Raw genomic sequence first — 57,671 nt, 5'->3', positions numbered from 1 at the left:
GACCATCGTGTTCCCGCTGCTCGCCCTGCTGGCGGCGGGAATCGGGTGGTGGGAGGTGACGACGGCGCTCCGGGTCGGCGTCGGCGTGCTGATCGGGACCCTCGTGGTCATCGCCTGGCTCGGCGTCCGCCGCACCGCGCTGCCCTGGCCCGCGCGGATCCTGGCGCTGGGCATGCTCGCGGCGCTCGCCGTCGGGGTCGTCGCGCTGAAGCTGCTCGCGCACGCCTGACCGGCGGGGCCCGGCGTCACCGGCGGTGCGGATGTCGCGAACACCACAGGGTCCGAAAACCGCTAGTCGCCCTGCTGCGGCACGGGCGAGAATCAGCCGGTGACATCCTCTCCACGCTCCGGCGCCCTCGAATTCTGGTCGGAGCTGCCCAACGACGGCCGCTGGCTCCTGTCCACGGTCATCGTGCAGTTCTTCGGCCGCGGCCTGACGCTGCCGTTCACGATCATCTACCTGCACGAGGTGCGCGGCTTCTCGCTCGGCCTGTCCGGCACGCTCATGGGCCTGATCGCGGTGGTCGGTCTGCTCGTGACCGGTCCGGCGGGGGCCCTCGTCGACCGGTACGGCGCCCGACGGGTCATGCTCACGGGCCTGTTCTTCGCCGTCGCCGGATACGCGGTGCTCGCGTTCGCGACGGTCCCGGCAGTCGCCGCTCTCGGGCTCGCGCTCTTCGGGGTACAGCTCGGTGTCGGGTGGCCGTCGGTCAACGCGCTCGTCGCCACCGTCGTCGACGGCGACCTGCGCCAGCGGTACTACGGCGTGAACTTCGCGCTGCTGAACCTCGGCGTCGGCGTGGGCGGTGTCGTGGGCGGTCTCGTGGTCGACGTCGAGCGGCCCGAGACCTTCGTGATGGCGTTCCTGGTGAACGCCGCGACGTTCGTCGTCCCCGTCGTCGTGCTCATGGGGCCGCTGCGGCACCTGCACGGCCGGGTCGACCGGCCGGCCGACGACGGCGCCGACGGCAGCAAGGCGGCGGAGGGCTACCTCAGCATCCTGCGCCGACCTGAGGTGCTCTGGCTGTCCGGGCTGGGGCTGCTCGCGGCGTTCGTGGGGTACGGCCAGATGGAGGGCGGTTTCCCCGCGTTCGCGCGCCTGGTGGCGGAGGTCTCGACCCGCACGATCGGCTTCGCGTTCGTCGTGAACACGGTCGTGATCGTGGCGCTCCAGTTCTGGGTGATGAACCGGGTCAGCGGACGGCGCCGCACCCGGGTGCTCGCGGCCATGGCCGTGGTGTGGGCGACGGCGTGGCTGCTGCTCGGTGGCGCCGGGCTCGTGCCGGGCGGCACCGCCGCCGTCGTCATCGTCCTGGTGTTCCACGGCTTCTTCGGGCTGGGGGAGACCCTCATGCAGTCCGTGCTGCCCTCGCTGACGAACGACATGGCGCCCGCACACCTGCGCGGCAGGTACAACGCGATCAGCTCCGGGGCCTTCCAGGCGGGCACGATCGCCGGCCCCGTGGTCGCGGGACTGCTGCTGGAACGCGGCTGGGCGGGCGGCTTCATCGGCGTGGTGGTGGCCGGCTGCCTCGGGATCATCGCGATGGCGGTCGCCGTCGGGCGGCGAGTGACGCCGGAGGTCGACGGCGTGCGACAGGAACCGGTGGAATCAGGTTCGGCCTGAGCCGGCCTGCTGACTTTCGTTGCTCTTTTGGTCCTCTTCCTCCCAAAGTGGACCCCGGCACACGTTCGTGAGCCAGTGGTCGCGTCCCCTCGCGGGGCGCTTGCACCCCGGAGGCAAGAATGCACAGTCGCATGCCACACCGCCGAACGCCGATCGCTCTCGCAGCGGTCGGCGTTCTCTTTGCAACAGGGGTGAGCGTGACCCCCGCGCTCGCGAGCACATCAACACCCACCGAGATCACGCCAGCCGTCGCCGCTGACGTCCCGGAGCGCGCGGCGGACAAGATCACGCCGGGCGTGCAGACCCGGTTCGAGATCAAGGAGTCCGCCGACTTCTGGATCCGGTTCGCCGACACCCCTGACCTGGCACCGGCCAAGGACATCGCCGACTGGGGTGACCGCGGCCAGTTCGTCTACGACGCCCTGACCAGCACGGCGAAGGCGTCGCAGGCCGACGTCGTCGCCGATCTGAAGGCCGCGGGCGCCGAGTACGAGTCCTACTGGATCAGCAACGCGATCCTCGTCGAGGACGGCACGGAGAAGCTCGCGAAGCAGGTCGCCGCCAGCCGCGAGGTCAAGCAGGTCCACGAGCGGTTCGCCGCCCAGCCCATCGAGCCGGTGGAGCGCAAGGCGCCGACCGACATCGCGCCGCTCGCCACCGAGTGGGGCCTGGACGCGATCAACGCGCCTGACGTGTGGGACCAGGGGTACACGGGTGAGGGCATCACCGTGGCCAACATCGACTCGGGTGTCGACGTCGAGCACCCGGCCCTGCTGTCGCACTACCGGGGCTACCTCGGTGAGGAGGGCCTGAGCAACGACTACAACTGGTTCGACGCGAGCGACTCCTGCGACGGCGCGCCCTGCGACATCGACGCCCATGGCACCCACGTGATGGGCACCATGGTGGGCGACGACGGTGCGGGCAACCAGATCGGCGTCGCACCCGACGCCGACTGGATCGCGGCCAACGGCTGCGCCACCTGCTCCGACGCGGACCTGCTCGCCTCCGGGCAGTGGATCCTCGCGCCGACGCGCGCCGACGGTTCGGACCCCGACCCGTCGCAGCGCCCGCACGTCGTGAACAACTCGTGGGGCATGACGGAGCCCGGCGCCATCAACGACTTCATGTCCGAGGAGATCGCGGCCTGGGAGGCCGCGGGCATCTTCGGTGCGTGGGCGGCGGGCAACGCGGGCGAGGCCGGCTGCCAGTCGACGTCGTCCCCCGGCGCGAACCTGGCCACCTACGCGGCGGGCGCATTCGGGGAGAGCGGCGACATCGCGGTGTTCTCCTCGCGCGGCCCGGGCGAGGAGGGCGAGACCAAGCCGAACCTGGCAGCGCCCGGTGACGAGGTGCGGTCCTCCATACCCGGCGGCGACTACGCCGAGTTCAGCGGGACGTCCATGGCTTCCCCGCACCTCGCGGGCGCCGTCGCCCTCCTGTGGAGCGCCGCTCCGGTCCTGGTCGGTGACATCGAGGCCACCAAGGAGCTCCTGGACGGGACCTCCACCGACGTCGCCGACGACTCCTGCGGCGGCACCACCGCCGACAACAACGTGTGGGGCGAGGGCAAGCTCGACGTAGAGGCACTGGTCAGCAACGCGCCGATCGACGGCTACGGCTTCGTCGGAGGCACCGTCACCGGGCCCGACGGCGACCCGGTCGCCGGCGCGCGGGTCACCGCTGGTGAGCGTTCCGACACCACCGACGCCGAGGGCGCCTACCGCCTCGGCCTGGAGGAGGGCGCCCATGAGCTGAGCGTCTCCGCCTTCGGCTTCCTCGCCGGGACGGCGCAGGCCGACGTCGTCGAGGGCGAGACCGCCACTGTCGACATCTCCCTGGAGGCCGCACCGACCACCACCGTGAGCGGTACCGTCACCGACGGTTCCGGGCACGGCTGGCCGCTCGACGCCAAGGTCACCGTGCAGGGCGCGCCGAGCAGCGTCGTGGCGTGGACCGACCCGTTCACGGGGAAGTACTCGTTCGAGCTGCCCGAGGAGGCCACGCACACCCTGGTGGTGCAGTCGTCCGTGACCGGGTACACGACGTTCACGCGGGACGTCGAGGTGGGTACTGAGCCGTTGTCCGCCGACGCCGCGCTGCCCATCCTCAACGAGTGCACGGCCCCGGGTTACGCCATGACCGGGGCGGGCGTCGCGACCGAGGAGTTCGAGTCCGGCGAGGTGCCCGGCGGCTGGACCGTCGAGGACCTGGCGGGCACCGAGCAGGTCTGGACGTTCGACGACGCCTTCGGATACGGCAACATGACCGGCGGCGAAGGCCTGTTCGCCGAGGTGAACAGCGATGCCTACGGCGAGGGCGGGTCACAGGACACGACCCTCACGTCACGGTCCTACGACCTGTCCGACGTCGAGGAGCCGCTCCTGACGTTCGACCAGAGCTACCTGCCGCTCGGCGCCGAGTCCGCCGACGTCAACGTCAGCATCGACGGTGGTGAGACCTGGGAGCCGGCGCTGCACCAGACCTCCGACGCCGAAGGGCGCGCGATCGTCGCTCTCCCGGGTGCGGGCGGCGAGTCCGACGTGCGGATCCAGTTCCACTACGGCGTCGCCGAGTGGTCCGGCTGGTGGCAGATCGACAACGTCTCTCTCGGCGCGTGCCTGCCGGTCACCGGCGGCCTCGTCGCCGGGACCGTCCGGGACGTCAACACCGGCGCCGGCATCAACGGTGCCACGGTGAAGACCGGGAAGCAGAGCACGAAGACGCTGGACCCGGAGAACCCAAAGGTGGGGCGCGGGTACTACTCGCTGTTCTCGCCGAAGCTCCATGAGCGGGAGATCCGCTATTCGGCCAAGGACTACAGGTCGAAGGAGGCGGCCGTGAAGGTCGTCGCCGACGCCGTCGTCCGGCGAGGCGTGAAGCTCGCGGCCCCGGTCCTGACGGTCGAGCCGGAGTCGATCCACCGCGAGGTCCGCATGGGCGGCGCCAGGTCGAGCGAGTTCGTCGTGACGAACGAGGGCACCGCGCCCGCGCACGTCGAGGTGGCGCCCGGGTCGTCCGACTTCGAGATCCTCGGGTCGGCGAGCAGCCCCGGCGTCATCAAGGGTGCCGTCGGTGAGGCGACCGAGGTGAGCACGGCTGCGCCGTCGGGCAAGGCCGGCACGGCCGGGAAGAGCACGAAGGGCGGCGACCGGCTGGCTCGCAACGGGACGAAGGGGGGCCCTGCGGTGACGCCCGCCGCGCCGCCGTCGCTCCTCGCGGCGGGGACGACCATCACGCACTCCTCGTCGCAGGACATCGCGCCCGACAACTCGGCGGCCTGCATCGGTGAGCAGACGCAGTGGTTGCGGACGTTCACCCTGGAGGACTTCGACATCGAGGGCGAGTTCTCCGTGACGAACGTGTCCTTCGGTGTGGAGACCGTCGAGTCGGCCGCCGATGTGACGGTCAACCTGTACGAGCTCGACGGGGACCTCGTCTACGACAACATGACCCTGCTGGGTTCGTCCGACGTCACCCTGGAGCCCCAGCGGCTCACGATGGTGGACGTGCCGGTCACCGGTGTCGCACCGGCGGGCAGCACGCTCGTGGTCGAGGTCGTCGGACATGCGGGTGGCGTGTTCTTCATCGGCTCGAACGCCGAGCCGGAGACCGCGCCGTCGTACATCGCCAGCGAGGCCTGCGGCAACGCCGAGCCCGCCACCACCGAGGAGGTCGGCTTCCCCGACATGCACACGGTGCTGAACGTCACCGGTGAGACCACGGTCGAGGTGCCGTGGCTCGACGTCCAGCCGCCGTCGTTCAGGCTGAACCCGGGTGACTCCGCGACGGTGCGGGTGCGCATGGACAGCAGCCGTGTCGACCAGCCGGGCAGCTACACGTCGGACGTCGTGGTCAACGGCAGCACGCCGTACGACGAGCCGCGGGTGGAGATCGGGCTGAGAGTGACCCCGCCGTCGACCTGGGGCAAGATCGCCGGCACGGTCACGGGTGCCACCTGTGACGACGAGACGGTCCCGCTCGAGGGAGCGTTCGTGGTCATCGACGGGTCCGAGTTCGACATCACGCTCGTCACCGGTCCGGACGGCGGCTACGCCCGCTGGATGGGGATCTCGAACAACCGGCTGTCGCTGCTCAGCTCGGCGACGGGGTACCCGCCGGAGTCGAAGAACGCGCGCATCATCAAGGGACAGACGGTGGTGCACAACTTCGAGCTGAACGAGCACTGCGGCTAGACCGCAACGCATAGTCCGCCTCGAGAACACGCTTGGGCATGGTTCCGGCACAGGAACCATGCCCAAGCGTGTTCCCGGAGCGGACCGCTGGGCCGGTCAGGAGCGGCTGGTCAGGACCCGCTCGGCCTCGCGTTCCGTGTCGGTCGTGTTGTTCACGAGGCCGCGCGAGCCGTTGAGCTTGGCCTCGATGTGCTCGCCCACCGTGATCGGCCCGTACAGCTCGGTCCCGCCCTCGGCGACGCACCCGGGCAGCGTGGTGATGACGGCGTCGACGTTGCCGTCGAAGAAGAACGCGGCGGAGCGGCGCCGCTTGATGCGGCCGTCGATCACGGGCGGCTTCACGCGGTGCAGCGTCGACTTCCAGCGCTCGTTGGTCCACCGCGCCGTGAGGTCGCCCAGGTTCACGAGCAGGGCGCCGGGCAGCGGGGAGACGTCGTTCCAGCCGCCGTCGTCGTCGAGCACCTGGAGGCCTTTCACGTCGTCGGCCCAGAGCAGCGTGACGATGCCGAAGTCCGTGTGCTCGCCCATGCCGATGAGGTCGCCGTCGAGCTCGACGCGCTCGCCCTCGGGGAGGGCGTAGTTGTTCATGCGCAGGACGTCGAGCGAGTGGTCGGTGTACGCGTCGAAGTACCCGGCGGGCAGGCCGAGCGCGTCGGCGAAGACCCGCATCATGACCCGGGCCACGGCCCTGGCGTGCGACATCCACAGCTCGACGTCGTCCTGGAAGGTGTCGCTCTCGGCGGGCCAGATGTTCTCGGAGTACATGCCGGGGTCGACGTCGGCGTGCGGGTAGTCCGCGGCGGCCGCGCCGACGTTGAAGGCCTCGAAGAAGTCGTTCATGCGCTCGGCCTTCTCGACGCCCAGGCTGAGGCTCAGCCGCTCCGACCGGGGCGGGCTGTAGCCGCGGTTCACTCCGGCGGGCGCGCGGTACTGCTTCTTCACCTCCAGCGGGAGCTCGAAGAACCGGTCGCTGGCCCGGCCGAGCCGTGCCCAGGCCTCCAGCGGGATGCCGTGCCCGAGGACCTGCATGAAGCCGACGGTGCGGGCAGCCTCGTCGACCTGGCGGGCGACCTCGCTCCGGTCCACGTCGGTGCCGCCGGCTACGTAGGGGGCGATGTCGATCGCCGGGACGTGGAATGCTGACATGCTGGTCTCCCTGAGTGATAGGTATTGGTTATCAGCATGGATCAGGATCGAGGAGCCGTGGTTAAGGCCGTGTTAAAGAACCCGGACGCCACGGACGACGTCCGCGCCGCGGTGGGGCAGGCGATCCGGCGGGCGCGCGAGGCCGCGGGGCTGTCGATGCGCGCCCTCGCGCGCGCGAGCGAGATGAGCCAGCCGTTCCTGAGCCAGGTCGAGAAGGGCGAGACGAGCCCGTCGCTGTCGAGCCTCTACCGGCTCGCGCACGCGCTCGGGCTACCGCCGAGCCAGCTCATGCCGCCGGTGAGCGCGCCGCGCGGCGTTTCCGTGCTGCGCCAGGGCGAGGGGCGTGAGCTGCGGGTCTCCGATGTGCCGGGGGCGGCGAGCGGGCGGCTCCTGTCCGGAGGTGCCGGCCACCTGCTGGAGGTGGTCGAGTACCGCGTCGAGCCCGGCGCTGACCTCGGCGGCTGGTTCGAGTCCGACGGCGAGATGACCGTCTACGTGGTCGACGGCGAGGTGGAGGTCACCCTGGAGCACGAGGGCTCCTGGCGGCTGGGGGCCGGCGACGCGATCAGCCACCCGGCCGACATCCGGCACCGCTGGGCAGTGGTCGGCGACGAGGCGGCGAGGATCCTGCTCTCGGTCGCGCACACGCACCCGGCGGTCGCACGCACGTAGGCCGGCGGCACCGGCGGAAGGCTCCTCCGCCCCGGGATTGTGCTGTTTCCGCCGAAATTATTCGTCACTCTCGCGTCATGCCGGCGAAACGGGCCGCCCCTACCTTGAAAAACAGGCCCGCACCGAGTGGGTCCTAAATCGCTACTAGTCAGCACAATGTGTCTGCTTGCGTCGGCCCCCACCGACTCTCGCGATAGGAGCCCCTCGTGCCACTCTCTCGCCGCCCCTCGGTCCGCCCCTCAGTCCGGCTCGCCGCCGCCGCCCTCCTCCCCGTCCTCGCGCTCGCCGGCTGCGGCCGCAGCGCCGACCCCGCATCGTCCGCCCCGTCGACCCGCGTCGACGACGAACCCGCCACCGGCACCGTGGAGCTGTGGGCTCCCGACGGCGACGCGACCGCGCTCGACGACGTCCTCGCCTCCTTCAAGGAGGCAAACCCGGACCTCGACCTGCAGATCACGCTGGTCCCGGCGGACGAGTACACGACCAAGCTGCAGTCGGCGGTCGCCGGAGGCGCGGGCCCCGACGTCGCGCAGCTCTACACCGAGTCACAGGCCCAGTTCATCGCGGGCGGCGCCTTCGCTCCCGTGCCCGAGGACCTGGTCGACGGCGACTCGTTCTTCCCCGGCGCGTGGGAGTCCGGCGTCGTCGACGGGGTCGCCTACTCCGTCCCGTGGTACGCCTACACGTACGCGCTCGTCTACCGCGCCGACTTCGCCGAGGCCGCCGGCGCGGAGGCGCCCGCCGCATGGGACGACGTGATCCCGTTCTTCGAGGCCCTCCAGGAAGGAGGCGCTGAGCAGGGCCTGGGCGCGGACGTGGGCTGGGACGTCTACAACGGCCAGGACGTCACGCAGTACCTGTGGCAGGCAGGCGGCGCGCCGATGTCGGACGACGGCACCGAGTGGACCCTCGACACCCCGGAGATGGTCGACGCGCTCACGTACAACCAGTCCTTCTTCACCTCCGGGATCGCCGACCCCGACGCGCCCGGCTTCCTCGACTCCCAGCCGTACTTCGTCGAGGGCAGGACGGGCGCCATGATGACCGGCCCCTGGGTGATCGGGCAGCTCGACGACGTGGCCGGCGAGCAGGGCTGGACGCAGGAGCACGTCGCGACCGCTGCGCTGCCGGGCGGCGCCGGCGGCAGCGTCGGCGCGATCGCGGGCGGCAGCTGGGGTGTGCCGACCGACAGCGACAACCCCGACGCGGCCTGGAAGCTCCTGCGCCACCTCGCCGAGCCAGAGACGCAGGTCGCCCAGTACGAGGCGCTGACCTCCCTCCCCGCGGTCCGGTCCGCCTGGGACGACCCCGCGATCGCGGACCAGCCGCTCCTCGACGCCTTCTTCGACCAGCTCCAGAACGCCCGGACCTACCCGCAGGTGGAGCCCTGGGCCCAGATCGCGACGCAGCTCGGGGTCGAGATGGAGGCGGTGGCCAAGGAGCAGCAGACGCCGGAGCAGGCCGCCGCGGCCATCCAGTCCTTCGCCGAGAGCCTGGGCACCGGGACGGAGTGACGCGCTCATGACCGCGACCATCACCCCGGGTGCGCCGCCGGCCGTGCGGCCCGCGCCCCGTCAGCCCGGCCCGCGACGTCCGCGCGGATCCGGCGCGCAGCGCCGCACCGTCGTCGCCTGGCTGTTCCTGACGCCGTTCTTCGTGGTCTTCCTCGTCTACACGGCGATCCCGACCATCGCCGCACTCGGCTTCAGCCTCACGGACCTGCGCGGCACCGACCTGCGCAACCCGTTCGCGGTCGACTTCGTCGGCCTGGAGAACTACGCCTGGCTCTTCGCCGACGGCCGGTTCGTCCGGGACCTCGGGAACACGGCGGTCTTCGTGCTGGTGGGGGTCCCGCTCACGATGCTGATCGGGTTCGCCCTCGCCGTCGCGCTGAACGCCGGGGTGCGGCGGATGCGGGGCTTCTTCCGGACGATCTTCTTCGCCCCCGTGGTGACCAACGTCGTGGCCGTCGCGCTCATCTGGCAGTACGCGTTCAACACGAACGGCACCGTCAACGAGGTGGCTGCGAACCTCGGGTTCGCCGGCCCGAACTGGCTCGGCGACCCGAACCTGGCGATGCCGGTGGTGATCCTGCTCGGCGTGTGGCGCAACTTCGGCATCGCCATGGTGCTGTTCCTGGCCGGGCTGCAGGGCGTACCGGAGGACGTGCACGAGGCGGCTGCCCTGGACGGCGCGGGGTGGTGGGGCCGGCTGTGGCACATCACGCTGCCCCTGCTCATCCCGACCATCCTGCTCGTCTCCGTGCTGCTCACCGTGTTCTACCTGCAGGTGTTCGACGAGCCGTACCTGCTCACCGACGGCGGACCGCTCGGGTCCACCGAGTCGATAGCGCTCTACACGTACCACCAGTTCGGCTTCGGCCAGCTCGGGCTCTCGTCCGCCGCGTCATTCGTCATCCTGGTCCTGGTGGCCGTCGTGAGCATCGTCCAGTTCAGATTGCTGAGGCCCCGCGCATGACCACACCGCACCTGACCGTGGCCGCGCCGACCCGGACCACGCGTCCCGGACCGGAGGTGCTGCGGTCCGCGGCGTTGTACGCAGCCCTCGCCGTGGTCGCCGGCCTCACCCTGCTGCCGTTCCTGTGGGTGGCGAGCGGGTCGCTGCGCAGCCTGGACGACATCCGCGCCGACCCCGGCGCGTGGCTGCCGAGCGAGGTGACCTTCGACAACTTCGTGCGCCTGTTCGCGGCGGAGGAGTTCAGCACCTACCTCGGGAACAGCGTCGTCGTCGCGGCCGTCGTCGTCGCGGGCAACCTCGTCGCCGCGTCGGCGGCGGGGTACGCGCTCGCCAAGTTCGACTTCGCCGGCAAGCGGATCGCCTTCGGCGCCGTCATGGCCGCGCTCATGGTGCCGTACACCGCGACGTTCGTCCCGCAGTTCGTCGTCACCATGAACCTCGGCCTCGTCGACACCCTCGCCGGGATCGCGCTGCCGAGCCTCGCGCTGCCGATCTCGATCTTCATCATGCGGCAGTACGCGTCGGCGGTACCCGACGAGCTGCTCGAGGCCGCGCGGATCGACGGCGCGGGTGAGCTCCGCATCTTCTTCCGCATCTTCCTGCCCCTGGCCGGGCCTGCCCTCGCTACTGTCACGATCATGTCGTTCCTCGCCTCCTGGAACAATTTCATCTGGCCGCTCATCGTGGCCCAGAGCGCGTCGACCTACACCCTGCCCGTCGGGCTGGCCTCGGCGAGCCAGGCCGCGCACAACATCACCGACTACGGGCTCATGCTCGCGGGCGCCATCGTCGTGATGCTGCCCGTGCTCGTACTGTTCCTCTTCCTGCAGCGCTACTTCGTGCAGGGCTTTGCCGCCACGGGGCTGAAGTGAGGGGGCTCACGTGACGTCGGGACTGGACCAGAGCGGCATCCGCCGGGTCAACACAGCGGCGGCGCTGCGGGCGCTCGCGGTCTCCGCCGAGGCGATGACGATGACGGCGCTCGCCGAGCGGACCGGCCTGTCGCGGCGCACGATCGAGCTGATCCTCGTCGCGCTCGTGGACGCGGGCTGGGTCGCCGAGCTCGACCGGGTGCCGCTCTCGGGCGGGGCGGGCAGGCCGCCGCGGCGCTTCGAGCTCCGCGCCCAGCACGCCCTGCTCGCCGCGGTCCGGGTGAACACGCTCGAGGGCGCCGCGGTCGTGTCCGACGTGCGCGGGAACATCCTCGGTCGCGCCCGCCGCGCGCTGCGGGAGTACCACGACCCGCGGTCCACGCTCGACGACGCCGCCGACCTGGTGCGGGAGGCGCTGGTCGACGCCGGCGGGACGGTCGACCGCCTGCGCGCGGGCGCCGTCGCGAGCGGTGGGGCCATCGATGCCGACGGCGTCGTCCGGCGGCTGGTGTTCACCGAGCACTGGGCGGGCGTCGACCTGCCCGCAGAGCTGGGCAGCCGGATCGGCATTCCCTGGTTCGCGGACAACGACGCCAACCTCGGCGCTCTCGCCGAGCGCTGGCGGGGCGTGGCGCGCGACCACGACGACGTCGTCTGGGCGCAGCTGGGCAGCCGCGCGGGCCTCGGCATCCTCATCCGTGGTGCGGTGCACCGTGGCTTCGAGGGGGCGGCGGGCGAGATCGTCGAGGCGGCGTCGATGCGGGCCGGCACCCTCGACGAGCATCCCATCGCGTGGCTGACGTCCCCGGTCCCGCGCGAGCGGGCGTTCGCGCGGGACCGGGTGCAGGCCGCGCGCGCGGGGGATCCGGCGGCCCTGGCCGAGGTCGACGAGTTCGTCGAGCACATCGTGTCGATCCTCACCACGCTGTCCTGGACCATAGCGCCGTCGCTCATCGTGCTCAGCGGCGGGATGGAGGACGCCGCGGACGTGCTCCTGCCGCGCGTCCGGGAGCGGATGCGCGCCGCGCGCAACCCGGACATCGAGCTGCGAGCCACCTCGCTCGGCCCCGACGGCCCGCTCATCGGCGCACTCAAGTTCGCCCTGGACCGCATGGATACCCAGCTCTTCGGCCCGGTCGTGCACGAGGCGTGACGACCTGTCAGACGTACAGGTCACCCGCGTGACCTGTACGTCTGACACCTGCTTATGGAGGATTTTTGACTTATTCGCGCAGCACCAGCGTCCTGATCGTCGGCGGCGGCCTCATGGGCTCGACGGTCGCCCGGCTGGTCCGGGAGGCCGACCCGGCCGTCCGGATCCTCATGGTCGACGCGGGCACGGCGATCGGGGCCACCCCGGGCCTGCACCTGCACGACGTGCCGGAGCCCGAGCTCTGGGAGCGCTACAACGAGCGCGTCGCGAGCGGCATCCAGGGCATGTACACGGGGGCCGACGTCGTTCGGGAGCCCGTCGGCGACGTCGGACGGCTCGGGCCCGGGATGTTCCACGCGCTCGCGTTCGGCGAGGACGCCGAGGCGATGCCGGGCGCGGCCATCGCGTGGAACGCGGGCGGGATGGGCGTGCACTGGACGGCGGCCACCCCGTGGCCCGCGGGCGAGGAGGTGTTCGACGGCGGCGACCCGGACGGCTGGTCGGACGACCTGGCGACCGCGCGCCGGGTGCTCGGTGTGCATCCGGCCCCCATCGGGCCGACCAAGGCGGGGCAGGTAGTGCTCGACGTGCTCGGGGAGCACCTCGCCGGCGTCGGGCCGGCCGGCCGTGCGCCGCAGCCCATGCCGATGGCGGTCGCGCCGGCCGCCGAAGGACCGTTGGTCCGCACGGGCCCGTCGGTGATCTTCCCGCCGATCGCGTCCGGCGGCGACGACGGCTTCGAGCTGCTCACCGGCGTCCTCGTGACCAGGCTGCTGGTCGACGGCGACCGGGTGCGGGGCGCGCGCGTCCGGCGGGTCACCGACGGGGCGGAGCAGGAGCTGCTCGCCGACACCGTGGTGGTGTGCGCGGACGCGCTGCGCACGCCGCAGCTGCTCTTCGCCTCGGGGATCAGGCCGTGGGCGCTCGGGCGCTACCTGAACGAGCACGCGTTCGTCACCGGGCGGGTCCTCATGGACGTCGAGCGGTTCGGGCTCGACCTCGCCACGCTGCCGCTGCCGCGGGTGGGGGAGTTCTGCACCGACTCGCTCTGGATCCCGCAGAACGGCCCGGACCAGCCGTTCCACGGGCAGATCATGAACACGACATACGCCGACGAGGCCGGACGGCCGCTCGCCCACTCGGTCGGCCTGTCGTTCTACTCCCCGGTGGAGTCGCGGCCCGCGAACCGCCTCGTGTTCTCCGAGACCGAGACGGACGCGGCGGGCCTGCCGCGGATCAGCGTCGAGTTCGCCTACTCGCCGACCGACCTCGAGCTCGTCGACCGCGCGCTCGCCCGGGTGCAGGAGATCGCCGAGCTGTTCGGGCCGTTCGACCCCGAGACGGAGCGGGCGCTCCTGGCGCCCGGATCGTCGTTGCACCTCACCGGCACCGTCCGGATCGGGGAGCACGACGACGGCACGAGCGTCGCGGACGCCACCGGACGGGTCTGGGGGTTCGAGAACCTCTACGTCGCCGGCACCGGCGCGGTGCCGACCCCCGTGGTCGCGAACGCCACCCTCACCGGTGCGGTGACCGCCGTCCGCACCGCCCGAGCCGTCGCGCGGCGCACCGCGAAGTAGAGCGTGTGTCCGGACACCGGCTCTACTTCGCGGGGCGGTGCACCGCGAGGTAGAGCGCTTGTCCGGACGCACGCTCTACTTCGCCAACTGACTACTCGCTGGATCGACCAGAGGATGCCGAACATGCTCGCAGAGCACATCACTACCGAGTACCGCATCGCCCTGCCGCCGTGGGTGGGCGACGAGCTGGCCGACGTGCCGGACGTCGTCCCGGACCGGGACGACCGGATGCGGCTCGTGCACCGCCTGGCCGACCGCAACTGGCGGGAGGGGAACGGAGGCCCGTTCGCCGCTCTCGTCGCGGAGAGCGAGACCGGTCGCATCGTCGCGGTGGGCGTGAACGTCGTGCTCGCCAGCGGGGTGTCCAGCGGGCATGCGGAGGTCGTCGCGCTGGGGCTCGCACAGGGTCGGTCGGGAACATGGGACCTCGGCGGCGCCGGGCTGCCCGCGCACGAGCTCGTCGTCAACTGGCGGCCGTGCATCCAGTGCTACGGGGCGACCATGTGGTCCGGGGTGCGCACGCTCGTCGTCGCGGGCGACGGGCCGGAGCTCGAGGAGATCACCACCTTCGACGAGGGTCCGCTCGGCAGCGACTGGGCGGAGCAGTTCGAGCGTCGTGGCATCCGCGTGGTGCGGGACGTGCTCCGGGAGGAGGCGCTCGGCGTCTTCCGCGCCTACCGCGCGGGGGTGGACTCGGGCGGGTCCACTGTCTACAACGCGCGCCAGGGCACGTCGGCGGGCACGACTGCGGGCACGACGGCGAGCACGTCGGCGGGCACGACTGCGGGCACGACGGCGAGCACGACGGAGGCGACGGCATGAAGCTGCGCGCCGACCGGGTAGCCCTGAACCCGATCCAGTGGGTCAACCTGAAGGCCGACCCGTCGGACCCGGACAGCGAGGACCTCTGGCTCTTCGCCGACCCCGCCTTCCGGGCCGACTATCCCGGCGTCCTCTCCCAGGTGCGGGACGCGGGTTTCGCCGCGGTGATGATGGAGGTGCTCGACACCCAGACCCTGCAGTCGTACGAGCGGATGGTGGAGGACACCGGCCTCGTCCTGGCGCCCGGCTACGCGAGCATCGCCCTGCCGGAGGACCACGGCACACTGCTCGCTCCGGGCAGCGCCGAGGAGGTGCGCTGGTACGACGGCATCCGCCGCAAGGCCGAGGAGTCGAACTACTTCGGGCTGGACACCGTCTTCCTCGCGCCCGCGATGAGCTGGGCGCCCGGGACGCGGCGCACCCTGGAGCGGACGGCCGTCGGGGCGGACTTCGACGCCGCTCGCCTGGACCGGGTCATCGACGTGCTCGGAACCGCGGCCGAGGTCCTCGCCGCGGAAGGCGTGCGCGCCGGACTGCACAACCATGTCGGGACATGGATCGAGACCGAGGACGAGATCGAGCGCGCCCTCGCCGCGATACCCGCGTCCCTGCTGGGTGCCTCCTTCGACATCGGGCACCTGGCGTGGGCGGGGATCGACCCCGTGCGGATGCTGGAGCGGCACGCCGACCGGCTGGTCGACATCCACGTGAAGGATCTCGACCTCACGGTGGCCGCGGCCAGCCGCGCGGAACCGGCCCCCTACAGCACGGTCGTCGACCGCGGTCTCTTCCGCGAGCCGGGACTCGGCGACATGGATCTCGACGCGGTGCTCGCGGCGCTTCCGGACCGATGGGACGGCTGGGTCATGATCGAGGTGGACCGGGCCTCGATGGACCCGAGGGCCAGCGCGGACGTGAGCCGGGCCTGGGTCGAGGCCCGGCTCGCGTGACCTCGTGGGCCGCTATCGGGTGCCGACCACGTGGTGCCTGGCCCGGAACCCGAGCACCTGCTCGGCGGCCGTGAGGTCGTAGGGCACCGCACGCCCCTCGATCGGCCGGCGCACCGGGGTGTGCGGGTGGTACCGGCGCAGCAGGTCGGCGGTGGGTTCCGGCACCAGCGTCTCGGGCGCCGCGACGTGGATGACGACGGCGCCGTCGGCGGCGCAGCCCAGCGCGAGCCAGGCCGCCTCCGCGGCGTCGCGCGTCTCCAGGTAGGCCCACAGGCTCCCCGCGCCGATCGCCGGGTCCTTCGCGACGGCGTCCGCGTACTCGGGGAGCCGCTCGTCCGTGCCCCCGACGAACGGGTACCGCAGCGCGACTACGGACGTCGCGTAGCGCCGCGCCATCATGTCGGCGGTGAGCTCGTCCGCCCGCTTCGAGAGGGCGTACGCGTCGGCGGCCTGGTCGGGTGTGTCCTCGTCGACGGGCACGTAGACCGGGTGCAGCTCCCGCCCCGCGAACGGGAGGCCTGAGGCGGCCTGGCTGCTCGCGATCACCGCACGGCGGACGCCGGCGCGCCCCGCCGCGTCGAGCACGGTGAAGGTCGACAGCGTGTTGGTCCCGAAGACGACCTCCGGCGGGTCGTCGAGCGGGGTCGGGATGGCCGCGAGATGGATGACGCCGTCGACCCCCTCCATCGCCCGCGCCGCCGCCTCCGGCGACCGGGCATCGCCCACGACGACGCGGTCGGCGGGCAGGTCGCCCGGATCCTCCAGGACCAGCGCGGTGGCCGGCACCGACTCCCTGGCGAGCACGTCGAGGACCGCGCGGCCGATGCGGCCTGCGGCTCCGGTGACCAGTACGCGCTGAAACCGGGTGATGGCGTCCTCCTCAGATGGCTGTCCGGAGTCATTCTGCCCGTGTTCGACGGCATTCGTATGGCATTTGCGGAGTGGTGACGCGCGTCTCAGTGCGCGATCTCTTGACAATCCGAGTGAGTGCGCTCAAAGTTGAGTCAACTCAGAAACACCACTCGAAGGAACCCACCATGCATGCGTTTGTCATGACGAAGTACCAGGAGCCGCTGCAGGAGGCGGACGTTCCCGAGCCCGTCGTCGGAGAGCGCGACGTGCTGGTTCAGGTCCAGGCCGCCGGGCTCAACACCGTCGACGAGAAGATCCGGTCGGGAGCGTTCAAGTCGTTCCTGCCGTACGAGCTCCCGCAGGTCATGGGCGGCGACGTCGCCGGAACGGTGATCGGTGTCGGTGCCAAGGTGCGGGACTTCGCCCTCGGCGACCAGGTGTATGCCCAGCCCCGCATGGACCGCATCGGGACCTTCGCCGAGCGCATCGCGGTGCACGAGGCCGACCTGGCGCTCAAGCCCGAGACGGTGACGCTCGAGGAGGCGGGCTCGTTGCCGATGGTCGCCCTGACCGCGTGGCAGGCGCTCGTCGAGCGGGGCAACGTGCAGCCCGGGCAGCGGGTCCTGATCCACGGCGGCGCCGGCGGCGTCGGGAGCATCGCGATCCAGCTCGCCAAGCACCTCGGTGCCACCGTCGCGACCACTGCCAGCGCCGGCAACATCGACTTCGTCCGGGAGCTCGGCGCCGACAGCGTCGTCGACTACCGCAACCAGGACTTCGAGCAGCTCCTGGACGGGTACGACCTGGTGCTGGACAGCGTCGGCGGGGAGACGCTCGAGAAGTCCCTCCGGGTGCTGCGCCCGGGGGGCAAGGTGGTCGGGATCGTCGGACCGCCCGACGCCGCGTTCGCCCGCGAGAGAGGCCTGAACCCGGTCCTGCGCCTCGTGATGGCAGCGCTCAGCCGGAAGGTCCGCCGGCAGGCGAAGAAGCTCGGGGTGACCTACGAGTTCCTCTTCATACACCCCAGCGGCGACCAGCTCCGCCAGATCGGCGCCCTCGTCGACAAGGGTGTGCTGCGTCCCGTCGTCGGGCGGGTCTACGACTTCGACCAGACCCTTCAGGCCGTGCAGTCGATCGGCAAGGGCGGCATCCGCGGCAAGGCAGTCATCACCAGGGCCTGACCAGCCTTTCGCGCCTTCTTTCTCACCATTCGCAGAACCAGAAAACAGGAGAGCACCATGAGCACCAACGACACCTCGAACGAATCCGTCATCACGTCCTACGCGCTGGCCCCGGCCCGCACGATCGACGCCGGCGGCATCACCTACGCCTACCGGGAGCTCGGCCCGAAGGGCGGCATCCCCGTCGTCTTCTTCGTGCACCTCGCCGGGACCCTGGACAACTGGGACCCCCGGATCGTCGACGCGATCGCGCAGAACCGCCACGTCATCACCTTCGACAACCGCGGCGTCGGCGCCTCCACAGGTGACGTTCCCGACGACGTCGAGGCGATGGCCGACGACGCCTACACGTTCATCAGGGCCCTCGGCTTCGACACCATCGACATCTTCTCCTTCTCCCTGGGCGGCATGGTCGCCCAGGACCTCGTGGTCAAGCACCCCGAGCTGGTCCGCAAGCTCGTCCTGACCGGCACCGGACCCCGGGGCGGCAAGGACATGGACAAGGTCGTCGGCGTCACCTACTACGACATCCTGCGCGCGACCCTGACCCGGTCGGACCCGAAGGAGTTCCTGTTCTTCAACCGCAACGCCACCGGCAAGCCCGCCGCGAAGGCGTTCATCAAGCGCCTCCACGAGCGCACCGTGGATCGCGACACGGACATGCCGCTGAAGGGGTTCCGGACCCAGCTCAAGGCGATCCAGAAGTACGGCCGCTCGGCGCCCTCCGACCTGTCGAAGCTCACGCAGCCGACCCTGATCGCCAACGGCGACAACGACCGCATGGTGCCCTCCGTCCTCTCCGAGGACCTGCACCGCCGCATCAAGAACTCGACGCTCGTCATCTACCCGGACTCCGGGCACGGCGGCATCTTCCAGTTCCACGAGAAGTTCGCCCCGGTCGCCGCCGAGTTCCTCGCCGGCTGACCGCTCCTGCCCGACCTGCCCCGAACCCCCCGACCGAACGAAGGCAACAACATGGCTGCTGCACACCGCGCGACCACGCACCGCGCGACGAAGAAGGCGCTCGTCTCCTCGATCCCGCTGTGGTTCCGCACCGACCAGCCGCGCCAGACGGGCGTGGACTACTGGAAGGGCCCGCACTCGAAGATCATCTCCGCGACCCCGGGCTTCGAGGAGTACCGCCAGATCCACCTGGCCGAGCACAACCCCGGACTGTGGCCGGCCACCCCCGGCGTCCAGACCGCGATCCCTGCCGACCGCCGGATCGACGGCGTCGCCGAGGTGACGTTCGGATCCGTCCTGGCCCCGCTGCTGGGCCGCAAGCAGACCAAGCTGGCCTACCAGGACGAGATCAACGTCTTCCGCCGCACCTTCCTCTACGCCGGACCGCCGAGGTCGGCACGCTGGTACGACGTCGCCGGGCCCGGCGAGCAGGTCGGCGCGCGAGCGATGGTCTATCTCCGACGACGGGCCGGGGTCCGTACCGGCCCGTTCCGCGAGCACCTCAACGAGCTCGCGAGCACGCTCGCCGGCAGGGGGCAGCTCCGGGAGCTGCGGACCCAGGTGTTCCTGCCCTGGAACGAGAAGCTCTGGGACACCCCGCACGTCGCGCACGACAACCCCGTCGACCAGCAGTTCCACGCGTCCCTCCTCGGCTTCGCGGACCCGGCGGCGCGGGCGGCCTTCTTCCGGAGCGCCGGGCTCGCGAGCCTGTCCGAGGCGCTCGCCCCGTACGCCTCCGCCGCGCACGCCTACGACGTGACCGACGCACTCACGTTCGTGAAGGACGGCAAGGCGCTCGAGCACTACGAGCGGTGACCACGGCGAGCGATGACGGCGCTGGTCACCGTGGAACAATGACCGCCGTCAGCTCTGATCCCACTCAGCAGGTCTCACCCAGCAGCGAAGGAGGGCAGCCATGCCACTCGCCTCCAAGCCGGTCGGACGGCGCGAGCGGAACAAGCAGCTGAAGCTCGAACGCATCATGGCCGCCGCCACCGAGCTCTTCGCCGAGCGCGGCGTCGACGACGTCACGACCCAGGAGATCGCCGACAAGGCAGACATCGGCGCGGGCACGCTGTTCCTCTACGCCAAGACCAAGGGGGAGCTCCTGCTGCTCGTGCAGAACTCCACCTACGCCGAGGCCCTCGCCCGGGGAAAGCAGGCGGCCGAGGCCGTCACCGACCCGCTCGACGCGGTGATGGCCATCGTCCGGCCGGTCGTGGAGTGCAACCGCAAGCAGGTCGACAACGGGCGGACGTATCTGCGCGAGATGATCTTCGGCGACCCGGCCGAGCCTCACCACCGCGAAGCCCTCGGCCTGAGTCAGCAGACCGAGGAGGCGATCGCCGCGATCCTGCAGCGCGACGGACGCCGTACCGCGCAGGACGCCGCGGCACGGGCGCGCATCGTCTCCGCGATCATGTTCGTGAGCATGGCCGCGTCCTTCAACGCCGCCAGGCCGATCGAGGACATCGTGGGGGAGATCCAGGAGCAGGTCGGCTCGGTCCTGCCGGGCTGAGCCCAGCGAGGCGCCGGCCGAGCCGCGACCGCCGGTCACCGGCGCACCGACCTGTATCGCGCCCGCGCGGTCCAGGTCGGTGCGCGGGGGTCAGCCCACGAGCCGGAAGATCGGGAACACCCGTCCCTCCGCCGTCTTCTCGTAGCCGGCGAAGCCGCTCGAGAACGCCTTGAAGCGGTCCCACCAGGCGTCGCGCTCGTCGCCGGTGATCTCCTCGACCTTGACCTGCAGGGTCTCGACGGGGTCGCCCGGGACCTCGAGGTCCACCTGCTCGGTCCGGCGCAGGCCGTAGACCCAGGCGGGGTGCTTGGGCGAGCCGCCGGCCGACCCGACGATGTGCCAGGCACCGTCCTCGTGGATGGCCGCTAGCGGCGCGATCCGGATGCTGCCGTCCTTGCGGGGTACGTGTACGAGCACGAGTCCCTTGCCGAACTGGACGGGTTCGCTGACCTCTCCGCCGTTGGCGCGGAAGGTGTCGATGATCTGCTGGTTGAAGTCCATGTCCGCACCAACGCCGCCGTCGGCCCAGGACATTCCGGCCAGGCGCAGGTCAGTTCACCCTGCCCCTTCATTGCCGTATGAACCTCCGGCTCGCACAGTGTGATCTGGACCACACTCGTGGGCCAGTCTTCGCGCCCCGCGCGGGGCGCTTGCACCCCGGAGGCACCAATGCAAAGACGCATGCCACGGCAACGCGCGCCCATCGCTCTCGCAGCGGTCGGCGTCCTGCTGGCAACAGGGGTGGGCGTGACCCCCGCGCTCGCGAATACGCCGACGTCGGCGGGGCTGCAACCCGCCGTCGCGACTGATATCCCCGACATACCGGAGCGGGCGACGGACAAGATCACGCCCGCCGTGCAGACCCGGTTCGAGACCAAGGAATCCAGCGACTTCTGGATCCGGTTCGCCGATGCGCCGGACCTGGAGCCGGCCAAGGACATCGCGGACTGGGGCGACCGCGGCCAGTTCGTCTACGACGCGTTGACCAGCACGGCGAAGGCATCCCAGGCCGACGTCGTCGCTGATCTGAAGGCCGCGGGCGCCGAGTACGAGTCCTACTGGATCAGCAACGCGATCCTCGTCGAGGACGGCACCGAAGACCTCGCGAAGCAGGTGGCTACCAGCCGCGAGGTGAAGCAGGTCCACGAGCGGTTCACGGCCGAGCGCATCGAGCCGGTCAAGCGCAAGGCGTCTGCCGCGCGCAAGGCGCCGACCGAGAACGCGCCGCTGACCACCGAGTGGGGCCTGGACGCGATCAACACGCCCGACGTGTGGGCCCAGGGCGACACCGGTGCGGGCATCACCGTGGCCAACATCGACTCCGGTGTCGACGCCGAGCACCCGGCCCTGCTGCAGCGCTACCGCGGCTACCGCGAAGGCGAGAGTCCGAGCAACGACTACAACTGGTTCGACGCGAGCGACTCGTGCGACGGCGCGCCCTGCGACGGCGACGGGCACGGCACGCACGTGATGGGCACCATGGTGGGCGACGACGGCGAGGGCAACCAGATCGGCGTCGCACCGGGCGCCAACTGGATCGCGGCCAACGGCTGCGCCACCTGCTCCGACGCGGACCTGCTCGCCTCCGGGCAGTGGATCCTCGCGCCGACGCGGGTCGACGGGTCAGACCCTGATCCGGCGCAGCGTCCGCACATCGTGAACGCCCCATGGCGCCAGCAGGAGCCCGGTGTCATCAGCGACTTCATGTCCGAGGAGATCGCCGCCTGGGAGGCGGCCGGCATCTTCGGCGCCTGGGCTGCGGGCAACGAAGGCGCGGCGGGCTGCGGGTCGACGTCGTCGCCAGCGGCCAATCTCGACACGTACGCCGTCGGCGCATTCGGGGCGAGCGGTGACATCGCCGCGTTCTCCTCGCGTGGACCGGGTGTGCACGACGGTGTGGCCGGCGGTATCAAGCCGAACCTGGCCGCGCCCGGTGTCGAGGTGCGGTCCTCCGTACCCGGCGGCGGCTACGCAGAGCTCAGCGGGACGTCCATGGCGTCCGCTCACCTCGCCGGCGCTGTGGCGCTCCTGTGGAGCGCGGCTCCGAGCCTGGTCGGCAACATCGATTTCACGGTGGATTACCTCAACTGGTCGTCCAGGCGCGTGGAGGACGAGTCCTGCGGCAGCAACGGCGGCCCGGCCAACAACGTATGGGGCAGGGGCAAGCTGGACGTGCGGGAGCTGCTGGAGCTCGCGCCGACCGACGACTACGGCGTCGTCGCGGGTACCGTCACCGGGCCCGGCGGCAAGCCGGTCGCCGGTGCACGGGTCGCGGCCGGTAGGCATTACGACATCACCGACCGCGAGGGCGCCTACAACCTCGACCTGAGGGACGGCGCCCACGAGGTGAGCGTCTCCGCGTACGGCTTCATCTCCGCGACGGCGCAGGCCGTCGTCGTGCGGGACGAGACCACCACCATCGACGTCGTCCTGGAGGCCGCACCGACCACCACGGTGAGCGGCACCGTCACCGACGGTAACGGCCACGGCTGGCCGCTCGATGCCAGGGTCACGGTGCTCGGGGCCCCCATCGGTACCGGGGTGTGGACCGACCCGTTCACGGGGGAGTACTCGATCGAGGTGCCTGAGGACGCGACGCACACGCTGATGGTCGACGCGTCCGTGACCGGGTACGAGTCGTACTCGCAGGAGGTCCAGGTGGGCACCGAGCCGGCAACCGCGGACCACGCGCTGCCCGTCAGCGCCGGATGCAGTGCTCCCGGCTACGCCCTGACCACCGAGGTGGGGGCGGTCGAGGAGTTCGAGTCCGGCGAGGTGCCCGACGGGTGGGCGGTCGAGGACCTGGCGGGCACCGAGCAGGTCTGGACGTTCGACGACGCCTTCGGGTACGGCAACCGGACCGCCGGCGAGGGTCTGTTCGCCGAGGTGAACAGCGAGGGCTACGGCGAGGACGGGGTGCAGGACACGGCGCTCACGCGGTCCTACGACCTGTCCGAGGTCGGAGCGCCGGGCCTGACGTTCGACCAGTCCTTACCGGGGAACGACGACGTCGTCGCCGACGTCACCTACAGCATCGACGGCGGCGAGAGCTGGCAGCTGTCGTACCAGATGCCCGACGCCCGGGGGCGCACGACAGCCGTGCTCTGGAACGCGGGCGGTCAGTCCGACGTGCGGGTCCGGTTCCACTACAGCGCCCGCGGGCGCGCGGGGGTGTGGCAGGTCGACAACGTCGTCCTGAGCGGGTGCACGCCGGTCGACGGCGGCCTCGTGGCCGGGTTCGTCAAGGACCGCAACACCGGTGACAGCCTCAACGGCGCCACGGTGACTGTCGGCAAGCAGAGCATGAAGACGTTCGACCCGGCGAACCCCAGGGTGGGCCGCGGGTACTACTCGCTGTTCTCGCCGAAGGTCGGCGCGCGGCGGATCGGTTATGCGGCGAAGGACTACAAGTCCACGAACGTGACGGTGACGGTCGTCGACGACGCCCTCGTCCGGAAGGGTGTGAAGCTCGCGGCCCCGCTGCTGACCGTCACGCCCGAGGCCTTGTGGCGGACGGTGGAGCTGGGCGGCACCAAGTCGGGCACGTTCACCGTCACGAACGAGGGCACCGCGCCCGCGGACGTCGAGGTGGCTCCCGCGCTGTCCGGCTTCACGCCCCTCGGGTCGGCGACCGGCGGCAAGGCTCTCAGAGGTGCCACCGGGGACGTGACAGTGGTGAGCACGGTGTCGGGGTCCGGGGCCGAGAGCGCCCGGGGTACCGCCGCGAACGACGGCGACGGTCTCGTCCGGAATCGCGAGCGTCCGGGCAGGTCGGTGACGCCATCGGCCCCGCCGTCCCTCCTGGCGGAGGGCACCACCATCACGCACTCGACGTCGCAGGACATCAGCACCCTGGGCGGCTCGGTGGCCTGTGAGCGCGGCAGAACGAGCTGGCTGCGGACCTTCACCCTGGAGGACTTCGAGATCGAGGGCGAGTTCGCCGTGACGAACGTGTCGTTCGGCGTCGCAAGCGTCGACGACGGCACCGAGGTCACGGTCAACCTGTACGAGCTCGACGGAGAGCTCGAGTACAGCAACATGACCCGGCTGGGCACGTCCAACGTGACCCTGCGGTCCCAGTGGTTCACGATCGTGGACGTTCCGGTCACCGGTACCGCGTCGGCGGGCAGCACGCTCGTCGTCGAGGTCGTCGGCTACGACGCCACGTTCTTCATCGGCACCAACGCCAAGCCAGAGACGGCGCCGTCGTACTTTGCGGGGAACTGCGTCTCCTCCGAGCCGATCACGGCTGCCGAGATGGGCTACCCGGACCTACACATGGTGCTCAACGTGACGGGTGACGCCGCGGTCGACGCGCCGTGGCTCGACATCCAGCCACCGACGTTCAGGCTGGAGCCTGGTCAGTCGGCGAAGGTGCGGGTCGGTCTCGACAGCAGCCGCGTGGACGAGCCGGGCACCTACACCGCGCGCGTCATCGCGTACGGCAGCACGCCCTACGACGAGCCGCGTGCGCGGGTGTCGCTGAAGGTCACCCCGCCGCCCAGCTGGGGCAGGATCGCCGGCACGGTGACGGGCGTGACCTGTGACGACGAGACCGTCCCGCTGAAGGGCGCCTTCGTGGTAGTCGACGGGTCCGAGTACGACGTCACGCTCGTGGCCGGGTGGAAGGGGAGGTATGCCCGCTGGATGGGAGTCTCGAACAACCGCCTGACGCTGCACGCCTCGGCGGACGGGTACCCACCCGAGTGGAAGTACGCGCGGATCGTCGGGGGAGAGACTGTGGTGCGCAACTTCGAGCTGAACGAGTTCTGCGACTGACCGGCACCCCTTGCCGAGGTAGAACGGCAGCGAGGTAGAACCGTAGCGCCGCTACGGTTCTACCTCGCCCTGGTTCTACATCGGCAGGTCAGTGGCGGGCCGGGCCGTCGTCGTCCCAGCGCCAGGTGAGCCTGGTGCTGGTCCCGGTCAGAGGCACCGTCACCGTGCGGTCGACGCCGTTCGTCCCCAGGACGAGCTCCGCCGTCGACGTCACGTCCGGGCGCACCGGGTCGAACCGCACCCACACCTCACAGGTGCGTCCCGGGGCGAGGGTCCGGTCGTCGCAGCGGTCGTGCTCGACGGTGAACGGGCCGTGCCGTTCGTCGTCCACGACGTCTGCCGAGCGGATCCGAACCGGCGCCGTGCCCGTGCTCGTGATCGTCACCTTCTGCACCTGGCCGCGGGTGCCCACGGGTTGCGCCGTGAACACCGGGGCCTCCGCGGTGATGCGCGGTCCCGCGTTCGCCGCCGGGACGACCTGGATCGTCTCGGACGTCGTGACCGGAGCGAGCGACGCGTCGCCGGAGTAGGGCCGCATTGCGTCGTTGGTGACCGAGACGGTCACCTCGCCGCGACGCAGCGCGGTCAGGGTGCGGGTCTCCGGGTCGAGCACCGCCGTCTTGCCGGCCCGGCGGGCCGCCTCGACCGCGCGCTCGCCCGTGCCGATCGCCAGGTCCTTCGACCCGCTCCAGTGCACGGACATCGGGTAGCGCAGCGGCACCACCCGCGTGCCCGGGGCGACGCCGTTCGGCTGCACCACGCTGCCGCTGAGCGGCGCTGTCGCACCCACCTCGAGCGTCTCGGGCGCGGTCAGCGTGACCGACTGCGCGAACGCGCGGACGTCTGCCTCGACCCACTGCTCGTCCGCGTCCTGGCCCGGGTCCACCGACCAGTTCACCCAGCCGGTGAAGCCACCCCGGTCCGGGGTGCCGTACGGGCTCTTGCCCGACGAGGGCAGGACCACGTACGGCACGCCCTCCTCCCGGTGCACGTCCACGATCTGGGCGTGCGACCCGACCATGACCGCGCCCTTGTCGGTGCGCTCCCGGAACCCGGTGAGCAGGTTCTGGACCAGCGCCACCTCGTTGCCGTCGCCGAGCTGGCTGGCCGCGGTGTCGCCCGGGTCGGCCACCGGGTGGTGGGCGAAGACGACGACGTTGCTGACCGACCTGTCCTTCTCGGCGTCGGTCAGCGCCTTGCGGAGCATCGGGAGCTGGTCCCACTCCGTGCCGCGCAGCGTGCCGTACGAGCTGGCGAGCAGCACGAACCGCGTGCCCTTGTGGTCGAACGTCCGGTACGGCTGCCCGAACTCGGCGACGAACGGGTCGAGTGTCGCCTGCGTGTTGTTCAGCCCGTACGACTCGTGGTTGCCCGGCACGTAGTAGCACGGCACGGTGCCGGTGCGCGGGTCGGGTGTGCTGCCCGACGGCGGCTCGGCGCCGACCGGGACGAGGTCGCACCCGGCGTCCTCCAGCACCTGGCGGGCCAGCGCGATGTCCTGCGGCAGGCCGCGGTCGGTGATGTCGCCGTTGAGGACCACGAGGTCCGGCTTCGTGGCGCGGATCGTGCGCAGCGCCGTGGTGGCGACCTGGGTCAGCTCGGTGTTGTCGGCCGTGAACTGCACGTCCGAGAGCGTGGCGAAGTTCCACGCGTCGCGGCCGTCGAGCCCCGCGCCGTCGGCCGAGACGAGCGGGTCCGGCTCCAGGTCGGGGCGCGGGAGCAGCTCGATCGACGTCGGCACGTCGGCCTCGATGCGGTCCAGGACGAACGTGCCCGGCTTCTGCAGGGCGGCATTGGTGTTGATGCCCTGGAAGCCGGAGACCGAGATCGGGTACGCCGTCGCGGCGGGCAGCGTGAACGTGGCCTGCTGCCAGTCGTCCGACGCCGTCAGGCCGGTGCCGTAGACGCCGCCGCTCTTGCCGGTGGCATCGACGTAGGCGACATAGGTGAGCCCGCTGGGCACCGCGATGCTGGACCTGAGCCGCACCCGCAACCGCAGCGGCTGGCCGGGCACCGGGACGCGCACGGCCGCCGACGCCGCGGAGACGCCGACGTTGCGCATCCCCTCGAAGTCGACCCGCAGCCCGTCGGGGTCCACGGAGAACGTCGTCGCGCGGGTGCTGTTGTTGCGCCAGCGGGCGAGCACGTCGTCGTCGAAGTCGTAGGCCGTGACGTTCTGCACGCCGATCGTGATCGGGAGCTGCACCTCCTGGCCCGCGACGGACACCGTCAGAATCGTGGCCGCGTCCTTCAGCGGGGTGATCCGGAGCCCGCCGGCCGTCGGCTCGACGCGCACGACGGAGCGGTCGTAGTCCAGCCCCAGGTCGTCCGCCTCGATCGGCGCGGTGAAACCCTGCCCGTCCCGTCCGGTGACACCCACCGTGACGGCGGACGACGACGCGGCGTCGGCGATCGACAGGCGGTCGGTGGACAGCTCGACGTCGTCGACCGGACCCAGCACCCGGACGTCGAGGGCGTCGCGCTCGCGGCCTGAGCGTGCGGTGACCTCGATCTCGCCGCGGGCCTTCTCGGAAGCCTGGACGACACCGCCGTCCACGGACGCGCCGTGGGCGTCCCAGCGCACGTCGTCCGGGTCGACCCGGACCGGCGTCTCGTGGTCGTCCACGCCCTTGGCCACCAGGGTGCGCCGCAGGCCGGGGAAGACCTTGACGTCGCCGTCGGCCGAGGCCGTACCGGGGGCCGGCGCGAGCAGCAGGTCGTGCAGGCGCCCGTCACCAGGGGCGACAAAGACGCCCACGCCGTTCGGGTCGTTGCGCTCGTGCCCGTCCGAGGGCACGTTCCGCAGGGTCGCGTCCTGGTCGCCGAGCGCCCGCGCGACCATGGTGGTCGAACCGCCGCCGTCCAGGTTGACCGCGGTCTCGACACCGATCCGGACCAGGTCGCGGGCCGCCTTGTCGATGCCCACGCCGCCCTTGCCCGTGCCACCCGGCCCGTCCCAGGTGGCCAGGACGAGCGTGCGTCCGCCGTCCTTGAAGCCCAGCGCCGTGCGCGGCGCGATCGACGTCTGCAGGCCGTCGACCACCTTGCCGTCCCGCACGATCGTGCCGCCGTGGCCGAGCGCGAACTCCAGGTCACGGGCGGCGTCGTCGGCCAGCCCGTAGCTGAGCGACACCGGGTCGCCCGGCGTGAGCGCACGCAGCGCGTCGGCCGCACCGTCCCGGCCGACCAGGGCGAACCCGCCCTCGGGCAGGGTCCCGGAGCCGGCCGGACCGGACGGCGCGACCGACACCACGGCGCCGTCGTCGACGACCACCTCGGCGATCCGGTCGGCCGCGACACCCGTGAACCCGCGGTTCCGGCTGTACTCGCCCCACACCGGCGTGTACGCGACCATGCCGTTCGCGGGCACGCCGCCGCCGTTCGCGGCGTTCACCGACAGCACGTCGTGCGCGGCGCCCGCCAGGTCGGCGCTCGCGTCGACGGCGAGGTCGACGAGCTGCGCGATCCCGTCGCGGCTCACGCCGACGTGCTCACGCCCGCCGACGTCCGCGGACTTGCGCAGGACGCCGTCCTGCACCTCGCCGCCGAGCGCGGCGTTGCTGTTGCCGATGTCGAAGAACTCGCCGTTGACACCCGCGACGGCGCCCGCCCGGTTGGCGGCGGCGGTCAGCGGCCCGGCCGACGCGACCGGGCCGGCCGTCAGGAGGTCGGTGCTGACGGCGTCCTCGGCGAGGTCGACGGTGAGGAAGCGGGCGTCGTACCAGCCCGCCTTGTCCACCGCTTTCAGGTGCCGCAGGCTGATACCCGGGCCGACGTCCTCGACCGTGTCGGTCAGGGTCAGCTCGTCCGCCTGGGCGACGGACGGCAGCGCTGTCAGAAGGGTGGCCGCGGCGACAGCCACGGCCAGGGACCTGGACCACCGGCGATTCGGGGTCGTTGTACTCATGGGGGTTCCTCGTGTGCGGGGGAGGCGGGCGCGGATTGCACGCCGTCGCGCCGCCGTCCGACGGCGGCGCACGCACACGATCGATCCCTCCGGCCACGCACCGATGAACGGGTTCCGTCAGCCCGATGAACTTATCCGGGAATCACCCGCCGCTCGGCGGCGCAAGGATGTCCGCTTCCAGCAAGCCCTTGCGCATGCTCCTGGGTGCAGAAGCATGCGCAAGGGCTTGCTGGAAGCGGACCTCCGGGGCCGTCAGCGCGTCGCCGCGGCCGGCCGGTGGGTGCGGACCCAGGTCGAGATGCCGAGGGCCAGTGCCAGGGCCGCGCCGATCGCCGGAACCAGCAGAGCCCGCCGGTAGTCCGACCAGTCCGCGTCCGCGGCGTGCCCCTCGACGAGCGCGATGGTGGCGATCGAGACGCCCAGCGCCGCACCGAACTGGAACGCCGTGTAGACGACGCCGCCGGCCACCCCGTGCTCGGCCTCGTCGAGGCCCGCGGTGGCCGCGGCCGTCAGCGGCCCGTACACCAGCGCGAACATCACACCGATCAGCACGAGCGACGGCAGCAGGTCGAGGTATCCCCAGCTGCCCTCGATACGCAGCGCCAGAGTGAAGGCCACCGCGCCGGCGAGCAGCCCGGCGACCATCACCGGCGCGTTGCCGAACCGCTTGACCAACCGGTGCGTGATCAGGGGAGCGAGGATCATGTCCAGGCCCATGATCGCGAACGCGAGGCCCGTCGCGATCGGGGACCAGCCCTGGAACTCCTGCAGGTAGAGCGTGATCAGGAACTGGAACGCGAAGAACGCCCCGATGAAGAGCAGGCCCGCGGCGCTCGACCGCAACAGCAGCCCCTCGCGCAGCACCGCTAGGCGCAGCAGCGGGTCCGCCACCCGGCGCTCGATGATCACGAACAGGCCGACGAGCACCGCGGCGGCCACGAACGACACGACCCCGGCAGTGGCCGTCTCGCCCTCACCGATCGCCACGACGCCGTAGATCAGCGCGACCATCGCCGACGTCAGGGTGATCGCGCCGCCCAGGTCGAACCCGCGGCGCGGCAGCTCGGAAACGGTGTCCGGCCGGATGACGGCCCGCCCGGCGATCCAGAGCGCGACGCCCACGATCACCGGTGCGAAGAACACCCAGCGCCAGCCGACGTCGGTCAGGAAGCCGCCCGCCACCACACCGAGCGTGAACCCGCCGGCGCCGATGGCGCCGTAGATCGCCAGCGCTCGGTCGCGCAGGGGTCCCTCGGGGAAGCTCGTCGTCAGGAGGCTGAAGCCCGCCGGCGTCATGAACCCCGCGGTGGCGCCGGTGACGAACCGGGCGACGATCAGCACCCAGGCGTCGTCGGCGAGCCCGCCGAGCCCGGAGAAGGCGACGAACACGGCAAGGGCGACCAGGAACGTCCGGCGTCGGCCGAGGAGGTCCGCGGTGCGCCCGCCGAAGATCATGAAGCCGCCGTAGGCGAGCACGTAGGCGCTGATCACCCAGTGCGCGTCAGCCGTGGCCAGGCCGATGTCGGCGGCGATGGCCGGCACCGCGACGTTGAGCATCGCGATGTCGATCCCCTCGAGGAACAGCGCACCGCAGACGACGGCCAGCACTCCCCAGCCGGTTCGTGCAGCGCCCACCGACGGGCTTCCCGCCGGCCGCACGGAATCTCGCACGTCTGTCACAAGGATCTCCTCGCTCAAAGTCCCGCACGGTTACCACTTGTAACCATGACGATCCTTGGGCACGATCGACGGATGGCACAAGAAGGCACTTTGACGTCACCCGGTTACCTCGAGGGAACCAAGCACGTCGGTACCGAGCCCGTCGGCCGGGAGGATGCGGAGGCGTGCAGGTTCGACCGTGACCCCTTCCAGTGGGACGCCCGCGAGGACTGCCAGGTGCGGCAGATCCTGGACCGGATCGCCGACAAATGGTCCCTGCTGGTGATCGCGCTGCTGGACGAGAAGACGCTCCGGTTCGGGGAGCTCGTCCGGGAGATCGACGGGATCAGCAAGCGGATGCTGACGGTGACCCTGCGCAACCTCGAGCGGGACGGCCTCGTCGGGCGCACCGTGTATCCAGTGGTGCCGCCCCGCGTGGAGTACGAGCTGACCGCGCTGGGCCGCACGCTGCTCGGCACCACGCAGGCCCTGGTGAGCTGGTCCGAGGAGCACCAGGAGGAGATCGCCAGGGCGCGCCAGAAGTTCGAGGCGACCAACACCGCCGGCTGACGCGGGCTTCCGCCTACACGCGCTCCCACGGGACCGCGGCGAGGCGCTCGACCACTCCGCCGAGGAGCGGCCCGGGCGCGGGGAGCGGCACGTCGTCGATAGAGGCGACGGCGACGACCCCTATCGAGTTGACCAGGAACGCACCCGCGAACGCGGCGACGTCGTCGCGTCGCACCACACGCCGGGTCGACGGCGTGGTGGCCTCGACCAGCTGCATGGCGACGCCGTGCAGGTGCGGCGCGTCCGGCCAGACGACGGCGCCGTCGTCCCGGAGGAACCCGATGTTCGCGATCGACGACTCGGCGAGGGCGCCGTCGGGCGCGGTGAGGAGGGCGTCGTCGTACCCGTCGAGGCGGACCCGGCGCGCCCACTCGAGCTGCGCGAAGCTGCCCAGATGCTTGAGGTGCGGGAACGGGCGCAGGTACTGGACGGACCGCAGCCGCTGCGGGGCGACGGGCGGACGGTTCGGTTCGGCGACCGACACCGAGACCCGCTCGGCGTCGCGCAGCAGGACCCGCACGGAGGCATCGGCGGTGCCGGCGGTATCGGCGGTGCCGGCCAGGGCGTGCCGCACCAGGTCACGGATCCGCTCGCCAGGGAGCTCGCGCCCGAACAGCTCGCGGTGCGCCGCGTCGAGCCGGTCGAGGTGGTTCGACAGCCCCTGGACCGCACCGTCGCGCACCTGCATGGCGGTGAAATGGCCGTAGGTGCTGAACAGCTCTGCCGCCGTCGCGGGGCGGCCGTCGGTCTCGATACGCACCCTCGGACCCTAGTGAATCGCGGCGAGCTCTGCTGGTAGGGATTAATTGCGCCGTCTTCGGCCGCGGTCCGTGATGAGATGGGAGACGTGAATCGGCGTAGCGACGAAGGCCCAATAACGATTTATGACGTCGCCCGCCAGGCCGAGGTGTCGGTGGCGTCGGTCTCGAACTTCCTCAACTGGCCGGACAGGGTCTCGGCGGCGATGAAGGAACGCATCGCGGCGGCCATCGACAGCCTCGGTTTTGTGCCGAGCATGGCCGCGCGGCAGCTCCGCGGCCGGCCCAGCGGGATCGTCGGCGCCTCGTTCGTCAATGCCTCCAACCCGTACTTCGGCGGCATCGCCACGGCGGTCGAGAAGCTGGTGGCGGACAACGGGCTCGCCGTGGTGGTGGGCAGTACGCACGAGTCGGCGGTCCAGCAGAAGCGGTTCCTCGACCTGTTCGAGCAGCTCCGGTTCGACGGCGTCGTCGTCTCGCCCTCGGACGACGACCTGGAGCCGCTGCGCCGACGGCGGGACCAGGGCACCCCTATCGTCCTCGTGGACCACGAGGACCCGGAGCACCGCCTGTCGTCCGTCTCGCTCGACCATCGCGAGGGCGGCCGGCTCGCCGCGCAGCACCTGCTCGACGCCGGGCGGCGACGCCTGCTCTTCGCAGCGGGACCCGAGGGCGTGCGGCAGGTAGAGCGCCGTCTCGACGGTTGCCGGCTCGCGGTGGGGCAGACGCCGGGCGTCTACCTGGAGATAGTCCGTGCACCCGACCTCGACCTCGCCGACGGCACCGCCGTGGGGCTGCGGCTCGCGGACCTGCCGCCCGACCGCCGGCCCGACGCGGTGGTGGCCGGCAACGACCTGCACGCGATAGGCATCATCGCGGGCCTGACGTCCGCGGGCATTCGCGTCCCCGACGACATCGCGGTGGTCGGGTACGACGACATCCCGTTCGCCGCCGTCGCCGCCGTGCCGCTGACCACCGTGCGTCAGCCCATCGCGGAGATCGGGACCGCCGCGGCCCGGCTCCTCCTGGACGAGATCGCCCAGCCCGGCCGCACGTCGCGCGAGGTGGTGCTCGCCCCCGAGCTGGTGGTGCGCGCGAGCGCCTAGCCGTCTCGACCTGGCCGGACCGACCTAGCCGAGGATTCCCAGGTGGAGGGCGCGCAGGACGGCGTTGGTCCGGTCCCGCGCGGAGAGCTTGAGCAGGATCGTCGAGACGTGGTTCTTGACGGTGCCCTCGACGAGCGACAACGCACTGGAGATCTCACGGTTGGTGTAGCCCTCGGCCATGAGCCGGAGGACCTCGGTCTCGCGTTCGGTGAGCGGCTGTACGGGCAGCGCGTCGCTGCCGGACGCCGGGGGTACCGCGCGGACGGCACGCAGCATCCGGCTGGTGATCGACGGCGCGACGAGCGTCCCGCCGTCCGCCAGCGTGCGCACCGCCCGGGTCAGCTGCTCGACCGTGACGTCCTTGAGGAGGTACCCGCGCGCGCCGGCCCGCAGGGCGTCGAGGACGAGGGTGTCGTCGTCGAAGGTGGTGAGGACGAGAACGGGGATGTCGATGCCGCGCTCGCCGAGCTGTCGGAGCGTCCACAGGCCGTCGAAGCGCGGCATCCGCAGGTCGAGCAGGATGACGTCCGGCCTGGTCGCGTCCACGACGTCGAGCGCGGCCTGCCCGTCGTCGGCCTCTCCGACGACGTCGACCGCTGCGATCTCCAGCAGCGTGCGGATGCCGTGCCGCACCAGCGTCTGGTCGTCGACGATGACTACCCGCGTCGTGCCGAGGCCCCCGTCAGGCAGGCTCCCCGTCATGCCGGTACCCGCGCGGTGACGCGGAAGCCGTCGGCGCCGTCGAACTCCACGTCGCCGCCTAGCGCCTCGAACCGTTCGGTGAGGCCGCGCAGCCCGTTGCCGGGCACGAGCTCGCGGTACCCCCTGCCGTCGTCGACGGCGGTCAGGACGACGCCGGGCGGCCGGGCGGCCACCTCTATCCACAGCTCGCGCGCGTCGGCGTGCCGGATGGTGTTCGTGACGATCTCCTGCACCGCGCGGACCAGGGCTGCGACCTGGTCCTCGTTGACCTGGACGTCGGCCCCGACGTCGACGGTGACCTCGAGGTCCGGTAGGCCACGCACCACCTGGCGGAGCGCGGCGGTCAGGTCCGACGGCGCGGTCCGCAGCTCGCTCACCGTCAGTCGGACGTCGGCGAGGAGATCGCGTGCTACACGGTTCGCCCGGTCGACGTGCTCACGCGCCTGCTCGCCCTCCCGGTGCCGCGCTGCCTCCAGCTCCAGCGTGAGCACGGTGAGCTGGTGTCCGATGAGGTCGTGGAGGTCGCGCGAGATCCGCAGCCGTTCGGCGGTGCGGGCCGACTCGGTCAGGAGCGCCGACGCGGCACGGAGCTCGATGTGCGCCTCGCTCAGCTCGCGCCGCAGCCGCTGCTCGCGGATGAGCGTGGCGGAGCTCAGCACCGTCGCGACCTGGATGAGCAGGTAGAAACCGAGGGTGACCAGGGCGTCAACGGCGTCCCGGCCGTGGAGGGCCATGGCGACCGCGAGAACCGCGGTGTTCAGCCCGACGACGAGAAAGCCCGCTCGCAGCGGCACCAGGTACACGCTCACCGCTGCGGTGACGACGAGCAGGACGGGCAGGAGCCCCATGTGCGGTGCCGTCAGCACCACCGCCCAGGAGGCGACGACCGCCGCCGCGAAGAGCCCGTACCCGGCCGGGTCGGGCCGTTCGCGGAACAGGGCGAGGAGCAGGGCGACGATCACGACGGCAAAGAGGACCGTCCACCAGCCACGAGGGATCGCGGGGTCCACGACGCCGAGCAGGGCAGGACCGGCCACCGCGACGGACACGGCGAGCATCACCAGCCCCGACCACCCGTCCGTGTCCAGCCGCCGCATGAGATCCACCCTATGGGCGGACCACGGCGGTCCGCCCGTGCCGAAAGTCATGGTGCACATCCCTGACCATCGGCACACGCGCCGGCCCGTGCGGGCCGCCTAGCGTCCGGTGGCATGAGCAGCGGAGACACGAGCAGAGGCGAACCGGCGATCCACGCCGAGCACCTGCACAAACGCTATGGCCACAAGGTGGCGGTCGACGACGTGAGCCTCCGGGTGGAACCCGGCGAGGTGGTCGGCGTCCTCGGCACCAACGGTGCAGGCAAGACCACCACCGTGGAGATGATCGCGGGCGTCCGTAAGCCCGACCGCGGCCGCGTCAGCCTGCTCGGCATGGACCCGCAGCGCGAGCGCGCCAAGGTGCGCCAGGTGCTGGGCGTCCAGCTGCAGGAGGCCACCCTGCACGGAGCCCTCACCGTGTCCGAGCTGATCGGGCTCTACCGCACCTTCTACCCCGACCCACGTCTGGCCGGGGAGCTGCTGGAGCTGGTCGGTCTCGACGAACAGCGTGCCGTGCGCTTCGAGAAGCTGTCCGGCGGCCAGCAGCAGCGGCTCTCGATAGCCCTCGCCCTCGCGGGGCGTCCCCGCGTGGTGATCCTCGACGAGCTCACCACAGGCCTCGACCCCCGTGCCCGGCGCCGGATGTGGGCGACGATCGAGCACCTGCGCACCGAAGGCGTCACGATCCTGCTGGTCAGCCACACGATGGAGGAGGTGGAACGCCTCTGCGACCAGGTGGTGCTCATCGACGACGGCCGTGTCATAGCCGTCGGCACTCCCACAGGCCTGGTCGCGCGAGCCGGGGCCGAGAACCTCGACGACGCGTTCGTCGCACTCACCGGAAAAGAGCTGGAGGTCGCGGAATGAGCACCGCCGTACAGACCCGAGGGCCAGGCGCGCAGGCCTGGCTGACCCTCATCGTGTGCGAGGCCAAGATGGTCGTGCGGGACACGGCAGGCCTCGTCGTCCCCCTGCTGCTGCCCCTCCTGATCCTGGTGACGAGCGCTCAGTCGGCGGGCGACCAGGTCGTGGCCGACGGGCTCACCGTCCTGGAGGTCTACGTCCTGCCGCTGGTGCTCACCATGGTCCTGGCCACCATCGGCATCATCAACATGCCCAGCTTCCTGGCCTACTACCGGCGCGCCGGCATCCTGCGCAGGCTGTCCGCCACACCTGCCTCGCCGGTCATGGTCCTCGTCGCGCAGGTCGTCGTGAGCGTCGCGCAGGCGCTCGTCGGACTGACGCTGGCGCTCGCGGTGGCGTTCCTCGGCTTCGGTGCTCAGCGTCCGGTGGACCTCGGGGCGGCCGTCGGGGTCTATCTGCTGGCGATGACGGCGATGTACGCCGGCGGCATGATCGTGGCCGCGGTCGCGCCCACGCCCAACTCCGCGGTGGCGATCGGGCTCGTCACCTTCTTCGGCCTCGGCGCTCTCGGCGGCATGTTCGGTGGACGCTCCTCGCTGCCGGAGCCGCTGGCGGTGCTGGGGGAGTGGCTTCCTTTCGGAGCCTCCGTGGAGGCCCTGGCCGCGGCCTGGGTCGGCAGCCCGGTCGAGCCGGCGCACCTGATCAGCCTCGGCGTGACCACCGTGGCGGGTGTCGTCACCGCCGCGCTGTTCTTTCGTTGGGACTGACACGTCTCGGCACCTGGATCCGTCGAGCGCCTGCCGTACTGGTCGGGCCGCTGCTAGCCGGCCAGGCGAGACTGCCGGGTGAGGTGATCTGGCGGGCTCGGGAGCCGGAGCAGGCGGGTCGGGTCACGCCAGGTTCGCCCGGCCGGTCGGTCAGCTTCGACGGATGGCGGCGGCTCGGTGGTCTGGTCGGTGCCTGGCGGGGGTGTGGCTTCGATGGCTTCAGGGAGGCGGATGTGGTGCCCACGGGCGTCCGTGAAGGCCCATCCGGTCTCGAGGAGGGCGCCGGCCGTGGTGTTCGTGGCGGGCTTGCCGGTCCAGTGCATGGTGATGCCGCGGGTGTCGACGAGCTGGTGGTGGTACCAGCACAGCAACGCACTGTTCGTCACCGAGGTGCCGCCGCCGTCGGCCCAGTGGGTCAGGGCGTGGTGGACCTCGCACCGTGAGGGTGGTTGGTCGCATCCGGGGTAGACGCAGTGCTGGTCTCTTGCGATGACGGCGCGGCGCATCTGCCCCGACACCGTGCGCTGCGCACGTCCGACGTCCAGGACGGCGCCGTCGGGTCCGAACACGATCCGGGTGACCGCGCTGTGGCATGCCAGGCGGCGGATCAGCGCTCGTGGGGCACGGCCGCCGGTCTCGGTGAACACCGGGCCACCGGAGGACAAGAACCCGGACAGTGGCGTATCCGTTGCGCTCCAGGTACCCGGGCCTCCGCCCGGACCTGCGGTCGGACTTCCGGTCGGACTTCCGGTCGGGCTTCCGTTCGGGCGTCCGTTCGGACTTCCGTTCGGGCATTCGGCCGTTGGGCCGGTGTTCAACGCACCTGCACCGACATCCGGACCAGTGCTGGTGCCAGTGCTGGTGGTGCTGGTGGTGGTGCCAGCGCCGCTGCTGGTGCTGGTGCTGGTGCTGGTGCTGGTGGCGGGGCTGGTGGTGCCAGCGCCACTGCCGGTGCCGGTGCCGGTGCCAGTGGTGGTGGTGCTGGTGCTGGTGCCCAAGACGCTCGGGCCCGCGCCGAAGCGGGTGCCGCGCCCTGGTGTGGTCTGCCCGCAGGTCAGGCAGAGGCCGTCCCGGGTGCGGGTGACCTGGGTGACGAACTCGTCCCAGGACACGGTCACGTTCAGGTGCGGTGCGATCGCAGCGCCCGGGGAGGCTTGGTTCGTGTCCAGCACCACCCGCGCCACGTCCGCGAGGCCTTGCGCGCGACGCTGGGTCGTGGTGCGGGTGTCTTCCGCCGCCGGTGCGCCCAGGACCGCGTTGATCGCGGTCGTGACTAGGAGGCCGTGCTCGTCGGTGAGGAACCCGGCCACGTGATACCCGCCGAACGTCTTGGCCAGATCGAAGAACTCGCCCTGCGCGGCCTTGTCATCGTCCACATCGTCGGTGTCGGGGTCGGTGATGGTCGCGAACCGGCGTGCCACCTTCCGGAACTGGTCCGCGTTCAGGACATTGGCTTCGTGCAGGACCAGGGCTTCACCGGTGACCAGGGTCCCCTCCGTGATCGCACCCTCCAGGACCTGCGTGACCAGCTCACGGGTGCGTGCCCCGTCGGGGTCCTCGGTGGGGTCGGGGAAGTCGACCGGCACGGTCTGGACGAACTGTTCCGGGGTGGTGGTGTGCCCGGTGCGGGTGTCGATCAGCCAGGCCAGTGCGTCGGTGCGGGTCTCGCTGGTGGGCGCGACCTCCGTCATCACCCGGGCATGGTCCGCGCCCAGGGTCCCGGCGACCAGCCGCTCCCGCGTCACGGGCAGCGCGGTCGCCAGGCGGCGGGCGATGGTCATGTCCTTACCCGCCGTCGACGCGGAGATGCCTTCGCGCAGGCGCAGCCAGGTCGTGAACGTCCGCGCCGTGCCACCCGAACGCCAGGAACCCTCGGCCTCGATCCGGGGCAGCAACGTGTAGCGGACACCGTCCAGACGCCCGGTCACCCGGCGGATCCGAGTGTGCGCATCAGCCAGGCGAGTGACCGTCGGTGCATCCCAACCGGTCAGCGTCTCCGGGTCGGTCAGAGCAGTCAGCTCCGCGGTCGCCGCCTCGATCCGGGCCAGCACGTCCTCGATCGACGCCGCAGCAGGCAGACCAGCAGCGGAACCACCGTTCGTCGTCCGATCCACCGCGCCCACCCCCGCCCCGATCGCTCGCCTCTAGTTCTCACTCCCTTGCTGCCTCTATTATCTCGAACACGCGTGCGATCCGCTCGCCGGATCTCAAATCTGTGGATAACTCATCGGGTGCACGATCAGGCCCGAGGTCAGTCCCAGACGCCCTGCCAGCGCGCGACCTGAGCTGGTCAGTCGGTGCTCGCAGGCTGGCTCACGGCGTCGTGCGGCCTGCTCACGAGACCGCCGTCCGGGGCGCGTTCCGCCTCCTGGGTGGCCGCCCAGCTGGCCAGCAGCGCGAACTTCTCGGCCGAGTCGGTGTTCGGAGGAGGGCTGTACGTGACGATCTGCAGGCCCGCCTCGCCGGGCATCGCGAAGACGTCGAACGCGACGGTGACGCGGCCGACCACCGGGTGCTGGAACGACTTGACCCCGGTGCGGTGCTCGTGGACGTCGTGCCCCGACCAGTCCTCGCGGAACTGCGGGCTGCGGGTGGAGAGCTCGCCGATGAGCGCGGTGAGCTCCTTGTTGAGCGGGTCGCGTCCGGCCTCGAGCCGCATGATCGCCGCGGCGGTGCGCCGGGCCTGCGCCCAGTCGACGTAGTAGTCCCGGGCGCGGCGGTCGAGGAAGATGAACCGGGCGATGTTCGGTGTGCCGTCGGTGTCGAAGTGCGGGGCGTACAGGGCGCGACCCATGACGTTCGCGGCCACGAGGTCCTGGTTCGAGTTGTGCACGATCGCGGGCACGGTCATGTTGTCGAGCACGCGCTGGACGGAGGTGCGTACCGACTGCGCGACGGGCTTGCGGTCGCGCGCGGCCGCGGAGGCGGGGGCCGTGCGGGCGAGGTCGAACAGGTACTCGCGTTCGGCGTCGTTCAGCTGGAGGGCGCGGGCGATCGCGCCCAGCACACTCTCGGACGCGCCGCGGATGTTCCCGCGTTCCAGCCGCGTGTAGTAGTCGAGGCTGACGCCGGCGAGCATGGCGACCTCCTCGCGGCGCAGCCCGGGTACCCGCCGCTCCCCGCCGAAGTCGGGGATGCCCGCCTGCTGCGGGGTGACGTTCGCGCGGCGGGAGACCAGGAACTCCCGCACCTCGTCCTTGGTGCTCATGCTCTCCACGGTATGCGCGACCCTGCCGTCGTGGGAGGCCCTGGCAGGGCACCCCGGCCACGGGGATCAGACGGCGCCCGAGGGCTCCAGGGGTATGCGCATCGGCTCGGCGGGCTTGTCCGACCGAGCCGCCAGCGCGCGGTAGGCCCCCGCCGCGAGCACTATCGACGCGGTGGCCACGATGCCGAGGGGCAGGATCGTGGCCGCGCCCGCCACGCCGACCAGGGGCGCGGTGACGCCGCCGAACCCGAACCGGACCATGCCCAGCAGCGAGGACGCGGTGCCGGCCAGGTGCGGGTACCCGACCAGCGCGAGCGTCGTCGCGGGCGGCGAGGTGATCGCGACGCCGCTGGCCAGGGCCAGGAGGGAGACGATCACCACCCACAGCGGCAACGTCGTCAGGCCTGCGGCGAGCAACCCGAGGGCGCCGACGCCCGCCACGACGACGCCGATGGTGAGGGTCCCGGGCGGGCTCCACCGCTCGGCGGCCCTGCCGGCGAGGTAGCCGGAGACCATGAACCCCGCCGAGTTCAGGCCGAACGCGAGCGCGTAGCCCTGCGGGGAGAGCCCGTAGATGCCCTGCAGCACGAACGTGGCCCCCGAGAGATAGGCGAACAGCGCCGCGTACATGAACCCCTGGTTGAGCACCGCGCCGAGGAACACGCGGTCGGACAGCAGCACCCGGAAGTCCCGCCCCGTCTGCGTGAACCCGCCGGTGGTGCGGTGCGCCGCGGGCAGGGTCTCAGGGAACGCGACAGCGGCGGTCACGAGGAGAGCCGCGCCGACCACGGCGAGGAAGACGAACAGGCCGCGCCAGTCCGTGACGGTGTTCAGCTGGCCACCCAGCAGCGGTCCGACGACGGCGGCGAGCCCGCCGACCACGGTCAGCTGCCCGTAGAACCGGATCAGGGCCCCGCCCGAGAAGACGTCGCGCCCGGCGGCCTGGGCGATGACGATCCCGACCCCGCCGGCAGGGCAGAGGTCACGACGTAGGCGACGACGCCGACCAGCAGGATGCCGCGCCGCCCGAACCGGTCGGACAACGGTCCAGCGATCAGCTGCCCGGCCGCGAGGCCGATCAGGCACGTGGTCACCGTGAGCTGCGCGACGGAGGTCGCGGCCCCGAGCTCGGCGGTGAGTGCCGGGAGCGCCGGCAGGTACAGGTCCATGGAGATCGGCCCGAACACGGTCAGCAGCAACAGCAGGGTGGGCAGGAACCGGCTGAACCGAACGGGTGCGGGGTACTGGCGCATACGAATCAGCCTTTACGAGCGCGCGGGCCCGCGGGAGGCCCTGACGAAGGGCGGGGAGCGGTAGGAATGCTCCCCGCCCACGACTGCCGGGACTTGCGATCAGGCGGCGAGATGCCGGACGAAGAAGCTGGTCAGCTTGTCGAACGGGATGAGGGTGACGCGGTCGTAGAGATCGACGTGGCCGGCCCCCGGCACCCAGACGAGCTCCTTCGGCTCGGCCGCCCGCGCGTAGGCGTCCACGCTGAACTCCTTGGAGTGCGCCTGGTCGCCGGTGATGAACAGCATCGGCCGCGGTGAGATCGTCTCGATGTCGTCGAACGGGTAGAAGTTCATGAACTTCGGGTTGCTCGACAGCGTCGGGTGCGTCGTCAGCCGCCGCGACGAGCTCGCGGGCGTGAACTCGCCGCGGGGGGTGCGGTAGAAGTCGTAGAACTCGCGCTGGACGTCAGGAGTGTCGTCCGTCAGCTCATGGACGGTGCCGCCGGTGTACCGGGTCTCGCCGCCGGTGAACTCGACATAACGCTGCTCGGCGGCCGCGGCGATGATCTCCTTGCGCTGCTCGACGCTCTGCGAGTGCTCCAGGCCGTTCCGGTTGACGGCGCCCATGTCGTACATGCTCACGGTCGCGATCGCCCTCATGCGCGGGTCGAGCTTGGCCGCGCTGATCACGAAGCTCCCGCTGCCGCAGATGCCGATCACACCGATGCGCTCCCGGTCGACGAACCGCCGGGTGCCCAGGTAGTCGACGGCGGCGCTGAAGTCCTCGGCGTAGACGTCGGGCAGCACCGCCTGGCGCGGCCTGCCGTCGCTCTCGCCCCAGAACGACAGATCGAGCGACAGGCTCACGAAACCCTGCTCGGCCATCTTCGTGGCATACAGGTTCGCGCTCTGCTCCTTCACCGCCCCCATCGGGTGCCCGACGACGATCGCCGGGTGGGCGGTGTCGCGGTCGAGGCCCTTGGGCGTGAAGAGATTGCCCACGACGGTCATCTGGTACTGGTTCCGGAACCGGACCTTCCGTACCGTGACCCGGTCGCTGGTGTAGAAGTTGTCGGCGCCCTCGGGCAAGTCAGCGGACGGCGTTCCCACGGGTGTCGGCCGTCCGACGTTCTGCGGCGCCGCCTGTGCGCTCGTGAAGCCGTTGAGGGACATCGCGCCGGCCGCTGCCGCACCGATCCCGGTCGCCCTCAGCAGGCTCCTGCGGTCGAGGCCGCGGCCGGTGGCGTCGTCGTGCTCTTCGTTCATCTGTGTTCTCCTCGTACGGTTTCGGGGCGTGGTCAGAGGGTGAGCAGCACCTTCGTGGCGCGGCGCTCGTCCATCGCCTTGTAACCCTCGGCCGCCTCTTCGAGCGGGAGGGTGAGGTCGAAGACCTTGCCCGGGTCGATCGCGCGGTCCCAGATGAGCTGGATCAGCTCGGGCAGGAACCGGCGCACGGGGGCGGGGCCGCCGTGCAGGTGCACGCCGGTGAAGAACAGGTTCAGGCCGTCGAGCTGGACGCCGTGCGTGACGCCGACGTACCCGACGTAGCCGCCCGGCCGGGCGGAGTTGATGGCCTGCCACATCGACTCCTCGGTGCCCACAGCCTCGACGACGCCGTGGGCGCCGTACCCGCCGGTGAGCTCCTTGACCTTCGCGGCGCCGGCGTCGCCGCGCTGCTCGATGATGTCGGTGGCGCCGAACTCGCGGGCCAGCGCCTGCCGCTCGGGGTGGCGGCTGAACACGATGATCCGCTCCGCGCCCAGCTGCTTGGCGGCCAGCACCGCAGAGAGGCCCACCGCGCCGTCGCCGACGACCGCGATGGTCCTGCCGGGGCCCGCCTCGGCGGCCACGGCGGCGAACCAGCCCGTGCCCAGCACGTCGGAGGCGGCGAGCAGCGACGGGACGAGGTCGGCGTCGGGCGTACCAGGAGTGGCGACCAGGGTGCCGTCGGCCAGCGGGATGCGGGCGAGCTGCGCCTGCGTGCCGACCGAGCCCATCATCACGTTGTGGATGCAGCGGGACTGGTAGCCCGCCTGGCAGATCTCGCACGTGTTGTCAGAGGCGACGAACGAGCCGACGACGTAGTCGCCGACCTTGATGTCCCGCACCTCGGCACCGACCTGCTCGACGATCCCGATGTACTCGTGGCCCATCGGGGTCGGGCCGTTCAGGGCCTCGACCCCGCGGTACGGCCACAGGTCCGAGCCGCAGATGCACGCGGCGGTCACCCGGATCACGGCGTCGGTCTGCTCGATGATCCTGGCGTCCTCGCGCTCCTCGACCCGGACGTCACCTGGCGCATACATGACAACTCCACGCATGGGTACCTCTCCTTGCTCGGTTCCCGTGCCGAGCTGTGCGGCACGGGGTCAGTGCTCCTGTCGGAATCCATCAGACGTCAGCGCGCCTCCGGGGTGGGAGGCCCGAAGAGAACCCCTCAACCGGTCGACGTCGGCCCGCGAGCCGATGGCGACAAGCAGCCTCCTTTCGGGAAGGCTGTGACCCGCAGCGTGTTCATCGCGGACACCTGAGAACCGATGGAGTGCAATGGCCCGCTTGCCGCAACGACCCGGCGCCCTGCCGCGATCGCCGAGAACGCGGAGACCGGGTGCGCAGCACGACGTGGCGCGCGTGAGGTCACCGCGGGTCCCGCGTGCGCGTAGCGCGGGCGGGCGGACGCCGACGGTCGGACTGCCCGCGAACCCGTTCGGGTACGCGGTGCTCGCGACCCTGGGTGTCGGTGCGGGTCTCGTGGTGCTGGGCGCCATCGAGGCGGTGGCGACGGTCCTCGTGTACGTCGGGCTGGCCCTGTTCCTGGCACTGGCGCTGGATCCGGGGATCCGGTTCCTCGTCTCGCGGGGTGTGCTGCGGTGGTTGGCCGCGACGATGATGATCGTCGGATCCGCCGCCGTCCTCGCGCTCTTCGTCGTGGCCGTGCTACCGCTGGCCGTCCCGCAGGTGGGGATCTTCGTCACCCAGCTGGTCGATGCGCTGCGGGAGCTGCCCGACCAGGCCTGGTACGTCTGGACCAACGACAACCTGGTCGCACTCAACCTGAACGGTCTGCTGGCGTCGCTGACCGAGCTGCTCACCGACCCCCGCCAGCTCACGGCGATCGCGGGCGGCGTCCTGCAGGTCGGCACCGGGCTGATCAACGGCGTGACGGCGGTCGTCATCGTCGCCGCCCTGACGATCTACTTCGCCGTATCCCTGCCGACCATGGTCGCCGCCGTCCTGCGGCTCGTGCCCCGGTCCCGGCGAGACATGACCGGGTCGCTCCTCACCGAGGTGCTGGAGTCCGTGGGCCGGTACGTCGCGGGCCAGCTGTTCCTGGCGACCATCAATGCCACGTTCACCCTGCTGCTGACGGTGTTCGCGGGCAGCCCCGCGCCGATCCTCCTCGCCGTCCTCGCGTTCGTCGCGGCGCTGATACCCGTCGTCGGAACGGTCATCGGCTCGATCCTCGTGGTTCTCGCGACGCTGACGGTGAGCCCGGTCGCGGCGCTCGTCGTCGCGATCCTCCTGCTCGTGTACATGCAGGTGGAGGCGTACGTGCTGTCCCCGAGGGTGATGAGCCGCGCGGTGGCAGTGCCCGGGGTGCTCGTGATCGTCGCGGCCCTGGCCGGGGCGGCGCTCGGCGGGATCCTCGGCGCCCTCGTGGCCGTCCCGGTCGCGGCGGCGGGCCTGCTCGTCATCAACCGTGTGGTCATCCCGTACCAGGAGACGCGGTGACCGCACGGACCTTCCGTCCGAGGACAGCTCATCCGGAGGAGGCAGGCGCCGGCTGGGAGGCGACGCGACCTCGACCGGTACATTTTCGGGCATGCGGCTGACGACGGGGCCAGGACGACGGCGCAGGGGCCTGCCGTGGTTCGGCATCGGGGCCGCGGCCGTCGCCGCCCTGGTCGCCGTCGCCGCCTCGGCGCTGGTCCCCGCGACCGCCGCCTGGTGGGTGACCGCGCTGGCCGCGGTAGGCGGCCTCGCGGCGGGCTTCGTCCTGGAGTACCTCGCGGGCCAGGCGCTGGAGGAGCGGGAGCGCCGCCGTCAGATCGCCGGAGCGGTGCGGGACCTGCGGCTCCGGGCACCCCGAGGGGTGGCGACCCTGCTGTCCCCGCACCGGGCGGCCGAGATCGGGCTGCGGCTCCTGGGGCGGGACGCCGCGCTGGCGGAGCTGCTGGCCTGGTGCGGCACCGGCGGGACGTCGTTCCGGCTGATCACAGGTCCCGGTGGGGTGGGCAAGACCCGGCTGGCCGACGAGCTGCAACGCCGGTTGCGGGCCTCCGGCCAGGACTGGGAGTGCCTGTTCCTGAGCGCCGACCAGGGGGCTGACCCGGCCGCTGTGACCACGCTGCGTGAGCACGCCGGAGACCGGCCCGTGCTGGTCGTGGTGGACTACGCGGAGAGTCGCCCGGACCTACGAGACTTCCTGATCGGCTCGTTCGACGACCCCGGAACGCTACGGGTGCTGATGCTGGCCCGGCAGGCGGGCAACTGGTGGGACAAGCTCACCGACATTCCCGGCGGCCTCGGTGACGCCCTGCAGGCCGGGTACCCGGACAGCGATCTGCCCGATGTTGAGGCCGCACCCCAGGACGTCGTCGACAGCGCCGCCACGGCGTTCGCCGCACACCTGGGAGTACCGGTACCCGAGGTCCTGTTCGACGGCGCCGACCGGCTGCGGGTGCTGGACCTGACCGCCATCGCGCTGGTCGCGGTCCTGGATGCCCTGAACGACCCGGGACACACGGCGCCGACCGGCCCGGTGCGCGTCGGCCAGGTGTTCTCCGAGCTCCTGCGCCACGAGGCCGACCGGTACTGGCAGGCCACCGCCCGCGAGGCCGGCCTCGGGGACACCTTGACGGTCGCGATGCGGCGCGTCCTGGTCGCCGCCGTCGCGCTGCTCGGGACGACGGACGAGGCCTCGACGGTGGCGCTCGCGGCCCGGGTCCTGGACACCTTCACCGAGGACGTGCCCCCGGACGCGACGGGGGCCGCGCGCTGGCTCCGCAGGACCTACCCCGCCGCGGACGGCGCGGGGCACTGGATCGAACCGCTCACACCGGACCGGGTCGCCGAGCATCTGGTGGTCGAGGTACTGACGGCCGGTCCGCGCCCGGTCGCACGGCGGATGACGGCGCTGCTGGAGGATCTCTCGGCGGACCAGGCCGTCCACGCGACGACGGTGCTGTCCCGCGCCGCGACCGATCCGGCCCGGCACCACGACGAACGCATCCCGGTCCGGTCGCTGGCCGACCACCTCGCCGACCACCTCTCCGCGCCTCTCGCGACCGTGGCCCGTGTCCTGGCGGCGATACCGTCGCCGTCCGTGATCATGGCCGCCACTGCCACGCGCCTCGCCCGTACCCAGCTCGCCCTTCTCGACGAGGCGGACACAGCCGACGAACAGGTCGCCGATGTCGCGTACGACCTCGGCTACTGGTTCTCGACAGTGGGCCTGCCGCAGGAGGCCCTGCAGGTGACCCGACGCGCCGTCGACATCCGGGAGCGGCTGGCCCGGACCGATCCCGGCCGTTACGAACCCGGCCTCGCCAGCGCACTGGTAAGCCTCGGGTACCGGTACTCGGCACTGGGCCGGCCGCAGGATGCTCTGCCGATCACTCAACGAGCCGTCGACCTGTACCAGCGACTGGCCCGAGCCGACCCTGAGCGCTACGAACCCGACCTCGCCGGCGCACTGTCCGGCCTCGGGTCCCGTCTCGCTGGCCTGGGTCGACCGCAGGAGGCAGTGCTGGCAACCCAGCGCGCCGTCGACATCCGCGAGCGGCTGGCCCGGACCAACCCCGACCGCTACGGGTCCAGCCTCGCCAACGCGTTGGCAAGCCTCGGGAGCGAGCTCTCAGGGCTCGGCCGGCCGCAGGAGGCCCTGCTGGCGACCCGGCGCGCCGTCGAGGTCTGCGAGCGGTTGGCCGCGGCCGATCGCGACCGCTACGAACCCGACCTCGCCTCCGCGCTGATCAGCCTCGGAATCCGGTTCTCGATGCTGGATCGGCCGGACGAGGCCGTACGAGCCAGTCAGCGGGCCGTCGAGATTCGCGAGCGGTTGGCCGCGGCCGATCCCGACCGCTACGAACCCGACCTCGCCTACGCGCTGAACAGCCTCGGGGCCGATCTCGCCGAGCTGGGCCGACCACAGGAGGCCCTGCTGGCGACCCAGCGTGCCGTGGACATCCGCGGGCGCCTGGCCCGGACCAACCCCGATCGCTACGAGTCCGACCTCGCCAGTTCGCTGACCGACCTCGGGAAACGGCTCTCGGAGCTCGGGCGGCCGCAGGAGGCCCTCCTGGTGATCCAGCGCGCCGTCCGGGTATACGAGCGGTTGGCCGCGGCTGATCCCGGCCGCCACGAACCCGACCTTGCCTATGTGCTGAACAACCTCGCGGCCGATCTCGTCGAGCTGGGCCGGCAGGACGAGGCCGTGCAAGCCACTCGGCGTGTCGTCGACATTCGCGAGCGCCTGGCGCGGGCCAACCCCGACCGCTACGAACCCGACCTCGCTCGTGCACTGAGCAGCCTCGGGTACCGGCTCTCGCTGCTCGGACGACCTGACGAAGCCCTGCCACCCACCCAGCGCGCCGTCGACCTCCTCGAGCGCCTGGCCCGGACCAACCCCGACCGCTACGAGCCCAACCTCGCTCGCGCACTGACCAGCCTCGGGAACCGGCTCTCGGCACTGGACCGGCTGGACGAAGCACTGCTGGCCACCCGACGCACCGTCGACCTGCGCGAGCGACTGGCCACGACCGATCCGGACCGGCACGAACCCGGCCTCGCCAGGTCGCTACGCAGCCTCGGGAACCGGCTCTCGCTGCTCGGACGGCACGACGAAGCCCTGCCACCCACCCAGCGCGCCGTCGACCTCTTCGAGCGCCTGGCCCGGAGCGACCCCGACCGGTACGAACCCGACCTCGCTCGCACGCTGGCCGGCCTCGGGAGGCGGCTCTCACGACTCGGACGACGGGACGAAGCCCTGCCACCGATCCAGCGCGCCGTCAGCCTCTACGAGCGTCTGGCCCGGATCGATCCCGGCAGCCACCAACCCGACCTCGCCAACGCACTGACCAGCCTCGGTGACCGGCTCTCGGCACTCCGACGGCCCGACGAAGCCCTGCCCCCCACCCAACGTGCCGTCGACCTCTACGAGCGACTGGCCGCGACCGATCCGGACCGCTACGAACCCGATCTCGCCTGGTCACTGCACGGCCTCGGGATCCGGTTCTCGAAGCTGGACCGGCCGGGCGAAGCCCTGCCTGCCGCCCGACGCGCCGTCGATCTGTACGAGCGAGCTGCGCGCCGGGGTTCCACCCGGTTCCAAGCCGATCACCAGCGCGCACGCGAGCTCCTCCACCGCCTCGGAGACGGCCTCGGGTAGGCAGCGCCGGATCGGACCGATCTGCACGGCGGAGCCGGGGTCGCCGTCCGCCGACCGATAGGATCCCCGGACAGCCGGGCCAGGGAGAGCGGGGTCGAGCATGGCGCAGGGCAAGCGGCCGCCGACCATGGTCGACGTCGCACGCGCCGCCGGCGTCGCGCACATCACCGTGAGCCGGGTCGTCAACGACGAGCCGACGGTACGGCCGGCGACCCGGGACCGGGTCCTGCGGGTCATCGACGAGCTCGGCTACCGGCGTAACGACTCCGCCCGCATGCTCAAGAGCGGGCGCTCCACGATGCTCGGCGTGGTCCTCGCGGGCTCGGAGCTGTTCGAGCTGCCGCGCATGCTGCTCGGCATCGAGCAGGCCGCGAAGGACGCCGGTCACTGGGTGAGCCTCACGAGCTGGCAGGGCGGCACCCACGAGCAGCTCGAGCAGTGCCTCGGGCAGCTCGTGGGGCAGGGCGCGGCGGGGGTCGCGGTGATCGCGGACCGGCCCATGGCGCTCGACGCGCTCGACCGGACGGTCGCGCGCGTACCGATCTCCGTGGTGATGTCCGGCAACGTGGCGAATCCCGCCATCGGGTCGGTGGAGCTCGACCAGGTGGAGGGCGCGCGCCTCGCCACCCGTCACCTGCTCGACCTGGGCCACCGCGACGTCGTCCACCTGAGCGGTCCCATGGAGACCTACGACGCCCGGGCCCGCGTGGACGGCTGGCGCCGCGAGCTCCGGCGCGCCGGGGTCGCCGAGCCGCGCGTGCTCCACGGCGACTTCACGGCGCGCAGCGGGCACGCGCTCGCCGCTGAGCTCGTCGACGGGCTGGTCGACGGGCCGGCCGACGACGGCGCCCTGCCCACGGCGATCTTCACGGGCAACGACCAGATGGCCATAGGCGCGCTCTCGGCGCTCGCCGCCCGCGGGCTCTCCGTGCCCGGTGATGTGTCACTTGTGGGGTTCGACGACATGGCCGGAGCCGACTACCTCGTTCCGGCGCTGACCACCGTGCGGCAGGACTTCGTGACCCTGGGCTGCCTCTCGATCGAGGTGCTGCTGGACCTGATGCGCGGGGGAGCCGCCCGCCACCACCTGCTGGCGCCGTCACTGGTCGTGCGCGCCAGCACCCGCGCCGTCTGACACCGCGCCGTCTGACGCCACGCCCTCTGACGCCGCCACCGGCGCGGCGTACCGGACGCCGCGGAACGTCAGCGGCTCCGCATCCTCTGCCGCCTCGTTGACCAGCCCGAGGAGCACCCCGACGAACCCGCCGGCGGTCTCCGTGCTGAGCGCGGTGTGCGGGAAGGTCGCCAGGACGTCCTCCCCGATGCGGGTCACGCAGGAGAACGTGTAGGACTGCCCGTCCGACCGGATGCGGAGCACGACGTCGCCCGTGACCGGCACCTCCGAGCGCACGATCTCCGCGCCGCCCACCTTTCCGGCCACGCGGACGACGCACCCGTCGGGCCGGCGCCGGACCCGCGCGGCCAGGAACGTGTTCTCGTCCTGGAAGGCGACCACCCCGGCGTCGTGGCCGGCTATCCGGTCGGTCTCGACCGTCGTCTCGAAGACGAAGCGGTGCATGTCCTGGCGCCTCGCGAGGAACGCAGGCACCTCGCGTCCCGAGAGCGGCGCGGGCCGCGGGCGGAGCGTGATCGCGTCGTCCACCACGTCGGCGCGCACGGGACCGCGCAGCGACAACCAGTCCGCCGGCCGGGCGGCGGTGTCCGGCAGTCCGGGCAGCACCCCCTGCACCCGTCCGGCGCCGGGTGCGAGGACCGGGCCGCGGTCGTCCCACTCCACAGGGACGAGCAGCACCTCGCGCCCGAGCGTGTGGTGCCCGTTCACCGGGCGGACGCCGAGCACCAGCGCCCAGGAGTCGCCGTCGGGCGTCTCGACGATGTCGGCGTGGCCGACGTTCTGCACGAGCTCGCCGGCACCGAGGTGCCGGTGCGTGAGCAGCGGGCTGCGCGGGTCCGTCGAGTACGGTCCGGTCACCGTGTCGGACGTCGCGGCGGTGACCGCATGGTTGCGTTCCGTGCCGCCCTCCGCGCCGATCAGGTGGTAGCGGCCGTCACGCTCGTAGATGTGCGGAGCCTCAACCCACTGTCTGGTGAGGGCGCCGTGCCAGAGGACGTGCGTCGGGCCGACCAGCGCGAGCGTCCCGAGGTCGAGCTCCCGCAGCCAGATCTCGCCCGGCCCGGTGGCGTCGGGCGCGATCGCGTCCCGGGCGGCGGTGAACCACGCCCGGCCGTCGTGGTCGAAGAACAGGGACGGGTCGATCCCGTCGGCCTCCAGCGGGGTCGGGACGGCCCACTGGCCCGCGGGGTCCACGGTCGTGGTGACGTACGTGGTCGCGCCCTCGGTCCCGCGCACGATCGTGAACACGACGTAGAACACGCCGTCGTGGTGCCGGATCGTCGGCGCCCAGACGCCGTGGGACACCGTGTTGCCCTCCAGCGGGAGCCAGCTGTCGCCGTCGAGCACGTGTCCCACCCGGCTCCAGCTGACCAGGTCACGGCTGTGGTGGACGGGGATCCCCGGGTGATAGGCGAACGTCGAGGTCACCATGAAGTAGTCCGCGCCGACCCGGACCACCGACGGGTCGGGATGGCAGCCGGGCAGGACGGGATTGGGGACCAGACGCATGTGCGCTCCTTTGCACGAGGGATCGCGCTCGACGGAATGGCAACGTTGCCATGCGCAGCATAGGGGCAGTCCGGGGAGCCCCGCGACGAGCCGCCTGGTCAGGCCCCGGCCAGTTCCTGACGTCCGACCATCTCGGCGATCCACACCGGGGCGTACGGCGGCGTGCAGCCCGGCGAGGCCGGGTAGTCGGCGAGGACCTGCAGGTTCTCGCCGATGCCGATCGCCCGTGCGCGTCGGCCGGGATCGTTGATCCCGATCATCGCGAGGCACGTGTTCATCGCCCACTGCGTGTTCTCGGGCGCGTCCCTCATGTCCCGCTCGATCGTGTCGAGCAGTGCGTCGAGGTCGACGTCGTCGGGCGCCTTGACGACCCTGTCGCTCTGCAGGGTCCAGCCGGCCCTGCCGACCAGGTCGGCGTCGTCGGCTGCCCAGCGCTCGCGGAACTCCTCGCCGAACCTGCCGGGCTTCACGACGTTGACGACGAACCAGTCGAGCAGCTTGGGGGAGCGGATGTCGTGGACCATCGCGTCGACCTCGGCCGGGGTGAAGGACCGGGGACGGCAGACCAGCGTGGCGAGGAGGCGGGCGGCCGTGTCGCCGGTCGCCCAGAGCTCGACGGCCAGCTCGTGCTGCTTCTTCAGGCGCTTCGCGACGGCGCGCAGCTGCGAGAGGTTGACGCCGTGGTCGTCCCCGTTGCGCTCGTTGACCGCGCGGAACCTGGGGTTCTCGAGCGCGGCGAGCTCCCGCAGGACCGCGTCGAGCGGCGTGGAGTCGGGCATGGGAGTCCTCTCGGTGGCGCGGTCGGCGCAGGGTCCTGCGTACGTCGCCTCGTCGCCACGATAGAACGCCTTGCCAAAACCCTTGATCAGTATGCAATATATTGCGTGCCCCGCGCTGGTCGTCGACCCGCTCGTCAACGAGGAGTAACCATGGCCCTGTCCGACTTCCCCCGCCACCCGCTCACCTTCGGGCCGAGCCCCGTCCACCCGCTGCCGCGCCTGAGCGCCCACCTCGGGGGAGCGTCGGTGTGGGCCAAGCGCGAGGACTGCAACGCGGGCCTCGCCTACGGCGGCAACAAGACCCGCAAGCTGGAGTACATCGTCCCGGACGCCCTCGCGCAGGGTGCGGACACGCTGGTCTCGATCGGGGGCTACCAGTCGAACCACACGCGTCAGGTCGCCGCGGTGGCCGCGTCGCTGGGGCTCAAGGCCGTGCTGGTGCAGGAGAACTGGGTCGACTGGCCCGACTCCGTCGCCGACCGGGTGGGCAACATCATGCTGAGCCGGATCATGGGGGCGGAGGTCCGGCTCGACCCGGCGGGCTTCGGCATCGGGTTCAAGGACTCCTGGACCCGCGCGATCGACGAGGTCAAGGAGCGCGGGGGCACGCCGTACGCGATCCCGGCCGGCGCGTCCGACCACCGGCTCGGCGGCCTCGGGTTCGCGCACTGGGCGTACGAGGTCGAGCAGCAGGAGCGCGAGCTGGGCGTCTTCTTCGACACCATCGTCGTCTGCGCGGTCACCGGGTCCACCCACGCGGGGATGATCGCCGGGTTCGCCGCGCTGGAGGAGGCCGGCGGCCGGCCCCGCCGGGTGATCGGGATCGACGCGAGCGCGAAGCTCGAGGACACGCGCGACCAGGTGGCCCGGATCGCGCGTGCCACGGCCGAGCTGATCGGCGTCGGGCGGCCGCTGCGCGACGACGAGATCACCGTGCTGCCCGGCTGGGCCGGCGACAAGTACGGGATCCCCGTCGAGTCGACGCTCGACGCGATCCGGCTCACCGGCCGGCTCGAGGGCGTCATCATCGACCCGGTCTACGAGGGCAAGTCCATGGCGGGCCTGATCGACCTCGTCGCGAGCGGCGACATCCCGAACGAGTCGACGGTCCTGTACGCGCACCTGGGCGGCCAGCCGGCCCTGAACGCCTACAGCGGCCTGTTCACCTGAGCGGGCCGGCGCCCGGCCGGCGCCGGCCGGCGCCCGCCCGGCGCCCGGACCGGGTCAGGCCCCGGCGATGATGCGCTCCGCGACGTCGGCAGCACGGTCGATCGGCACGGCGAACCCGATGCCGATGTTGCCCGAGCTGCCGACCGTCGCGATCGCCGTGTTGATGCCGACCACCTGGCCGCTCAGGTCGACCAGGGGGCCGCCCGAGTTTCCCTGGTTGATCGACGCGTCGGTCTGGATCATCGGCCCGGGGTAGTCGCCGGAGCTGCGGTCGACGGCGCTGACCACCCCTGCCGTGACGCTGCCCGTCAGCCCGAGCGGCGACCCGACGGCGATGACCGGCTGGCCGATCTGCAGCCCGGCGCTGCGGCCCAGGGCCGCCGCACGAGCCCCGCCGAGGTCGGCCTCGACCACTGCTATGTCGTTGCGCTCGTCGGCGCCGAGCACCCGGCCCGTGACGGAGCTCCCGTCGTCGAGCAGCAGCTCTACCGTCTCGCTGCCGACGACCACGTGACCGTTGGTGACCACGTGGCTCGCGTCGATGATGACGCCCGACCCGCCGCGCGAACCCGCCCGCACCTGGACGACGCTCGGCAGCGCCCGCTGGGCGGCGCTCGCGGTGGTCGTCGTGCCGGTGCCCTGGTCCATCACCGCGGGTGCCGCGATCTCTTCCGGTGCGAGGCTCAGGCCGGTGACCAGGCCCGTCGTGGCAGAGCCCAGCAGCGCGCCCAGGGCGAGCGCGGTAGCCAGCGTCAGTAGGACCCGCGGACGGCGGGGTGGCGCGGCGTGCGGGGCCTCGGGTTCGGGAGCCGCCGGGCCGGGAGGCAGGCCGAACGCCCGCCCGGGACCCGGCGGCGCGGCCGGCGTGAACGCGGACGGCGCAAGGGGGCCGGTCGTCGGCAGCAGCCGGGAACGCACCGGCTCCGGCGCGGGCGGTGCCGGTGCGACGGGCTCGCCGACGACGAAGTGGCGTGGGCCGGCGGGCCGGCCGAGGCCAGCGGGTGGGCCGCCGACGGGCGAACCGGTAGGAGAACCATTGAGCAGCGGGTCGGAGTTCTGCAAGGGAACGCTCCTTCGAACGGTGTCAGACCAACCGGGAGAACCAGCGCAGGGACAGGGCGGTGGCGGTGAGGGCGAGCGCCAGGCCGATCAGGACCAGGGGCGTCGTGACGAGCGTGGTCTCGGTGCGCCAGCCGATGGCCGAGCCGATGTCCTCGTACACCTGGTCCAGCTCGGCGCCGCTCTCGGCGCGGTAGAAGTGGCCGGTGGTCTCCTCGGCGAGCATGCGCAGGGTCTCGTCGTCGGCGGGCGCCGACTGCGTGCGGGTGCCGCTGCCGATGACGCCGCCGGGCGTGCCGTAGGCGATCGTCGAGACGGGCATCTCGGCGTCGAGGGCCGCCTGTACCGAGCTGGCGGGGCTGCGGCCGGCGGTGTTGAAGCCGTCGGAGAGCAGGACCAGCCGGGCGGGGATCGGGTCGGCCGCGTCGCCGTCCGACGCCGCGTCGCCGTCCGGCGCCGCGTCGCCGTCCGCCGTCGTGCCGCTGGTGGCGGCCTGCCGGACCACCTCGGCGGCCGAGGCGAACACCGCCTCGCCGATGGCGGTGCCGCCGTCGGACTCCAGGTTCTGGATGGAGCTCTCGACGAGGGCGCGGTCGGCGGTGACGGGGGCGACCAGCTCGGCCTCCTCGGCGAACGCGACGACGCCCACCTGGACCGTCTCGGGCAGCTCGCGGACGAACTGCACCGCGGCCCCCTTGGCGGCGGTCAGCCGGTCGGGCGGGACGTCCTGCGCCTCCATCGAGCCGGACACGTCGATGGCGACGATGACCGTCGCGCGCTCGTACGGCACGCGGAGCCGCATCTCCGGCCCGGCGGCCGCGGTGGCGAACGCGCCGAGCGCGAGCAGGACGAGGCCGGTCGCGAGGTGCCGGCGCCAGCGCGGGCGGGTAGGTGCTACCCGGTCGAGCATCGGCAGGGTCGCGAAGCGGACGGCGTAGCGGGTGCGGCGCCGCCGCAGCAGGACGTACGCGAGCGCGAGCGCGGCGACGGGTACGAGGGCGAGCAGGAAGAGGGGGTCGGTGAAGGTCACGGTGTCCTCCGGTGACGGCGGGCGGGGGCGCGACGGCGGTCCTTGACGAACCGGGCGAGCACAGCCGCCCAGTCGTCGTCGGTGCTCACGCGCAGGTGTTCGGCGCGGGCGGCGCGGACGGCCGCTGCCGTCTCGTCGCGATGCAGGGCGGTGACCATGGCGTACGCGATGCGCAGCTCGGGGTCCGACGTCGACACCTCGCGCTGTGCCCCGGTCTCGGGGTCGAGGAGCACCACCTCGCCGACGTCGGGCAGCTCGCGCTCGCGCGGGTCGTCGACCTCGACGACTATCACGTCGTGCCGGGCGGTCAGCCGCCGGAGCGGTCCCTCCCACTCGAAGGGCCGCTCGATCGCGCCGTCGGGCGACACCAGGTCGGTGACGACCACGCACAGCCCGCGGCGCCGGGCCCGGGCGCCGAGCCCGCGCAGGGCGTCCGACAGGGAGACCGCGGGGCTGCCCTGGCGGGCTGCCGCGTCGAGGCGGGTCAGCGCTGCCGCGGCGGCGCGTCCGGGGCGCGGCGAGATCCAGTGCAGGCCCGCCTCGTCGATCAGGCCGATGCCCACGCGGTTGCCCGGCCCGTTCGTGAGCAGGCCGACCGCGGCCGCCACCTGCTCGGCGACGTCCACCTTCTCGGTCCGGGCGGTGCCGAACGCCATGCTGGGGCTGCGGTCCACGAGGAGCCAGGTGTCCAGCTCGTGCTGGGCGCGTGTGCGCCACAGGTGCGGGTCGCCCGTGCGGGCGGTGACGTTCCAGTCGATCCGGCGCACGTCCTGCCCCGGCTGGTACTGGGTCAGCTCCTCCGGGTCCGAGCCGGGACCGAGCGCGTGCCCGTCGGCGTCGCCCTGCAGCAGCCCGTCGACGCGGCGCCGGACGGTGAGCTCGAGCCGGCGGAACCGGCCCGCCGGCTCGTTGCGGGCAGGGCCGTTGCGCGCGGGATCGTCCCGCGCCGGGTCGCTCATCGCACGACCACCTCCTCCTCGGCGGGTGCCACGCGCGGCTGTGGCACGGCGGCCAGGACGGCGTCGATGACGGTGCGCGGGTCGACGCCGTCGGCGGCCGCGTCGAACGTGAGCACGAGCCGGTGGGCGAGGGTGTCGCCCGCCAGGTCGACGAGGTCCGCCGGCAGCACGTAGTCGCGTCCGCGCATGAGGGCCAGCGACCGTCCGGCGGCGATCAGCCCGAGGCTGCCGCGCGCGCTGACGCCGTACTCCAGCACGCCGTCGAGGTTGTGCAGCCCGTACTGGTGCGGCTTACGGGTGGCCATCACTACCGCGACCGCGTACTGCGCGACGGCGTGGTGCACGAACACCTGGTCCGCCTCGCGCTGGAGCTGGCGGACCATCGCCGGGTCGAGCAGCGGTTCCGCACGCGGGGGTGCGGCGCTCATGCGCTGTACGATCGTCAGCTCCTCCAGCTCGTCGGCGTGGTCGACGTCGACCTTGAGCAGGAACCGGTCGCGCTGCGCCTCAGGCAGGGCGTAGACGCCGTCGCTCTCTATCGGGTTCTGGGTGGCCAGGACGAGGAACGGGTCGGGTAGCGCATAGGTGCGCCCGCCGATGCTGACCTGGCCCTCCGCCATCGCCTCCAGCAGGGCCGACTGCACCTTGGCGGGCGCGCGGTTGATCTCGTCGGCGAGGACCAGGTTGGCGAACACGGGGCCGAGCTCGACGTCGAAGTCCTCCCGCGACGGCTTCCAGACGCGGGTGCCGACGATGTCGGACGGCATCAGGTCCGGCGTGAACTGCAGGCGGGCGAACGAGCCCCCCGCCACGGTCGCGAGGGTGCGCACCGCGAGCGTCTTGGCGACGCCGGGCACGCCCTCCAGCAGCACGTGGCCGCGGGAGAGGAGGCCCACCATGATCCGTTCGACCATGTGGTCCTGCCCCACGATCACTCGTTTGACCTCGATCAGCGCCCGTTCGAGCAGGGCGGCGGCCGGGCGGAGCGGCGGGTGCGTCGCGACGGAGGGGATGTCCTGGGTGGCGGGTCTGCGCTGGTCCATGGGCTCGTCCATGGCATCGACTCCACCCGACCGGGGAGAAAACTGCGGGAAACCCGAGCGAAAGCCGACCGAAAGGAGGGACCGGCAGGGCCTGTCAGAGCCGCCGCCGGGCGGCTACGGTGCTGGTGTGCGGCTGCTGATCGTGGAGGACGAGGCGGGTCTGGTGAGTGCCCTGCAGGTGGCACTGCGCCGGGAGGGCTACGCCGTCGACCAGGCGCGCACCGTCGCCGAGGCGAGGGAGAAGCTCGGCCTCAACCCGTACGACGTCGTCCTGCTCGACATCACCCTCCCCGACGGGACGGGCTTCGACCTGACCCGCGCCATCCGCGGCGGCCAGGTGCCGCTCGCCGACGGCGACCCGCCGCGCATCCTCATGCTGACCGCACGCGGCCGCCTGACCGACCGGGTGACCGGCCTCGACGTCGGCGCCGACGACTACCTGGTCAAGCCGTTCGCGATCATCGAGCTCTCCGCCCGCATCCGCGCCCTGCTGCGCCGCGAGGCGCGCGAGGCCGCCGCGGTCCTCGTGCACGGCCCCATCCGGCTCGACGCCGCCCGGCAGCTCGCCTGGCGCGGCACGCGCGAGCTCGTGCTGACCCGCAAGGAGTTCGCCGTCCTGCGCTACCTGATGAACCGGCCCGCCTACGTGGTGCCCGCCGAGGAGCTGCTCGAGCACGTGTGGGACGAGAACGCCGACCCCTTCACCCAGACCGTCCGCGTCACCGTCGGCACCCTGCGGCGCAAGCTCACGCTCGACGGCGAGGACCCCGCGCTGGAGACCGTCATCGGCCGCGGGTACCGCCTCCGCGAGCTTCCGGCCAGCGTGGACGGCCCCGTCGAGGGCGTCCCCGCATGACCCTCCCGGGGCTGTCCGGGTGGGCCCGCACCGTGCGGATGCGGCTCGCCCTGACCTACTCCGCGACGCTCTTCGGCATCA

At 71.8% G+C, this 57,671-nt stretch carries 44 protein-coding genes and 1 pseudogene (2 of these 45 only partly in view); 26 read left to right on the top strand and 19 right to left on the bottom strand.

Annotated elements, in window-relative coordinates:
• The 3 genes from ACFO6V_RS18390 to ACFO6V_RS18380 all read left to right on the top strand — a co-directional run.
• Positions 1 to 229 carry the 3' end of a hypothetical protein gene (locus ACFO6V_RS18390; protein ID WP_377137722.1) on the top strand. It extends 320 nt beyond the left edge of the window, so only the last 229 of its 549 coding nucleotides appear in the window; its start codon lies off the left edge, out of view; the stop codon is at positions 227 to 229.
• A gap of 99 nt (positions 230 to 328) precedes the next feature.
• On the top strand, positions 329 to 1,627 hold the full coding sequence (locus ACFO6V_RS18385) for an MFS transporter (protein ID WP_377137720.1): 1,299 nt from the start codon (positions 329 to 331) through the stop codon (positions 1,625 to 1,627).
• Positions 1,628 to 1,824: 197 nt separating this feature from the next.
• Complete coding sequence (locus ACFO6V_RS18380) at positions 1,825 to 5,823, top strand: S8 family serine peptidase (RefSeq protein WP_377137718.1); 3,999 nt, start codon at positions 1,825 to 1,827, stop codon at positions 5,821 to 5,823.
• Between the two features lie 96 nt (positions 5,824 to 5,919).
• Here the strand turns inward: ACFO6V_RS18380 and ACFO6V_RS18375 are convergent, their stop codons facing one another.
• Positions 5,920 to 6,969, bottom strand: coding sequence for an isopenicillin N synthase family dioxygenase (locus ACFO6V_RS18375; RefSeq protein WP_377137716.1), 1,050 nt, complete (start codon positions 6,967 to 6,969; stop codon positions 5,920 to 5,922).
• A 69-nt stretch (positions 6,970 to 7,038) separates the two neighbouring features.
• On the opposite strand from ACFO6V_RS18375, the gene ACFO6V_RS18370 reads away from it, so the two are divergent.
• The 8 genes from ACFO6V_RS18370 to ACFO6V_RS18335 all read left to right on the top strand — a co-directional run bounded on the left by ACFO6V_RS18370 (position 7,039) and on the right by ACFO6V_RS18335 (position 15,496).
• Positions 7,039 to 7,641 carry a helix-turn-helix domain-containing protein gene (locus tag ACFO6V_RS18370; protein ID WP_377137714.1) on the top strand — a complete coding sequence of 201 codons (603 nt, stop codon included), beginning with the start codon at positions 7,039 to 7,041 and terminating at the stop codon, positions 7,639 to 7,641.
• 206 nt (positions 7,642 to 7,847) lie between these two features.
• Entirely contained in the window at positions 7,848 to 9,155 is a 1,308-nt protein-coding gene (locus tag ACFO6V_RS18365; protein ID WP_377137712.1) for an extracellular solute-binding protein, read from the top strand.
• A gap of 7 nt (positions 9,156 to 9,162) precedes the next feature.
• Positions 9,163 to 10,119 (top strand): carbohydrate ABC transporter permease, encoded by a 957-nt coding sequence (locus ACFO6V_RS18360; RefSeq protein WP_377137710.1) that lies wholly within the window; start codon positions 9,163 to 9,165, stop codon positions 10,117 to 10,119.
• Positions 10,116 to 10,991: a carbohydrate ABC transporter permease gene (locus tag ACFO6V_RS18355; RefSeq protein WP_377137708.1), complete on the top strand. Its 876-nt coding sequence runs from the start codon at positions 10,116 to 10,118 to the stop codon at positions 10,989 to 10,991. The genes ACFO6V_RS18360 and ACFO6V_RS18355 overlap by 4 nt, the downstream gene beginning before the upstream one ends.
• Before the next feature lie 10 nt (positions 10,992 to 11,001).
• The gene (locus ACFO6V_RS18350; protein WP_377137706.1) at positions 11,002 to 12,144 is read left to right on the top strand and encodes an ROK family transcriptional regulator; all 1,143 of its coding nucleotides are present in this window, start codon (positions 11,002 to 11,004) and stop codon (positions 12,142 to 12,144) included.
• Between the two features lie 65 nt (positions 12,145 to 12,209).
• Positions 12,210 to 13,724, top strand: coding sequence for a GMC oxidoreductase (locus tag ACFO6V_RS18345; RefSeq protein WP_377137704.1), 1,515 nt, complete (start codon positions 12,210 to 12,212; stop codon positions 13,722 to 13,724).
• 123 nt (positions 13,725 to 13,847) lie between these two features.
• Positions 13,848 to 14,546: a nucleoside deaminase gene (locus tag ACFO6V_RS18340; RefSeq protein ID WP_377137702.1), complete on the top strand. Its 699-nt coding sequence runs from the start codon at positions 13,848 to 13,850 to the stop codon at positions 14,544 to 14,546.
• The gene (locus ACFO6V_RS18335) at positions 14,543 to 15,496 is read left to right on the top strand and encodes a sugar phosphate isomerase/epimerase family protein (protein WP_377137700.1); all 954 of its coding nucleotides are present in this window, start codon (positions 14,543 to 14,545) and stop codon (positions 15,494 to 15,496) included. Before ACFO6V_RS18340 ends, ACFO6V_RS18335 begins: the two co-directional genes overlap by 4 nt.
• Positions 15,497 to 15,508: 12 nt before the next feature.
• On the opposite strand, the gene ACFO6V_RS18330 is transcribed toward ACFO6V_RS18335, so the two are convergent.
• Positions 15,509 to 16,474, bottom strand: a complete 966-nt coding sequence (locus ACFO6V_RS18330; protein WP_377137698.1) for an NAD-dependent epimerase/dehydratase family protein — start codon at positions 16,472 to 16,474, stop codon at positions 15,509 to 15,511.
• Positions 16,475 to 16,533: 59 nt separating this feature from the next.
• On the opposite strand from ACFO6V_RS18330, the gene ACFO6V_RS18325 reads away from it, so the two are divergent.
• The 4 genes from ACFO6V_RS18325 (at position 16,534) to ACFO6V_RS18310 (ending at position 20,011) form a co-directional block, all read left to right on the top strand.
• Positions 16,534 to 17,529 (top strand): NADP-dependent oxidoreductase, encoded by a 996-nt coding sequence (locus ACFO6V_RS18325; protein WP_377137696.1) that lies wholly within the window; start codon positions 16,534 to 16,536, stop codon positions 17,527 to 17,529.
• Between the two features lie 57 nt (positions 17,530 to 17,586).
• Positions 17,587 to 18,453, top strand: a complete 867-nt coding sequence (locus ACFO6V_RS18320; RefSeq protein WP_377137694.1) for an alpha/beta fold hydrolase — start codon at positions 17,587 to 17,589, stop codon at positions 18,451 to 18,453.
• A 51-nt stretch (positions 18,454 to 18,504) separates the two neighbouring features.
• Positions 18,505 to 19,308, top strand: a complete 804-nt coding sequence (locus ACFO6V_RS18315; protein ID WP_377137692.1) for a strictosidine synthase — start codon at positions 18,505 to 18,507, stop codon at positions 19,306 to 19,308.
• 100 nt (positions 19,309 to 19,408) lie between these two features.
• Entirely contained in the window at positions 19,409 to 20,011 is a 603-nt protein-coding gene (locus tag ACFO6V_RS18310; protein WP_377137690.1) for a TetR/AcrR family transcriptional regulator, read from the top strand.
• A gap of 90 nt (positions 20,012 to 20,101) precedes the next feature.
• On the opposite strand, the gene ACFO6V_RS18305 is transcribed toward ACFO6V_RS18310, so the two are convergent.
• On the bottom strand, positions 20,102 to 20,512 hold the full coding sequence (locus tag ACFO6V_RS18305; RefSeq protein ID WP_377137688.1) for a nitroreductase/quinone reductase family protein: 411 nt from the start codon (positions 20,510 to 20,512) through the stop codon (positions 20,102 to 20,104).
• 180 nt (positions 20,513 to 20,692) lie between these two features.
• On the opposite strand from ACFO6V_RS18305, the gene ACFO6V_RS18300 reads away from it, so the two are divergent.
• On the top strand, positions 20,693 to 24,790 hold the full coding sequence (locus ACFO6V_RS18300; protein WP_377137686.1) for a S8 family serine peptidase: 4,098 nt from the start codon (positions 20,693 to 20,695) through the stop codon (positions 24,788 to 24,790).
• Positions 24,791 to 24,878: 88 nt separating this feature from the next.
• Here the strand turns inward: ACFO6V_RS18300 and ACFO6V_RS18295 are convergent, their stop codons facing one another.
• Positions 24,879 to 28,697, bottom strand: a complete 3,819-nt coding sequence (locus tag ACFO6V_RS18295) for a phosphodiester glycosidase family protein (protein ID WP_377137684.1) — start codon at positions 28,695 to 28,697, stop codon at positions 24,879 to 24,881.
• Between the two features lie 252 nt (positions 28,698 to 28,949).
• Positions 28,950 to 30,377, bottom strand: coding sequence for an MFS transporter (locus tag ACFO6V_RS18290; protein ID WP_377137682.1), 1,428 nt, complete (start codon positions 30,375 to 30,377; stop codon positions 28,950 to 28,952).
• Positions 30,378 to 30,467: 90 nt separating this feature from the next.
• Here ACFO6V_RS18290 and ACFO6V_RS18285 point away from each other — a divergent pair, with 90 nt between their 5' ends.
• Entirely contained in the window at positions 30,468 to 30,926 is a 459-nt protein-coding gene (locus ACFO6V_RS18285; protein ID WP_377137680.1) for a winged helix-turn-helix transcriptional regulator, read from the top strand.
• Between the two features lie 13 nt (positions 30,927 to 30,939).
• On the opposite strand, the gene ACFO6V_RS18280 is transcribed toward ACFO6V_RS18285, so the two are convergent.
• Positions 30,940 to 31,686: an aminotransferase class IV gene (locus tag ACFO6V_RS18280; protein WP_377137678.1), complete on the bottom strand. Its 747-nt coding sequence runs from the start codon at positions 31,684 to 31,686 to the stop codon at positions 30,940 to 30,942.
• Between the two features lie 87 nt (positions 31,687 to 31,773).
• Between ACFO6V_RS18280 and ACFO6V_RS18275 the strand changes: the two genes are divergently transcribed.
• Positions 31,774 to 32,790: a LacI family DNA-binding transcriptional regulator gene (locus ACFO6V_RS18275; protein ID WP_377137676.1), complete on the top strand. Its 1,017-nt coding sequence runs from the start codon at positions 31,774 to 31,776 to the stop codon at positions 32,788 to 32,790.
• 24 nt (positions 32,791 to 32,814) lie between these two features.
• Here ACFO6V_RS18275 and ACFO6V_RS18270 read toward each other — a convergent pair whose 3' ends face one another.
• A complete protein-coding gene (locus tag ACFO6V_RS18270; RefSeq protein WP_377137674.1) occupies positions 32,815 to 33,492 on the bottom strand; it encodes a response regulator in 678 nt (225 codons plus the stop codon).
• Positions 33,489 to 34,589, bottom strand: a complete 1,101-nt coding sequence (locus ACFO6V_RS18265; protein WP_377137672.1) for a sensor histidine kinase — start codon at positions 34,587 to 34,589, stop codon at positions 33,489 to 33,491. Before ACFO6V_RS18265 ends, ACFO6V_RS18270 begins: the two co-directional genes overlap by 4 nt.
• Before the next feature lie 114 nt (positions 34,590 to 34,703).
• Between ACFO6V_RS18265 and ACFO6V_RS18260 the strand changes: the two genes are divergently transcribed.
• A complete protein-coding gene (locus tag ACFO6V_RS18260) occupies positions 34,704 to 35,456 on the top strand; it encodes an ABC transporter ATP-binding protein (RefSeq protein WP_377137670.1) in 753 nt (250 codons plus the stop codon).
• The gene (locus ACFO6V_RS18255; protein ID WP_377137668.1) at positions 35,453 to 36,220 is read left to right on the top strand and encodes an ABC transporter permease; all 768 of its coding nucleotides are present in this window, start codon (positions 35,453 to 35,455) and stop codon (positions 36,218 to 36,220) included. Before ACFO6V_RS18260 ends, ACFO6V_RS18255 begins: the two co-directional genes overlap by 4 nt.
• Before the next feature lie 53 nt (positions 36,221 to 36,273).
• Here ACFO6V_RS18255 and ACFO6V_RS18250 read toward each other — a convergent pair whose 3' ends face one another.
• The 5 genes and pseudogenes from ACFO6V_RS18250 to ACFO6V_RS18230 form a co-directional block, all read right to left on the bottom strand.
• Positions 36,274 to 38,334, bottom strand: a complete 2,061-nt coding sequence (locus ACFO6V_RS18250; RefSeq protein ID WP_377137666.1) for an HNH endonuclease signature motif containing protein — start codon at positions 38,332 to 38,334, stop codon at positions 36,274 to 36,276.
• A 176-nt stretch (positions 38,335 to 38,510) separates the two neighbouring features.
• Positions 38,511 to 39,428: a helix-turn-helix transcriptional regulator gene (locus tag ACFO6V_RS18245; protein WP_377137664.1), complete on the bottom strand. Its 918-nt coding sequence runs from the start codon at positions 39,426 to 39,428 to the stop codon at positions 38,511 to 38,513.
• Positions 39,429 to 39,494: 66 nt separating this feature from the next.
• Positions 39,495 to 40,597, bottom strand: a pseudogene (locus ACFO6V_RS18240) (multidrug effflux MFS transporter).
• 183 nt (positions 40,598 to 40,780) lie between these two features.
• Positions 40,781 to 41,926 (bottom strand): alpha/beta hydrolase, encoded by a 1,146-nt coding sequence (locus tag ACFO6V_RS18235; RefSeq protein WP_377137662.1) that lies wholly within the window; start codon positions 41,924 to 41,926, stop codon positions 40,781 to 40,783.
• 32 nt (positions 41,927 to 41,958) lie between these two features.
• Positions 41,959 to 42,981: a zinc-dependent alcohol dehydrogenase family protein gene (locus ACFO6V_RS18230; RefSeq protein WP_377137660.1), complete on the bottom strand. Its 1,023-nt coding sequence runs from the start codon at positions 42,979 to 42,981 to the stop codon at positions 41,959 to 41,961.
• A gap of 310 nt (positions 42,982 to 43,291) precedes the next feature.
• On the opposite strand from ACFO6V_RS18230, the gene ACFO6V_RS18225 reads away from it, so the two are divergent.
• From ACFO6V_RS18225 to ACFO6V_RS18215, 3 genes are all read left to right on the top strand, one after another.
• Positions 43,292 to 44,392 carry an AI-2E family transporter gene (locus tag ACFO6V_RS18225; RefSeq protein ID WP_377137658.1) on the top strand — a complete coding sequence of 367 codons (1,101 nt, stop codon included), beginning with the start codon at positions 43,292 to 43,294 and terminating at the stop codon, positions 44,390 to 44,392.
• A gap of 91 nt (positions 44,393 to 44,483) precedes the next feature.
• Positions 44,484 to 48,050 (top strand): tetratricopeptide repeat protein, encoded by a 3,567-nt coding sequence (locus ACFO6V_RS18220; RefSeq protein WP_377137656.1) that lies wholly within the window; start codon positions 44,484 to 44,486, stop codon positions 48,048 to 48,050.
• Between the two features lie 100 nt (positions 48,051 to 48,150).
• Entirely contained in the window at positions 48,151 to 49,185 is a 1,035-nt protein-coding gene (locus ACFO6V_RS18215; protein WP_377137654.1) for a LacI family DNA-binding transcriptional regulator, read from the top strand.
• Here the strand turns inward: ACFO6V_RS18215 and ACFO6V_RS18210 are convergent.
• Entirely contained in the window at positions 49,150 to 50,694 is a 1,545-nt protein-coding gene (locus tag ACFO6V_RS18210) for a glycoside hydrolase family 43 protein (protein WP_377137652.1), read from the bottom strand. The genes ACFO6V_RS18215 and ACFO6V_RS18210 overlap by 36 nt on opposite strands.
• Before the next feature lie 98 nt (positions 50,695 to 50,792).
• Entirely contained in the window at positions 50,793 to 51,473 is a 681-nt protein-coding gene (locus ACFO6V_RS18205; protein WP_377137650.1) for a DNA alkylation repair protein, read from the bottom strand.
• A gap of 150 nt (positions 51,474 to 51,623) precedes the next feature.
• Here ACFO6V_RS18205 and ACFO6V_RS18200 point away from each other — a divergent pair, with 150 nt between their 5' ends.
• Positions 51,624 to 52,643, top strand: a complete 1,020-nt coding sequence (locus ACFO6V_RS18200) for a 1-aminocyclopropane-1-carboxylate deaminase (RefSeq protein WP_377137648.1) — start codon at positions 51,624 to 51,626, stop codon at positions 52,641 to 52,643.
• Positions 52,644 to 52,697: 54 nt separating this feature from the next.
• On the opposite strand, the gene ACFO6V_RS18195 is transcribed toward ACFO6V_RS18200, so the two are convergent.
• Genes ACFO6V_RS18195 through ACFO6V_RS18180 form a run of 4 tightly spaced genes read right to left on the bottom strand, consistent with a single transcriptional unit; the run spans position 52,698 to position 56,746 of the window.
• Complete coding sequence (locus ACFO6V_RS18195; RefSeq protein ID WP_377137646.1) at positions 52,698 to 53,705, bottom strand: S1C family serine protease; 1,008 nt, start codon at positions 53,703 to 53,705, stop codon at positions 52,698 to 52,700.
• 22 nt (positions 53,706 to 53,727) lie between these two features.
• Positions 53,728 to 54,732 (bottom strand): VWA domain-containing protein, encoded by a 1,005-nt coding sequence (locus ACFO6V_RS18190; protein WP_377137644.1) that lies wholly within the window; start codon positions 54,730 to 54,732, stop codon positions 53,728 to 53,730.
• Positions 54,729 to 55,691 carry a DUF58 domain-containing protein gene (locus ACFO6V_RS18185; protein WP_377137642.1) on the bottom strand — a complete coding sequence of 321 codons (963 nt, stop codon included), beginning with the start codon at positions 55,689 to 55,691 and terminating at the stop codon, positions 54,729 to 54,731. The genes ACFO6V_RS18190 and ACFO6V_RS18185 overlap by 4 nt, the downstream gene beginning before the upstream one ends.
• Entirely contained in the window at positions 55,688 to 56,746 is a 1,059-nt protein-coding gene (locus ACFO6V_RS18180) for an AAA family ATPase (RefSeq protein WP_377137640.1), read from the bottom strand. Before ACFO6V_RS18180 ends, ACFO6V_RS18185 begins: the two co-directional genes overlap by 4 nt.
• 115 nt (positions 56,747 to 56,861) lie before the next feature.
• Here ACFO6V_RS18180 and ACFO6V_RS18175 point away from each other — a divergent pair, with 115 nt between their 5' ends.
• A complete protein-coding gene (locus ACFO6V_RS18175) occupies positions 56,862 to 57,590 on the top strand; it encodes a response regulator transcription factor (RefSeq protein WP_377137638.1) in 729 nt (242 codons plus the stop codon).
• A protein-coding gene (locus ACFO6V_RS18170; protein WP_377137636.1) for a sensor histidine kinase crosses the window boundary here: on the top strand, positions 57,587 to 57,671 show its 5' end (the start). 1,178 nt of this gene lie beyond the right edge of the window; 85 of the gene's 1,263 nt are visible here — the first part of the coding sequence; the start codon lies at positions 57,587 to 57,589; the stop codon falls past the right edge of the window. The genes ACFO6V_RS18175 and ACFO6V_RS18170 overlap by 4 nt, the downstream gene beginning before the upstream one ends.

This window comes from Promicromonospora alba, assembly GCF_042654905.1.
In the GTDB taxonomy this organism is placed as follows: Bacteria; Actinomycetota; Actinomycetes; order Actinomycetales; family Cellulomonadaceae; genus Promicromonospora; species Promicromonospora alba.
This window is presented reverse-complemented; position numbering and strand designations above follow the sequence as displayed.

Coding starts and splice junctions, on each gene's coding strand:
- ACFO6V_RS18295 (WP_377137684.1), bottom strand. CDS start 28,697: ATGAGTACAACGACCCCGAATCGCCGGTGGTCCAGGTCCCTGGCCGTG.
- ACFO6V_RS18180 (WP_377137640.1), bottom strand. CDS start 56,746: ATGGACGAGCCCATGGACCAGCGCAGACCCGCCACCCAGGACATCCCC.
- ACFO6V_RS18335 (WP_377137700.1), top strand. CDS start 14,543: ATGAAGCTGCGCGCCGACCGGGTAGCCCTGAACCCGATCCAGTGGGTC.
- ACFO6V_RS18210 (WP_377137652.1), bottom strand. CDS start 50,694: ATGCGTCTGGTCCCCAATCCCGTCCTGCCCGGCTGCCATCCCGACCCG.
- ACFO6V_RS18215 (WP_377137654.1), top strand. CDS start 48,151: ATGGCGCAGGGCAAGCGGCCGCCGACCATGGTCGACGTCGCACGCGCC.
- ACFO6V_RS18320 (WP_377137694.1), top strand. CDS start 17,587: ATGAGCACCAACGACACCTCGAACGAATCCGTCATCACGTCCTACGCG.
- ACFO6V_RS18255 (WP_377137668.1), top strand. CDS start 35,453: ATGAGCACCGCCGTACAGACCCGAGGGCCAGGCGCGCAGGCCTGGCTG.
- ACFO6V_RS18245 (WP_377137664.1), bottom strand. CDS start 39,428: ATGAGCACCAAGGACGAGGTGCGGGAGTTCCTGGTCTCCCGCCGCGCG.
- ACFO6V_RS18310 (WP_377137690.1), top strand. CDS start 19,409: ATGCCACTCGCCTCCAAGCCGGTCGGACGGCGCGAGCGGAACAAGCAG.
- ACFO6V_RS18260 (WP_377137670.1), top strand. CDS start 34,704: ATGAGCAGCGGAGACACGAGCAGAGGCGAACCGGCGATCCACGCCGAG.
- ACFO6V_RS18360 (WP_377137710.1), top strand. CDS start 9,163: ATGACCGCGACCATCACCCCGGGTGCGCCGCCGGCCGTGCGGCCCGCG.
- ACFO6V_RS18205 (WP_377137650.1), bottom strand. CDS start 51,473: ATGCCCGACTCCACGCCGCTCGACGCGGTCCTGCGGGAGCTCGCCGCG.
- ACFO6V_RS18355 (WP_377137708.1), top strand. CDS start 10,116: ATGACCACACCGCACCTGACCGTGGCCGCGCCGACCCGGACCACGCGT.
- ACFO6V_RS18270 (WP_377137674.1), bottom strand. CDS start 33,492: ATGACGGGGAGCCTGCCTGACGGGGGCCTCGGCACGACGCGGGTAGTC.
- ACFO6V_RS18340 (WP_377137702.1), top strand. CDS start 13,848: ATGCTCGCAGAGCACATCACTACCGAGTACCGCATCGCCCTGCCGCCG.
- ACFO6V_RS18325 (WP_377137696.1), top strand. CDS start 16,534: ATGCATGCGTTTGTCATGACGAAGTACCAGGAGCCGCTGCAGGAGGCG.
- ACFO6V_RS18220 (WP_377137656.1), top strand. CDS start 44,484: ATGCGGCTGACGACGGGGCCAGGACGACGGCGCAGGGGCCTGCCGTGG.
- ACFO6V_RS18315 (WP_377137692.1), top strand. CDS start 18,505: ATGGCTGCTGCACACCGCGCGACCACGCACCGCGCGACGAAGAAGGCG.
- ACFO6V_RS18375 (WP_377137716.1), bottom strand. CDS start 6,969: ATGTCAGCATTCCACGTCCCGGCGATCGACATCGCCCCCTACGTAGCC.
- ACFO6V_RS18185 (WP_377137642.1), bottom strand. CDS start 55,691: ATGAGCGACCCGGCGCGGGACGATCCCGCGCGCAACGGCCCTGCCCGC.
- ACFO6V_RS18235 (WP_377137662.1), bottom strand. CDS start 41,926: ATGAACGAAGAGCACGACGACGCCACCGGCCGCGGCCTCGACCGCAGG.
- ACFO6V_RS18300 (WP_377137686.1), top strand. CDS start 20,693: ATGCCACGGCAACGCGCGCCCATCGCTCTCGCAGCGGTCGGCGTCCTG.
- ACFO6V_RS18265 (WP_377137672.1), bottom strand. CDS start 34,589: ATGCGGCGGCTGGACACGGACGGGTGGTCGGGGCTGGTGATGCTCGCC.
- ACFO6V_RS18200 (WP_377137648.1), top strand. CDS start 51,624: ATGGCCCTGTCCGACTTCCCCCGCCACCCGCTCACCTTCGGGCCGAGC.
- ACFO6V_RS18230 (WP_377137660.1), bottom strand. CDS start 42,981: ATGCGTGGAGTTGTCATGTATGCGCCAGGTGACGTCCGGGTCGAGGAG.
- ACFO6V_RS18305 (WP_377137688.1), bottom strand. CDS start 20,512: ATGGACTTCAACCAGCAGATCATCGACACCTTCCGCGCCAACGGCGGA.